Genomic DNA, 55,377 nt, shown 5'->3' on the forward strand with positions numbered 1-55,377 from the left:
TGGCCACCTACTTCCCGTACGTGCTGGTCGGCCTCGCGGCCGGCCGACTGTGCGACCTGCGGGAGCGCCGCAGCGCGCTGCGGCTGGCCGGATGGGGCGCGGCCGCGGCCGCCGCCGGGTACGGCGGCGCCTGGCTCAGCGCGCACCTGCTCGGCGGCCGCGACCGGCTCCTCGCGGTGATAGCCGCCCGCCACCCGGAGGCCACGGGCGCCGCCGACCCCGTACGCGCCGTGCTGGACGGGCAGTTCGGCGCCATACCCAGCACCTCCTGGGACTGGCTGCTCGTCGCGGACCCGTACAGCCAGACCCCGATGGAGACCCTCGGCAACGCGGGCGTGGGCTGCGCGCTCATCGGCCTGTTCGTGCTCGCCGCGCAGCACCGGGCGGGCGTACGGCTGCTGGCCCCCCTCGCCGCGCTGGGTGCGATGGCGCTGAGCGCGTACGTCGGCCACGCCCTGGTGCTGGCCGGACCTGCGCACGGCGCGGCGTCCTGGACGGCGCTCGGCGTGTTCGCCGCGGTGTCGACGGCGGCGGCGTGGGGCTGGCAGCGCGCTTGGGCCGACAGCCCGCTGCGCCGCGGCCCCCTGGAACACGTCCTGCGAGTGGCGAGCCAGGGGCGCGCGGGCTGAGCGGCCGTGGGTCGGCTGGGCTGGGCCGGCCGTCTACTCGCCGACCGCTCCGTCGATCGCCTCGCGCAGCAGGTCGGCGTGGCCGTTGTGGCGGGCGTACTCCTCGATCATGTGCGTGAGGACGTAGCGCAGCGAGATCACCTCCCCTTGGAACTCCACCGTCTCGTCGAGGGAGGCGAAGGAGTCCGTGACGGCACGGGAGCGCTCGCACGCCTCGTGCCAGAGTGTGAACGCCTCGTCCACGTCGGCGTCGTCGACATGGAACTCGCCGAAGACCCCGTCGACCGCGGGCCACAAGGCGGAGCCCGCTTCCCCGCCCAACACCGTCCGGAACCACCCGCGCTCGACCTCGGCCGCATGCCTGACGAGGCCGAGCAGCGACAGGCCGGACGTCGGGACCGCCTTCTCCTTCAGCTGCCGGCCGGTCAGCCCGTGGCACTTCATGGCCAAGGTGGCGCGCTGGTAGTCCAGGAACGAGGTCAGCGACGAGCGGTCGTCAGCCGACTTGGAGGGCGCTGTGCGCGGCGTGCGCTGATCACCATTCATGCGGCGATCATGACAAGCGAGGGCCGGACGCGGCCACCCCGGCCCGCGGGGGCGCGTGCCGGCGCGGGCACGATCGGATGCGCCGGGGCGTCGGCTCCCGGACCACCCGTACGCGTGAGGGCGCATGGATCGGGCCGGGGCAGGTAGGGCACGCTGGGCGCATGGAGTTACGCCGGGCCGCGCTGCCCCTGCCGCTGACCCTCGCCGCCCTGGTGCTGGCCACGGGCTGCGTGACCGTACGGCCGGCAGGACCGGCGCCGTCGGGGCCGCCCGCGCCTGCGGCCGGCCGGGAGGCCTCCGTGGCGCTGCCGTTGAGCCCCCTGCCGGCCGGGGGCCGGACGATTGCCGAGTCGCCGTCGGCCCCGGCCGTCTCCTCCGCCCCGTCGGCGGCCCCCGCCCCGCGCAAGCGGCGGAGTGAGGCCGACCGCACGCCGCGCGGGGCACGGAAACCGCCGCGCGCCGCCGCACCGGCGGCCCCGGCCAAGCGCCGGAAGGCCCCCGCACGCCCGGCGCCCGGCCACCCGTACGACATGGCCTCCCTGTGCGAGGCCGCCAAGGGCACGGTCTCCCCCACCATCGTCGCCCTCTGCGGCTAGCGAGGTGTGCGGCAGCGGAAAACCCTGCTGCCGCGGCCGGAGTCGTGGCCTAGCCTGCTCGAACATGGACGAATTGCGCAGTGCCCGGCAGCTCCGGCTGATCGGCGAGACGGTGGAGATCGCGCGGGACCTCGGAGTGGAGGTACGGCTCCGCGGGGGTTGGGCCATGGACTTCTTCCTCGGCGAGGTCACGCGTGACCACGGGGACATCGACTGGTTCGCTTGGGCGGAGGACGCTCCCGCCCTGGCCGACGGCCTGCTGCGGTCCGGGTACGAACTCCTGGTCGGGCCGCCTGCCGAGCAGCAGCTCGATTTCCGCAAGCAGGGCGTCGAGAGCAGCTTCGCCCTCTTGGGCAAGGACCGTTGCGGGCGCGTGGTGGTGGGGGGCGGCCCCTGGGCCGGAGAACTGTGGCCGGAGGGCATGCTCGATGCTCCTCCCGGCCGTATCGGGGCGCTGCAGTGCCCGGTCATCAGTCCCCGGGCGCAGATCACGATCAAGCACATGACACCGGTCTGGATTCCCGGACGGCCCCGCCGCAGGAAGGACGCCGAGGACATCGCCCGGCTGGAAGCGGCTCTGCGGGAGCGGGGCACCCGTACGGCGTGAGCGTCAGCCGGCGTCTTCCGGCCGGTCGGTTCGCTGCTCGACCAGCCGGGCCGCGACCCGGGCCAGGAGCGGGAGTGGCACCGGGTGGTTCAGGGGGAACTTCAGGGTGCCTCGGCCCGCGCGGTACGGCGTCAGCTCGGCCTCCAGGGCCGCGTCTGCGGCGGTGTCCGGCACCGGGTACACGCTGATGTGGTGCTTCCAGCCCGCGAAGTAGACCACCGCCCGGCCTCCGGAGGTGAGGGCCGGAATCCCGTAGGAGATCGTCTCGCCCGCGCCCGGCACGGCTGCGCGCAGGGTGCGGCGCACATCCTGCAGGACGGGGCGGACTTCCTCCGGGAGGGCTGCCAGGTAGTCGTCGACGGTCTTCGCTGCGGCCATGGCGGCAGTGTGCCCGGCTGCTTCCGGTTCCGCCCGCCGGCGCGGGCGGCGGGCCGCCGGGTGGGTGCGCGGCGCGGGCAGAGGGTGCAGGGTTAAACGGTGGAGGCCCGTGCACACCGATACGTACAGTGACCGGGCACCCGTCGCCGAGCCCGAGAGTCCGCCATGCGCACCCACTACCCACGTACGCCCCACCTCCCCTGGTCACCGGGAGCGACCGCGGACGACGTGCGGGCCACCGGGGCGGAATGGTTCGCCGGGCGGGAGGTGGTCGTCACCGAGAAGCTCGACGGGGAGAACACCACCCTGTACGCGGACGGCCTGCACGCCCGCTCCCTCGACTCCGCCCACCACCCCTCGCGCGCCTGGGTGAAGGGCCTGCAGAGCCGGATCGGCGCCGGCATCCCGGCGGGGTGGCGCATCTGCGGCGAGAACCTGTACGCCCGGCATTCGCTGGCGTACGAGGACCTCGACAGCTGGTTCTACGGGTTCTCGGTGTGGGACGACGGCGACCGCTGCCTGGGCTGGGACGAGAGCGTGCGCTTCCTGCACGGACTCGGCGTGCCCGTCCCGCGCGTGCTGTGGCGCGGCGTCTTCGACGAGCGGACGCTGCGCAGGCTTCGCCTGGACACGGCGCGGCAGGAGGGGTACGTCGTGCGCACCGCGGCCGGCTTCCCGCGGGAGGACTTCGGGCGGTGCGTCGGGAAGTGGGTGCGGCGCGGGCACGTCACCACGGACGCGCACTGGATGTACGCGCCCGTCGTGCCCAACGGGCTCGGGCCGCGGGCCGCGCTGTGGGCGGTGCGGTCCGGTGCGGAGCCCGATCCGGTTGCGCTGGCCGCCGCCGTCGGCGTCGATGCTGAGGCCGCCTGCGGTGCGGGGGCGGCCTCCGTCGTGGCCGAGGTCGCGGGGCGGCTCGACGCGGCCGGCCGGGGCGGCGACGCCCGCCTCGCCGGGGTGCTGGCGGCGCTGCTGCACAGGGTGCCGCGGGCCGCGGTCGGGGCGCGGCTCGCGGCGGGGCCGGTCGGCATGCCGCTTGCCCGGCGGGTCGCGGACCTCATCGGCCTCCACCCGCGCCTGCGGCGGCCGTTCCCGGACGAGGAGCGGCGGGCCGGGCTGGTGCGGATGGCTGCGGCCGCCGATCTCGGGGTACTGCACGCGGTCGCTGCGGCCGTGGGGGCCGGGGGTGACAGTGATGCCCTGGCCGACGCGTCGGAGTGCGTGGAGTGGTCCGCCCTGTACGCGCAGGAGGAGGGGCTGCTCGGGCCCGACCCGCTGCGCCCCCTGCGGAACAGGCTGCGGGACGCCCTCGCCGGGCTGGATCCGGACGCCGCCGACCGGTGTGGGGCGGAGGCGCTGCAGTTGTTCGCGCAGGGCCGGATATCCACCGCCGAGGAGGCCGTGGCCGCGACCTGGCGGTGGCGGGACGGCCGCTTCCCGCGGCTGGTGCAGCTGTGCGGCCCAGCGGGCAGCGGCAAGAGCACGTACGCGCGGAACCTGCCGGGGGTCGACGCCTACATCGCCCTGGACGACCTGCGGGCCGCCCGGGGGAACCGCGCCGGCCAGCGGGACAACGCCGACGTGCTGCGCGAGGGCCTGGACCGGCTCGATGCGGCGCTCGCGGCCGGAGGCACGGTGGTCTGGGACGCCACGTCCCTGACCGGGCAGCAGCGGGGCCTGACCGCGGCGGTCGCGCGGCGGCGCGACGCCCTCGTCACGCACGTCGTGCCGTTGGTGGAGGAGGCGGAGCTCGTGCGCCGCAACGGTGTGCGGGAGCATCCTGTGCCGCCGCGGGTCCTGGCCTCGCACGTGCACCGGTTCAGGCCGCCCTACCCCGGCGACGGGCAGGGGCACCGCATCCGCTACCTCGGGGCCCGCGGCGACGTCGAGGCCACCGCGGGGGGTTCGGGCCTGGGCCAGGGGTTGGGTCCGGGCCCGGGCCCGGGGCCGGAGGACGGAACGGGACAGCGTACGGGGAGGGAGCGCACCGATGCGCACCAGTGAGCAGCTCTACCACCAGGTCCGGTGGGACCCCCGGTTCGATCCCGCGCGGTTCGTGATGGGCCTGCACCAGCGCGGGGCGCCGCCCAAGCGGGTCCCGCTGCCTTCGTTCGTGCCCGGCGGTGACATCCCCTGGCACCGGGTGCTGTTCGTCGAGGCGGACGGCGAACTCGTCTGGGACCGCGCCACCGGCACGGACCGGATCGACTCCACCACCGCCGGGCGGGTCCGCGACCCGCGCCTGCTGCGCGCCCCCGCCTTCGCCGCCCGGACCCCGTACGTGTGGGCTCCTGCCCGCCACGGCGCCGCGGACGACGGGGCTTGGCGTCCCGCCGAGGAGTCAGGGGCCGGCGCTGCGCGTCGGCCGGCCGCGGTGGCCGGTTCCCCGGTCCAGGTGCGGCTGCTGACCTGGAACACCCTGTGGGACCGGTACGACGCGCCGCGCATCGACACGGCCCGGCGCAGGCCGCTGCTCTGTGCCGGGCTGGAGGCCGCCGACGCGGACGTCATCGCGCTCCAGGAAGTGGAACCGGCCCTGCTCGACATGCTGCTGGAGCAGCCGTGGGTGCGGCGCGCGTACACGGTGTCGGCCGCGCCGGACGGCCGGGACGTCGCCGACTTCGGCCTGCTGGTACTGAGCCGGCTGCCCGTGGCGGAGGCCGGGCTGCACCGCCTCGGCCCCCACAAGGCGGTCTCCGCGGTGACCGTGCGGACCGCGGCCGGGCCGCTGGTCGTGGCCGCCGTCCACCTGACGAGCGACCACACGCAGGACGGGGCCGCGCGGCGGGCCGAGGAGCTGGCCCGTGTCGCCGAAGGACTCGGCGCTGTCGATGCCCATGTGGCGCTGGTCGGGGACTTCAACGACGGGCGGGGCGGCGCGGACGGGCCCGCCGCCGTCCTCGGGATGAGGGACGCGTGGAGCGAGGTGCACGGGGCGTCGGACGACACCCCCACGTTCGACCCGAGCGCCAACCCGCTGGCGGCCGTCGGCTCCCTGAGCGGGCGCGCCGCACGGCTCGACCGCGTTCTGCTGCGCTCGGACGCGGCACGGGTACGGCGGGCTGCCTTGCGGGGCGATGCCCCGGTGGGGGGCGGGCTGTTCCTTTCCGATCACTACGGGGTCGAGGTCGACGTCGAGGTCGGGGTCAGGGTCGGGGGCCAGGGCGGGGGCGGGTTCGGGGTCGAGGTGGGGTTCGGGGGCCGGCTGGCGGGCGTTGCGGGCGAGGGCTCGGGCGAGGGCGGCGGGGGCTCGGGCGCCCTCGCGAGTGCGCCGACCTCGCGGACTGCCGTCGCCTGGCTGCCGCCTTCCGATCCCGTGGTCGATGCGCTGCGCCGCGAGCACGATCCCGCCTTCGGACGGTGGCCCGCGCACGTGAACCTGCTGTTCGGGTTCGTCCCCGAGGCCTCCTTCGAGGAGGCCGTGCCGCTGCTGGCCGAAGCCGCCGCCGCCACGGCGCCGTTCCCGGTGCGGATGGCGGGCGTGTACGACTTCGGGCACCGCGAGGACGCCGCGCTCTGGCTGGACCCGGCCGCGGCCGGCGAAGCCCCGTGGCAGGAGCTGCGGCAGGCCCTCGCCTCCCGGTTCCCCGCCTGCCGGGGGCGCGGCGGGGGCTTCACACCGCACCTGACGCTGGGACGCAGCGCCGACCCGCAGCAGGCGCTGGCGGATTTCACCGCCCGGCTGGGTGGACCCGGGGCCGGCCGCGACGCCCGGGTCGAAGAGCTGGCCGTGCTCTCGCGGCGCGGCGATGAGCCGATGCGGATACGGGCCACGGTGCAGCTGGGGACGGGCAGCGTGCGCTGGCTGCCGGAGCCCGGGGCGGCGTTGGACGGGCAGCGGGAGGAGCGGGGCGAAGACGGGGGCGAAGACGGGGCCGACGCCGCCGTTGCCGTTGCCGTTGCCGAACGCGTCGCCGGAGCCCTCCGGGGCAGCGTCGTGCACGTCGTCGGATCGCGCCGCATGGGCTGCGCCCTGCCCGGAGCCGACCTGGACCTCGTCGCGGCCCTGCCCGGCGACGCCGACATCGAAGCCGTGCGTGAGGCCGTCGCGGCGGCACTCCCCCGGGCCCGGCGGCTGCGGGTCGTGACCGGCGCGCGCGTGCCCGGGCTACGGCTGCACGTGGACGGGTTGGACGTGGACGTGGTCGTCGTCGGCACCGGCGGGATCCGTCCCGAGGAGGCCGTGGCGCGCCGGGCTGAGCTCGGCGAGGCGGCGGCGGTCGCACTGAGCGCGGTGTCGGATGCGGAGGCCGTGTGCGCCGCCACCGCGGCGGCCGGACCGGAGCGGCAGGCGGCGTTCGGCGTGCTGGCACGGCAGGTGAAGGCCTGGGCCCGGGCCCGCGGGGTGGATGCGGCGCCGTTCGGCGGGGTTCCGGGGGTGGCCTGGGCGGTGCTGGCGGCGCGTACGGTGCAGGAGGCTCCGGAGGTGGGTGGCGCCTCGCTGCTGCGGTCGTTCTTCGCGAACTGGGCCGCCTGGGACTGGCGTGAGCCGGTCGCCCTGTGCTCGGCCGGCGGCACCGGCCCGCCGCCCGTCTCCGGGCACGACGGGTCGGACCCCGTCACGGTGCTCACCCCGTCTGCGCCGGTGCGGAGTTGCACCGCGCAGGTGCGGCCGGGGATGCGCGACCTGCTGACGCAGGAGCTGTACCGGGCCTGGGAGCTGCTGGAGGCCGGCCCGGCCGGTGTGGCGGAGCTGTTCGCCGTGCCCTCGCTGCACCGCCGGCACGCGGCATGGGCCGTGGTCACCGTACGGGGTGACACGCCGCGGGAGTTCGAGGAGGCCCTGGGCCGGGCGCGGGGCCGGATGCGGGCCCTGGTGGGGGCGCTGGAGGAGCTGGGCGGCGCCGACGTGCACGCCTGGCCGCGGCCCTTCGTCTCCTCGGGTGATGTGGTGCGGTACGCCGTCGGGCTCGGGGCCGAACCGCCGGACCGGGCGCGCCTTGAGGAGGCGGCGGCCCGGTGGTGCGCGGGCCTGCCGGGCGTGCGCGTGGAGTGGGCTGAGGGAGGCGACGTCCCGACGGTGGGATAGGGGCGGGGGCCGGTCGGGGGTGGGTGGTGGCGGGGGTTTCCCTCCCGGTTCCGCCGCCCCGGTCCAGCTTGCCGCATGGAGCAGCAGTCTGCCGCGGGTGGCGGGTCAGAGTTCGACGATGATCTTGCCCGCCGTGTGGCCCTCCTGGTTGAGGGCGAAGGCCGCTGCGGCGTCGGCGAGGGGGAAGGTTTCGGCGACGGTGACCTTCAGTTGGCCGCTGTCGGCCAGCTTGGCGAGTTCGGCGAGGTCGCTGCCGATGGGGCGCACCCACATCCACTGGCCGCGGGCGCCGAGGACGTTCGGGTCGGCGATCGAGGCGTGGCGGCCGTCCGCCGCGAGGACGGCCCGGGTGACGTCGAGGACGCCCCCGACGAAGTCCGCCACGACGGACACGCCGTCCGGGGCGAGCGCCCGGACCCGGTCCACCAGGCCGTCGCCGTACTGCACCGGCTCGCAGCCCATTTCGCGCAGCCGGTCGTGGTTGCGCGGGGAGGCCGTGCCGATGACGCGGGCGCCGAGCGCCCGGGCGATCTGGACGCCGCAGCTGCCGACGCCGCCCGCCGCGCCGTGGACGAGGACCGTGTCGCCCTCGCCGGTGTCCAGGCGGGTGAGCAGCTGGTAGGCGGTGAGGCCGGCCAGCGGCAGCCCGGCCGCCTCGCGCCAGCCGAGGGAGGCCGGCTTGCGGGCGAGGGCGCGCGCGGGGACGCTGACGTACTCGGCGAAGGTTCCGCCGTGCACGTGGTCCTTGCGCGCGTACGCCATCACCTCGTCGCCGACCGCGAACTCGGGGACGTCGATGCCGAGCCGCTCGACGGTGCCCGAGACGTCCCAGCCGGGGACCACGGGGAAGAGGACGTCCATCAGCCCGTCGAGGCCCCCCGCCATGATCTTCCAGTCGACGGGGTTGACCGCGGCGCACCGGACCTTGACGAGGACCTCCCCCGGAGCCACCTTCGGCATCGGCAGGCGGGTCTCCCGGAGCACCTCCGTCCCGCCGTACTCGTCGTACGCCATCGCCCGCATGGTGTCCTCGGACATCGCACCGACCTCTCGTGTGGGTGTGGGCCGGTCCCATCCCACCACGGTCCGCGGCGGGGCGCGCGCTCACTCGAACTCGGTGCCGCCCTTGCGGGTCAGGTAGGCGGGGCTGACCGCCTTGGCGATGGCCCGGCCGCCGACGACCGGGCTGTACCGCTCCGCGGCCGGGCGTATGACGACGCCCTCACGCAGGTGAGCCTGCCGGCCGGAGACGGTTTCGCGGCCGGTCGCCAGTTCGAGGACCTTGTCCAGGTCGTACGGGCCTTCGTACAGCCGCGGTACGAGGGGCAGGGACCCGTCGGCGAGGAGTTCCGCGGCGTCCAGCCAGCGGACCTGCCCGCCGATCTCGGCCGACACGTCGAAGACGGCGTACCCGGGGCCCGAAGTGCGGGCGTCCGTGTCGTAGGCCAGGTCCTGGACGCCGGCACCGTACACCTCGGCGAAGATGCCGACGCGGGTGGCGCCCAGCCGGGCCGCGAGCTTCGCGGCGGCCTCGGGGACGTGGTGGCCGCGGACGGCGCGCCAGTAGAGGTTGCGCTCGTCCTCCTTGAGGGCCAGGCCCTTCGAGCCGAAGCCCTTGGAGGAGACCAGCACCCGGTCCTCGGCGGCCACGTAGGTGAGCAGGCAGGCGGTGCCGTGCAGCTTCTCCGTCAGGACGACCGGCTCGCCCGGTTCGAAGATGCCCGGGTAGCGCTGGATGTTCTCGATGTCGACCCACGGCAGGAGGTCGGGCGCGGCCTCCACGTCGCCGCTCATCGAGGTCGGGACCGGCGGCACCCACTTCGAGATGCCGAGCCGCTCCGTGAAGTCCGTGCCCTCCGCGGCGGCGCGGGCCAGGTCGACGCCGGCGAGCGCCCGCGGCCGGCACACCAGGCCCTGCGACAGCTCACCGCGCAGGCGGACCGCCTTCACCCGGTCGGCGCCGGAGCCGGAGAGGCGTCCGGTCAGGCCGAGTTCGTCGATCAGGTCGGCGGGCAGGACGGCCTGCTCGGGGATGTACAGGGCGAAGTCGCCGGTGGTGTAGACACCCTTGGCGACGACCGCGCGGTAGAGGCCCACTTGGGCGAGTTCCAGCGCGTCGGCGTTGGGATGCTCGTGGACGGTCAGCTGTTCGACGGTGACCTTCAGCGTGGACATGGCGGCTCCTCGGGTCGGCGGAGATCGGCTCCCACACTTTGCGAGGAGTGGTTTGCGCTGGTCCAGCTCTTTTCCGGGTGTTAATGTGCCCGGTTCTCGCGGGGGCTGTCAGACGCCGAATTCCGCTCTGGTGGCGGGGCCGTAGACGCCCGAAGGGTCGCCCTTGATGTCGCGGTCGCGCTGGAGTTGGGCGACGCCGCGCTTCGTCTGCCCGTCGTAGACGCCGCTGACCTTCACGTACGTGAACCCCTGCGCGTACAGCGCCTCCTGGAGGGCGGTCACCTCCGACCCCCGGTCGCCCATGCGGAGGGTGCCGCCGTCGCCGGTCTGCGGCCTGCCGGACGCGGCCGAAGGGGACGGCGGCGGCGAGGAGCGGTCGGCCTTCGGGCTCGCCGACGGGGCGGCCGAGGCCGTGGGGGCCACGGTGGCGGAGGGGGTCGGGTCGGGCGCGGTGCCGGGGGCGCGCAGGACCGGGACGGACACGTCGGGCCGCTCGGAGGAGAACGCCGACTCCCGCTCGGCGTCCCCGCCCGGGAGGAGGGCCAGTGCGCCGGCGCCGAGGAGGAGGGCGGCTCCGCCGGCCGCCCACAGGGGCGTGCGGCTGCGGCGGTCGTCCTGCCGTCGGCGGCGGGCCGCCGCGCGGCCGCCCGGCGCGGAGGGTGCCGGGGGTGCGGCGGGCGGCTCCGAGAAGGCGGCGGGAGCGGGCTCCGGCCAGGCGATCGGTGCGGGTGCGTAGTCGGACGGGGCGTCCGGCGACATGTAGGGGCGTACGAGGCGGCCGTCTTCGGGCCCGGGCTCGCGGGCGTCTGGGGACATCGTGCTCTCCCGGCGGGGAAGGGGGCCGGTGTGGCGGTGCGGCGCCGGCCCCCGGCCGGTCGGGGCCGTTCCGGTGGGCGGATTCCTGACCGGCGCACTCTCGCCGACCCGGCGGGCGCGGTCAAGCCCGGTGTCCGAACTGCACCATCCGTCCGTCGGGTCGGGGCGCTCTGCCGCGGTCGGCGGTGCGGGGAGGGCGGAACGCGGCGGTGTCACCCGGACGCGTGAGGGCGGGGCACCGGCCGGGCCGCCGTCGGGCATCGTGGACGGCATGCAGCTACGCCGGGCCCTGCCCCTGTCCCTCGCCGCACTGCTCGCCGGCACGGGCTGCACCGCGGCCGGCCCGGAGCCGCCGCCGCGCGGGCCGGTGCCGCCGCGGACCTCCGTGCCGTCGCCCACAGAGCGGGAGGCGGCGCGGGAGGCGCCGCGCGGGCCGTCCCCGACGGCCGGCCCGCCGCCCCCGCCGCGGACGGCCCCGGCGGGTGGGGCGGAGCAACCCCCGTCCGAGTACGCGGATCCGCCCCTGCGGGGTGAAGAGGCCGCCGTACGGCCGACCGCGCGGGCCTCGGCGCCTGCCGTGCCGCGGCGGGTGCAGCCGCCGCGGCCGAGGCCGGTGCGGCAGCCGCGGCGGCACAACGCCGTGCCGTCCCCGGAGGGGGCGGAGCCGTCCGGGCCGGAGGCGTTCCTGCCGTACGGCGACGACCCCTGTGCCGCCGCGGAGGGTGCCGTGCCGCCGTCGGTCATGGACCTGTGCGTCCGGCAGTACGGGCACTGACCGGTTCAGGCGCCCCGGCGGACGCCCGCGGCGACCGCGGCGCAGCGCCGGGCGGTGTGCCGGCGGGCGGTGCGCAGGCGGCGCAGGGTGGTGTGGCCGCGGCGGCGCCATTCGCCGCGGGGCAGGGCGGCCCGCTGGCCGCCGCTGGTGATGAGCGCGTTGACCGGGGCGTGCGGGTCGGTCGCCATGCCCTTGGCGACCAGGACGCCCACCACGAGGGGCAGCACGGCCACGGCCAGGGCCGAGCCTGCGATGGCCGCCTGCCGGATGCGGGGGCGCGGGGTGCGGAGCGGGGCGTCGGTGGTCATGGCCCCATTCGACCAGCGGCGGCGCGGCCGGGTATCGGAGCGGATACTCAGGTCGTGGGGTGCGGGGTACTCAGGTGCGGTGCGGCATATGGGGAGGCGGTCGGCGTGGTCGGGTCCGGGGTGTCGTTCGAGGCGGCCGGCGGGGACGGTCCGCCGGTCGGTGGCGGGCGGCGCGCCGGCGAGGTGCGCACCGCTCATGAGGGGCTGTTGCAGATCCGTCGGGTGGTGAACGGGCGGGAGGGGGAAGGGGTTCCCGCGCTGTGGGAGGTGCGGTCCATGCCGCGGGCGGTGGCCCTGGCGCTGGAGGCTGCGGGCATCCCGCCGTCCGCCGTGGACGGGGAGGGGCGGCGGGTGCGGACGGGGTACCGGGTCGCGGAGGGGCCCGAAGGGCGGGCGCAGGTGTCGTGGGCCGGGCCGCCGGGCAGTGGCGCGGCCGGTGAGGAGGGGGACCGGCTGGCGGAGTGCGCGGCCGTGCTGGAGCGGCTCGGGTGGGTCTGCCTTGTCTACCGGGGGCGCCGCGGCCGGCGGTTCGTGGAGGTCGAGGCGCCCCGCTGACCGGGGTAGCGGGCGGCCAGGGCGGCGACCGTCGCGGCGACGGCGGAGCGGAGGTCGGGCGGGCCGACGACCTCGGCCTCCGCGCCGAGCCGCAGCAGGTCCCCGACGGCGACCTGCTCCGCCTCCACCGGCAGCCGGACGAGGGTCCAGCCGTCCGCGTCGGCGGGATCGGCGTCGGCGAGGGCGCGGGTGCCGGCGGCCCCGAACAGCATCGGCAGCAGCCGCTGCCCGCGCGGGGAGAGCCGTACGAGCGCGGTCTGCCGGTGCAGGGCCGCGTCCAGGCGGCGCGAGGATTCCTCCCAGTAGGCGGCCAGGTCGAAGCCGGGCGGCCGCTCGGCCCGCTCGCCGGTCGCCTCAGCCCGGTGGAAGCGGGACACCCGGTAGGTGCGGACGGGCCCGTCCGGGGCGTGGGCCACGAGGTACCAGATGCCGCCCTTCAGCACGAGCCCGAGGGGGTGCAGGACGGCGGTGCGCTCCTCGCCGTTCCAGCGGCGGTAGCCGGTGCGCAGCACGTGCTGCTCCCAGACGGCGCCGGCGATCGGGGCGAGGTGCGGGACGGGGTCGGCGTCCCGGAACCAGGCGGTGGCGTCGAGGTGGAAGCGGCCCTCCAGCCGGCGGGCCCGGTCGGCGAGTCCGGCGGGGAGCGCGGCCTGCAGCTTCAGCCGGGCGGCGGCGAGGTCGGCGCCGAGGCCGAGGTCCCGGGCGGGGCCGGGGGCGCCGGCGAGGAAGAGGGAGTCGGCCTGGGAATCGGTGAGGCCGGTGAGGCGTGTGCGGTAGCCGTCCATGAGGCGGTAGCCGCCGGCGCGGCCGCGCTCGGCCCGGACGGGGATGCCGGCGGCGCCGAGGGCCTCGACGTCGCGGTGGACGGTGCGTACGGACACCTCCAGGGCGACGGCCAGTTCGGGCGCGGTCATCCGGCCGCGGTTCTGCAGCAGCAGGAGGAGGGAGAGGAGGCGGTCGGCGCGCATCGGGCCATTGTGCGGCGGGTGCGCGGAAAATCCTGACGGAGGGTGTCGGGTATGGCCGCCAGGGTGGGTGTCGCAGGCGTCGGCGGGCATCCGGCCCGCCGGGCTGCCGACCGGGAGGTATGCCATGGCCGTCGTCCGGACCACGGGCCGTTTCACGTTCGCCGACTGGAAGGAGGAGCCGGTCGGGGCGGAGGGGGTGGTGCCGCGGCTCGCGCGGAGCACCGTGGTGAACTCCTTCACCGGCGGGATCGAAGCGCCGTCGACAGTGTGCGCGTACACCATCGCGTACACGGGGGACACGACCGGCTCGTACACGGGGGTGGAGCTGCTGTCGGGTGCGGTGGACGGCCGCGAGGGGACGTTTCTGCTGCGGGAGGAGGGCACGTTCGACGCGGACGGGACACGGTGCGCGTTCGAGGTCGTGCCGGGCTCGGGGACGGGCCGGCTGGCCGGGCTGTCCGGCTCGGGCTCGTTCGAGTACCGGCACGGCGACACCTCGGTCCCGTACGCGTTCGCGTACGAGCTGGGCTGACCCGCGGCGGGAGGGCGCGGAGCCGTGCGGTCCGCGCCCTCCCCCGGCTACGGTGCGCCGAAGGTGAGGGTCAGCTGCGGGGTGCCCTCCGCGGCCGCCGCTTCGGACGACCACAGCCACAGCGCGTCCGAGCCCGAGCCGGTCAGTGCCGCGCTCCAGGAGGAGCCGAGGGCGGCGGCCACCGGCGCCGTGGACAGGCCCGTGGTGTGGACCGCCGAGCCGTCCGGGACCGGGCCGAAGGTGCCGAGGGCCGGACCGCCGAGCGCGGGATGGGTGTCGTAGGTGGTTCCTGCCTCGCTCCACGCGCCGGCGACCGGCACCACCGAGACGGTGTCGGCCGATCCGGCGCCGCTCATCGTGCTGGTCTTCACGCTCAGGGAGGCCGACTTCAGCACCGTGCCCGGCGGCGCCGCCGGCAGGTCGAAGCGCAGGTAGGACGTGTACAGCGGGTTGCCGCGGACGGCGAGCGACCCGGAGGTGCCGTAGGCCGTGCCGGGCGCGCCCGCGTTGGCGTAGGTGTCCTCGGCGGCGGAGACCCGGACGACCGAGTCGGCGGGCGCCGAGGCGAGGCGGTGGTGCTCCTGGACCTGCGCGGGCGTCAGGACGCTGCCGTAGACGGCGGTCTCGTCGAGGCGGCCGGCCCAGAAGTCGCTGGACGGCCGGTTGGGCCAGCTGGTCAGGTTGTCTCCGCCCGCGTGCCAGTAGCCGGCGAAGTTCTCGTGGGTGGTGACGTTCAGGGTGCCCCGCTGCACGCCGTCGACGTAGAGGGCCATCCCTCCGGGGCCCTGCGTGGCGACGACGTGGTGCCACGTGTCGTCGTTGTAGGAGCCGGCGGTGGCGACGGTGCGGGTGGCGCCGTTGTAGACGCCGAAGACGAGCCGCCCGTCGTTGGTCATGTACAGGTGCTTGTCGTACTGGCTGCTGCGGCGGTCCTGGTTGCTGCCGAAGCCGAAGAGCTTGCCGCCGCGGGTGGTGTTCGTACGGAACCACGTCTCGATGCTGTACGTGGCCCCGACCGTCTGCCGGCGGTCCCCGTACACCTTGGTCGCGGCGCCGTCGAAGCCGATGGCGGTGCTCGCGCCGGTGACGGCCGCCGGGGTCTGGCGCAGGGCCGGGCCGGCGAGGTGCACGCCGTTCTGGCTGCCGCCGGCGGACGAGTCGGCGGCGTACGGCAGGACCGCGTCGTCGTAGCGCCAGTACAGCTGGGCGCCGTCGGCGCGGACGCGTTCCGCGTAGGCGTCGGCCGAGTGCGGGACGGTCACGGACGCCGTCGCCGACAGGGCGCTGGTGTTGCCGGCCGCGTCGGTCGCCGTCACCCGGTAGGTGTACGTCTGGCCGGGCGTGACGGCGGTGTCGGTCCAGGACGCCTGGGGGCGCCTGAAGAACAGCGAGTCGGCGGCCACCGTGGCGACGGGGGTCGCCGAGCCGTTGCGGTACACCCGGTACGTCAGGCTGCTGTCGTCCAGGTCGAGGCTGGTGCGCCAGCGGACCTGCACCTCGCCGGGCCGGAAGCTCGCCGCACTCGCGACCGGGGTCGTGGGGGCGCCGGTGTCGCCGGTGGACGCGAAACGGGTCAGGCTCTGCTGGGCGGCCCCGTTGACGGTGGTGAACTCACCGCCGACCCACAGGTAGCGCACGCCCGCCTTGGCGCCGACCGCCATCACGCGCGGCCCGATGCCCTCGCCGATGCCGTCGTTGGTGTCGGGTGACCAGCCCAGCTTCCCGGTTCCGGTGGTGGGCTGGGCGAGGAGGTGGTGGCGCGCCCCGTCGGGGAACTCGCCGACACTGGAGCAGTCGTGGGCGTGCGAGGCGCTGTAGAGCACGCCCTGGTCCGGGAGGACGGCCTGGGTGGCGCCGAGGCAGGTGTCGCGCCAGCGCTGGCCGAAGCCGGCGAGGTCGAGGGCGATGCGGCCGTCGAAGACGCCGCCGCCGGTGCCCTCGTTGGCGGTGTAGAAGCCGCTCCCGTCGGTCGCGACGTCCTTGACGACGGAGTTGGCCGGGATGAAGTTCGGATAGGCCTTCGTGACGGCGCCGCTCGCGGCGTCCACGACGGCCAGGGCGTGCGAGGAGGCTCCGTTGACGGTGAAGAAGTCGCCGCCGAGGACGGCGTTCTGCCCGTCAGGGGTGAGTTCGACGGCCCGGCCGGGCTCGTCGGCGTCGGCCCGGAAGGGTCGCAGCGCCCCGTCGGCGGCGGCGACGGCGGCGAAGCGCTCGCGCGGCTGGCCGGCGACGGTGAGGAAGTCGCCGCCCGCGTAGACGGTGTCGCCGCTGACGGCGAGCGCGCGGACGGTCGCCGCGAAGGCGGGGCGGAAGGACTGCTTCACCGTGCAGGTGGCGACGTCGATCGCGGCGAGGCTGGAGACGGGGGTGCCGTTCACGGCGCCGAAGTAGCCGCCCGCGTACAGGGTGGCCTTGTCGGGTGAGAGGGCGAGGGCCCGCACGGTGGCGGTGCCGCTGCCGATGGTGAAGGACAGCTTGCAGGAGGTCGGTGCGCCGGTCGCGGCGTCGAGCGCGGTGAAGTTCACGGCGGGCTGCTCGGCACCGGCGCCGCCCGCGGGCGGGCGTACGGCGGAGAAGGTGCCGCCTGCGAAGACGGTTCCGCCGGCCTCCGCCAGGGCCCAGACGACGCCGTTGGGCTGCCAGGTCGGCAGGGCGTCGGCGGTGAAGGCCACGGGCGGGGTGACGGCCCCCGCCTGCGGGAGGACGCCGAGGCCGACGCAGGCGCCGGTCCCGGCCACGGACAGGGCGAGCGCGGCGGCCGCCCCTCTGGTTCTGCGACGCATGAACCCCCCAGGTGGTTGGTGCAGTGTGCGCTGGTGGCCGGCAGCGGACGTGTGGGGCGCCCCCGGCCTGTGTACGGGCACCCTAGGGGGAATCAGGCGCCCGTTCATCACACTTGGCATATCGGATGGGAAATGGGCGCGGGCCGGGCGCGGTCGGTCACGCGGCCGGCAGCGGCCGGCACAGGAGCGCCGCGGGGCCGGGGCGGGCGGCGAAGCGGGTGGTGAAGGCGATGCCGGCCGCGTACTCGGCGGGTCCGCACTGGCCCTTGTGGTGGCCGTGGGCCCAATCCCCGCCGCCGGCGCCCGCGGGCCGGGCGTCACCCCGGTCGAACCACACCGTGCGGCCCGGCGCCGCGGGGAGCGCCATGCGGGCCGGCGCGCACAGGGCGGCCGAAACGCGGCTGCCGCGCAGGCTGTAGCCGATGAGGAAGCGGTCGGCCGGGCACTGGAGCTTGGTGTACCCGGTGGCCCAGTCGCCGCCCGGCGGGACGTGCGCCTCGTCCCGGACGACGGTGTGGGCGCCGGCCGCGGCGCGCAGGTCGGAGGTGCTGCACAGGCCGCGTCCGCCGGTGTGGGCGAGGCCGGCCAGGCGGGATCCGTCGGGGCAGGCGGCCTTGCGGGCCCCACTGTCCCAGTCGCCCGCGGCCCGGGTGAGGAGGGAGGCGCTGTGGTCGCGGTGGTCGGTGGTCAGCTGGTGCCACGAGGGGGCGGGGGCGACGGGTCCGGTGCGTCCGGGGGTGGCTGCGAGGCCGGTCCAGGGCCGGGTGCGCCAGTCCCCCGCGTCGAGCACGCCCGAGCGGCGGCCGGCGGAGTCGTACCGGAGCACCGCCCAGGTGTCTCCGCCGGGTGTGCCGTGGGCGGTGGTGCTCCAGCCGACGAGCGGCCAGTACGCGAAGTCGGCGTCCGCGTCGGTGAGCAGGCCGGTGAGGTTGCGGAACCAGCTCTGCGGGCGCGGGCCGGCCTCGTCGGCGCCGATGCCGAACTCGCTGATCCAGACGGGGGCGGTGAAGTGCGCCCCGGATTCCGCGGCGACGAACAGGGCCTGGTCGTGGACGACCTGCGCGAGCTCGTCCCGGCCGAGGTCCTGGTACCGGGGGTCGCTGGTCTCGCCGAGGCCGGTCGCGCCGCTGTGCCGGGGGCCGGTGTATCCGTAGAAGTGGGCGGAGTAGACGAGCTTGCCGGAGCGGACGAGGGTGTGGGAGAGGGTGCGGGCCGGGGTGAGGGTGGGGCGGCCGTGCGGGAAACCGTCGACGGGGATGCCGGTCCAGTTGATGCCCTCGACCACGATCAGCAGGTCGGGGTTGCCCTCGGTGAGGATCCGGTCGGCGGCCTCCTGCGCGGCGGCGTGCCAGTCGTGGTTGTCGCCGAGGCCCCAGTTGGGGTCGTCGAAGGTGTCGCGGCGGACTTCGTTGTAGAGGTCGGCGCCGACGACGCGCGGGTTTCCGCGGTAGCGGCGGGCCATGGAGACCCAGTCGTCGGCCCACTGGGCGGTGGTGCGGCCGCTGTTCCAGCGCTCGTTGCCGTCGAGGCCGCAGCACCAGCGGGTGGTGACGGTGTGGTTGTTGAGGATCACGGCGAAGCCGGCGTCGGTGAGGGCGGAGACGGCGGCGTCGAACACCTGGAGCGGTGTCTTCCCGCGCAGGGCCGGGTTGGCGGCGACGGCTGCGTCCGGGACGGGGGCGGAGGTGCGGAGCATCTCGTTGGAGAACGGCAGCCGGATGCTGTTGAGGCCGAGGGCGCGGAAGTCGGCCAGGAGGGCGGGCATCGGGACGCGGTCGAGTCCGAGGGGTATCCCGTGGGAGTTCTGGCCGGCGTGGTGGGCGGCGGGGTCCGTGCGGTCCCCGGAGCCGTTCCAGGAGCCCTGGGCGCCGTCCCAGTTGCCGGAGCGGAGCCGGAAGCGGCTGCCGTCGGCGTCGACGATCCAGCGGCCGCGGGTGGACAGCGGCGGGGTCCACTCCTCGGCTGCCGCGGGCAGTGCGCCGGACGGGGCCGCCGCAGCGGGCGGCGCGGCCTGCGCCGGGAGGGCCGACGCCGGTAACGCTGCCGCCGCCAGGAGGAGGGCGAGGAGGGGGCGGACGAGGCTCTGCACGGGCGGCTCCTGCCGGTCGGGCGCCCGAGGGTGCCGGGCGGCTGCCGCGGTCAAGTTACCGGCCGGTCTGCCCGGGCGGAAGCCGCGTGCACGGTGGGCCCGGCGGCCCGGCCCGGCGAAACGGCCTCCGGCGCCGGGCTCCTGCCTCTACCGTGCCCTCAGCGGAAGCCAGAGGGACCGGAGGGGTGGGGCGGATGGACGAGGAAGAGGACCTGCGGCTGGCGAGGATGACGCCGGAGATCTCGCGGCGCACCCTCGTCATGCTGCGCGGGCTCGCGGGCCTGGAGCCGGCGGAGCGCGTGCCGGAGGACGCGATGGCGGTCGCCGACGCGATCCTGGCCGAGCACGGCACGGACGGGCTGCGCGTCCTGGTGATGACGCTGGCCGCCTGGGCCACGGCCCAGATCGAGAACGTGGCCGAACTGAGCCGGCGCAGCCACGAGGCGGTGCTCGACGCGATGGAGCTGGCCTGCCTGGAGGCCGGCGCGGAGGACTGACGAAGGGCGCTGCGTCGCGGCCCCGGATTCCGGGGGCCGTCGGCGACACTGGGGTCAGGGCCTGTCAGGCCCGAGCGGGGGGCCCTGATCGGAGGCCGTCGTGAGCACACCATCTTCTGTCCGGATCGCCGCAGTCCTCTCCGCCGAGCACCGCGGCCGGCTGATGTCCCACGCCGTGGAGGTCAACTTCCCCGAAGGCGCCCGGATCTTCGAGGAGGGATCGCCGTCCGAGGCGTTCTGGATCGTGCGCTCCGGCACGGTCACCCTCCAGACCCCGGTGCCCGGGGGGCGGCGGCCGACGCCGATCGAGAACCTCGGGCCCGGCGAGCTCGTCGGCTGGTCCTGGCTGTTCCCGCCGTACGTGTGGCAGCTGAGCGCGGAGGCGATGACCCCGGTGCGCGCGTACGAGTTCGACGCGACCGCCGTGCGGATGACGATGGACGCCGACCCGGCCTTCGGGTCCGCGGTCGGGCACTGGGTGGGGCGGGTCCTCGCCCTGCGCCTGCAGCAGACCCGCACCCGGCTGCTGGACATGTACGCGCCGCGCGCCGCGTCGGCCGTCCAGTAGCCTCCGCGGCCTCCGGGCGCCCCCGGAAGCGGCCGGGCACACCGTACGGGAAACGTTTCAGCGCGTGTGTTCGGCCGAATCCCCGGCGCGCTCCCCCACAGGTCAGTGCACCGGGGGCCGCTGCGGACTGCATACACTCGCTCACGAACGGTGACGAAAAATCACGGTGCGAACGGGCGTTCACGGCTTGTGTCGGCAAGACTCCTGTCCGCTATCCGAAGCAACCCACCCAAGGAGTTCGCAATGCGGTCCATCGCACGGAGTCTCGGCCTCGGTTCCGCCGCCATGGCGCTCACCGCGTTCACCGCGCTGGCCTGGCCCGGGGCGGCCGACGCCGCGCCGACCGGTACGGAGAGCATGTACGCGCCCTCCGCCCTCGTCCTGTCCGTGATCGCCGGGGAGGACCCCGCGTACGGGACGGTCCAGCGCGCGGTGACCCTGAGCTGCGCCCCCAAGGCGCGCGGCACCCACCCCTCCCCCGGGCGGGCCTGTGCCGACATGCGCCGGCACGCCGCGGACCTCGACAGGATCGCCGAGCCCGGCCCGGGCGTCGACTGCACCCGCGAGTGGAACCCGCTGACGGTCACCGCGGAGGGCGTGTGGCAGGGCCGCAAGTTCAGCTACGCCCACACCTACGCCAACCCGTGCGGGCTTTACCACACCAGCAGCACGCTGTTCGCGTTCTGACGGCCGCCCCTTGCCGGCGGGGGCCGGGCGGCGCCGTGCGACCGCCGTCCGGCCCGCGCCCGCCGGTCAGCCCAGTTCGAGGCTCGTGACGCCGTACAGGCCGGCCATGTCGATCCGCGGGGCGGGCCCCGTGTACATGCGGGCGGCCTCGAAGACGGGCTCCATGCCCAGCCCGGCGAGCAGGGCGGTGGCCGCGGCGTTGGCGTCGGGCACGTCCACGGCGACGACCCCGTCCGGGGTCCGTTCGGCCAGGCCGTGGAGCAGGGCGGCCGCGATGTCCGGGCCGGCCGCGTAGAGGGGGCCGATCCGGGCCGCGCCGCTGCACGGCCGGACCACGCCGAGGCCCTCGACGCGGCCGCCGCGGACCGCGGCGAGGGCGGTGCGGCCGGGCAGTCCGGTCCAGGCGGCGAGGAAGCCGTCGCGGGACTCGGGGAAGAACCGCCGGTCGTAGCCGGCGAGCTGCTCGAACGGCAGCGAGGCGGCGTCCACCAGCTCGACACCGGCGCCGGCGCCGCCTGCCGGGCCGCCCCGGTCCGGCTGCGGGCGGCCCTCGTGGCGGACGTTGTTCCAGGCCGGCAGGAAGCCGGACCTGCGGTAGTTGTCCTGTTGCTCGACGACGCCGTCGAGGCCGACGAGCCGCCCGTCGAGCCGCTTCATCCCGGCCTGCCACACCTGGAGGCCGTAGCCGCGGCCGCGGAACTCCGGGCGGACGATGTAGAAGCCGATGAACCCGAAGCCGGTGCCGTAGCGCACGGCCGAGATGCAGGCCACCGGCTCGCCGTCGAGCCGGCCCACGAGGAAGCCCGCCGGATCGGCGACCGCGAACGCGAACCGGTCGGTGTCGCCCGGGTTCCAGCCCTCGGCGTCGGCCCAGCTGCGGATGAGCTCCATGTCGGCGCCGCTCGCGCCGGTGATCTCGAATCCCGTCATGTGCCGTGTTCTAGCAGAAGGCACGGAACGCCCGCAGGCGTCCCGAAGATCCGGGGACGTCCGTCGACCCGCGGGGCTCGTCACCCCGCGCAGACGACGTCGTCCAGCCTGATCGGCCGCGAGTCCAGTCGCACGTACGCCGTGAACGTGTCCGTCCCGCCGCCGGCCCAGTACGTGGTGACGGTCGCCCAGCCGATGCCGGCGCCGGGGGCCACGGTGACCGGGCCGATGCCGATGTCCCGGGGCGCGGTGCGGGCGCACAGCAGGACGTCCAGGTCGGCGCTGTGCGCCTGTCTGTCCTTCAGGTGCTGGGAGACCCGCAGCTCCCGGTCCCGTTCGGTGGGGCCGTGCTCGCCGTAGAAGTCGATGAGGAAGGCGCCGATGGCCGTGGGACTGTGGCCCGCGGCGGCCGCCGGGCCCGGATCCGCGGGAGCGGACGCGGAGGCCGGAGCGGCCCCGGGGAGCACGAGCAGGGCGGAGAGCGCGGCGCCGAGGCCGTACGGCATGAGCTTCATGCCGGATGTGTAACCGGCGGCACCGGGCCCGGGCAGGGGCGGGAGCCGGATCTCACTCCGGTGGAGGGCGGGATTCACCGCAGAAACGACCCTGTCCGGCGAAATCCGGTCGCGGGCGGCCCCGCGCCGTCCGTAGGGTCGCCGCATGGGAAAGCCGCTCGTCGCAGTGTTCACCGGGGCCGGGGTCTCCACGGACTCCGGGATCCCCGACTACCGGGGGCCGCAGGGGCTGTGGCGCCGCGACCCCGAGGCCGAGAAGCTCGTCACGTACGAGCACTACATGGCCGATCCGGAGGTCCGCCGCCGGTCCTGGCGGATGCGCGCCGAGGTCGGGGCGCTGGAGGCCCGGCCGAACGCCGCCCACCTGGCCGTGGCCGGGCTGGAGCGCAGCGGCATCCCGGTCCGGGTGATCACGCAGAACGTGGACGGGCTGCACCAGCTGGCCGGCATGCCGCCGCGGAAGGTCCTGGAGCTGCACGGCACCGCCCGGGCCGTGGTGTGCACCGCCTGCGCCGCGCGCACGGCGATGGACGAGGCGCTGGCCCGGGTCGCCGCGGGCGAGGCGGACCCCGCCTGCACGGCGTGCGGGGGCATCCTGAAGCCGGCGACGGTGATGTTCGGCGAGCGGCTCGACCCGGAGGTGCTGGCGCAGGCCGTGGCCGTCGCGAAGAACAGCACCGTGTTCTTCGCGGTCGGCTCGACCCTTCAGGTGCAGCCGGCCGCCTCGCTGGCCGGGATGGCCGCCGAGGCGGGCGCGCGGCTGGTGATCGTGAACGCGGAGGAGACCCCGTACGACGCGCTCGCGGACGAGGTGGTCCGGGAGCCGATCGGGACGGCCCTGCCGGCGCTCCTCGGGGCGCTCGCCGGCTGACGCGCGCCCCCGCGCGGTGCCCGCGCCGCGCCTCCCCCCGCCGGGAGGTCAGGCGGCGTCGGCGGCCCTCCGCAGCTCCGCCGCGTCCAGCCGCTTCATCGTGAGCATCGCGGCGGTGGCGCGGGCGGCCCGGCCCGGGTCCGCGTCGGTGACCAGGTCGATGACCCCGGGCGGGATGACCTGCCAGGACACCCCGAACCGGTCCTTGACCCAGCCGCAGGCGGACTCCTCGCCGCCGTCGCCCACGAGCGTGTCGTAGTAGCGGTCCGCCTCCGCCTGGTCGTCGCAGTGGATCTGGAAGGAGATCGCCTCGGAGAAGCGGAACTCGGGTCCGCCGTTGAGGCCGACGAACTTCTGCCCGTTGACCTCGAACTCGACGGTGAGCACCTCGCCGGCCCGGTCGGGCACGGCGTCGGTGTAGTGGGCCGTCCTGCCGATCCCCCCGTCCTTGAAGACGGACACGTAGTACGCGGCGGCGGCCTCGGCCTCCCCGTCGAACCACAGGCACGTGGTGAAGCCCTTGCTGCTCATGACTGCCTCCAGGAGGGTGCGCGGCGGGGCGCCCGGTCGGGTGCCGCCCCGTGTCCCCTTGTAGACCGGCCCCGGGCCCCGAACTCATCGGTGGCCCGGGGCCGGGTGCGCCGGGTGCCCGGAGTGCACCCGTTCGGACTACGCCTCGCCCGCGGCGCCCTTCGCCAGCATCCGGTCGACGACGCGCTCGGCGGCGCGGCCGTCGTCCAGGTCGCAGAACTCGGCGCGGAACGCGGCGCGCGCCCCCTTGTACTCCTCGCCGAGGGCGTCGGCGTTGCGGATGGCCTCGACGAGGGCGGCCGAGTCCTCCAGGAGCGGGCCGGGGGCCTTCTCCGCCAGGTCGAAGTTGAAGCCGCGCAGCGTGGACCGGTAGTGCTCCAGGTCGTAGGTGAAGAGCAGGATCGGCCGGTCGGTCAGCGCGAAGTCGAACAGGGCGGAGGAGTAGTCCGAGACGAGCACGTCGGCGACGAGCAGCAGGTCCGTCGGGTCGGGCCAGCGGGAGACGTCGACGACGAAGCCGTCGCGGGCGCGGTCGCGGACCTGCTCGGTGACGTGGTGGTGGCCGCGGACGAGCAGGACGTGGTCGTCGCCGAGCTCGCGGCGCGCCGCGTCGAGGTCGATCTGCAGGTCGAGCTTGTAGCCGCCGGACCAGTCCTCGCGGTTCTCCCGCCAGGTCGGCATGTACAGGACGACCTTCTTGCCCTCGGGCAGGCCCAGCCGGCGCCGGACCTCGGCGATCCGCTCGGCGTCGGGGCGGACGAGCGCGTCGGTGCGGGGGGCGCCGGACTCGATGACCTCGCCCTCGTAGCCCAGGGCCCGCTTGAGGATCGGGGTGGCGTAGGAGCTCGGGGAGGCGAGCAGCGTCCACTGGGCGCTGTCGTGTTCCAGGCCCTCCAGGACGTCGGGGCTCGTGTAGTAGTCGTGGATGAAGTCGTGACCGATCTCCTTGATCGGCGTGCCGTGCCAGGTCTGGACGACGACCTGGCCCGGGCGGCGCCGGAAGCGGCGCGGCACGCTGTCGTTCACGACGTAGTAGCGGGCCCGGGCCAGGGCGTCCCAGGCCTCGACGCTGTCGTGCTGGACGGCGCGGGCGGTCGGCGGGACCTCCGTGCGGCCGTCGCGGACCAGCCAGACGTGGTCGAGCTTCTCGCCTCGCCGCAGGAGCTCCTCGTGGATGGCTCGGGGCGAGTCGCCGCCGCCGTGGCCCTGGAAGGCGTCGTAGACGACGATGTCCTTCAGCGGCAGGGCGCGGCGCGCCGGGTAGGTCTCGAAGCGCAGGACGCGCTGGGCGTACCGGGAGCGGTCGTGCGGGCTCAGCATCGGGTCGGCGACGAGCACCATGCGGTCGTGGAAGCGGGCCTCGACGCGCATCCGGCGGCCCTCGGCGGAGAGGGCGACGGGGCCGGCGTGCAGCGCGGTCGGCGCGAACTGGACCGGGGCGCCGCGGTCGACGCCGAGCAGGCCCGCGGTGGTGCCGCCCTCGGAGACGGGGCGCAGGGTGGGCCACCAGCGGCCGCTGGGCAGGGGGGTGCGGCCCGCGTACGGCTCGGGGAGGAGGGGCGCGAAGGCCGCCTCGAAGCGGTCGCCGTCCCGGGTGACGGGGTAGCTGAACTCGGTGCCTCGGGCGTCGTGGAAGACGAGCTCGTACGGCTCGTCGGCCGGGGCGGTGAAGCGGCCGGTCAGCGTGATGGTGCCGTCCTGGGCCGAGACGGAGTCGACGAGCGGCGGCGAGGGCTGCACGGAGAGGGTGAGGTGGCCGGTGTTGCCGCGCTTTGCGTAGACGGACCGGTCGGCGTCCTCGCCGGGCAGGGGCAGGACGAGGCCGGCGAAGCCGGCGCGCTCGTCGTGGGCGAGGCGGTGCTCGCGGCCGTCGGCTCCGGTGACGGAGAGGCTCCACGGCTCGGGGGCCCACTCGCCGGGGCCGGCCTCGGCGTCCGGTACGGCGGCCAGGTCGGCCAGCGGCACCCGGGCGGTGAACGGGGTGCGTCCGCCGCGGGGTGTGCCGGTCTCGACGGGGAAGGTGGCGACGGTCCCGGTGGAGACGTGCACCGCGCGCAGGGTGGCGCCGCTGATGCCCGCGGCGAGCTCGCCGGCCACCTCGAGGGCGTCGTCGCCGCTGGGGCGGACGTCGAGGGCGCGGGCGCGGACGACCTCGACCTGGATGGTCAGGGCGCCCTGGGCGTTGGGGAGGATCCGGACGTCGGGGGCCACCCAGTGGGAGGGCGGGTTCTGGCCGGTGTCGGACTCGCCGCCCTTGAGGCGGGCGCGGTGGAGGCCGCCGGGGCCGGTGACGGCGATGGAGGTCGTCCATATGCCGTCGCGCCACTTGCCGCCGGACTGGAAGACGCTCGGGTCGACGACCGCGGCGAAGCCGGCCCAGTCGGCGTGGCGCAGCGCGAGGTGAGGGGCGTTGACGGTGGCCATCGGGGAGGCGACGGTGCGGGCGCCCACGACGGTGCGGCGGCGCTTGCCGCCCTCGCGGAAGACGAGCGCCTTGCGGGAGGCGAGGCGGTTCTCGGCGCCGAGGTGGCCGGGGATCGCGTAGCCGCGCAGGAGCAGCTTGCCGTCCTTCCAGACGGCCTGCTCCAGGCGGCTGACCACGCGGCGCTCGCGCGTGCCGAGGGTGAGGAGCCTGGCGGGGACCGGCGGGCGGCCCTGCAGGAAGGGGTAGTCGGCCTGCGGGCGGGCGAGGCCCTTGACGGGCACGCTGTAGTCGTAGTCGCGCTGGTGGTGGCAGAGGGCGATGAAGTCCTCCACGCGGCCCTCTGCGGCCAGGTACGCCTTGAGGCGGTCGGCGACGGTCAGGTTCGGCCACGGCTCGGGGCCGATCTCCTTGATGAGGCCGCCGACGTGCTCGACGAACGCGGCGCGGAACTCGGGGCCGCCCTCGCCGACGTACTTGTAGATGAGCGGGAGCTCCTCGCTCAGCACGTTGTGGTCGTAGTCGCGCAGGTAGCGGGCGTACTTCGGGCCCTGCTTGGCCTTGAGGGCCTCGCGGACCAGGCGGACGGAGGTGACGCGGTCGATGACGGAGACCGGGTCGGTGGAGCGCTGGGTGATGGAGCGCTCGCCGGTCTCGCGGACGCGCCAGTGGTAGACGCAGTCGCCGAGGATGTCCACGCTGGAGGCGAAGTAGTGGGCGGGGATGCTGACCGGGGCGTCCTCGTAGAGGATGCCCTCGGGGTACTGGAAGCCGTGCTCGTCCCAGAAGCTGCGCCGGTAGACCTTGTTCCAGGCGGTGCGGTCGGTGACGAGCGCGGGGAACTTGGAGATGTGGGTCTTCAGCTGCGTCTTGGCGAAGGCCGCCCGGTGGCCCCAGGACTGCTGCATGCCGACGGAGCGGAAGCGCTTGACGTTGCCGCCGGCGAAGTCGGAGCCGGTCTCGTCGAGGGCGGCGATGAGCCGCTCGTAGGCGTAGTCCGGCATGGTGTCGTCGCTGTCGACGAAGGCCAGGTACTGGGTGCCCTCGGTGAGGTGCCGGGCGCCGACGTTGCGGGCGGCGCCGAGGCCGGCGTTCTCCTGCATGACCACCCGGAACCGCTTGTCCCGCGCGGCGAAGGCCTTGGCGATGGCGGCGCTGTTGTCCGTGGAACCGTCGTCGACCAGGATGCACTCGAAGTCGGCGAACGTCTGGGCGGCGATGGACTCCAGGCACTCGTCGAGGTAGAGCTCGACGTTGTAGACGGGGACGACGATGCTCAGGCGCGGGGGCATGGGGTGCGGGTTCTCCAGCGTGGGGAAAGCTCTTGGGATGATCAGTAGGTGAGAGCATCCTACTCGGTTACAGGATGATAAAGTCCCCCCATCCTGGACATATCCCACGGTCCGCCGGGACGGACGGCAAAGAATTCCGCCGTCCGCCACCTCGGCGTCGGTGTCGGGCCGAACCCCGGCTCAGATTTCGAGCTCGTTCTCGATCCTCTTCAGCTGGTGCCGGGCCATGGCCAGGTTGGCGCGTCCGCGGTCCAGCGCGAGGTACAGGAAGAAGCCCGAGGCGCCCCGCCCCTTCAACAGCCGGATCAGGTGGTACTGGCCGCCCAGGGTGATCAGGATGTCCTCGATCTCGTCCTTGAGGCCGAGCATCTCCATGGTGCGGACCTTCGCGCGGACCACGTCGGTGTTGCCGGCCGCGGCGACGCCCAGGTCGAGCTCCTTGCCGCCGCCGACGGTGCCGAGCGCCATGCCGCTGCCGTAGTCGACGAGGGCGGCGCCGATCGCGCCGTCGATCACGGTGGTCGCTTCCTTGAGCGCGGTTTCGACGTTCACGGTGTGTTCCTCTTTCTTCGGGTGGTGGGGTGCTGCATGCGGGTCAGCCGGCCGGACCCGGCCGCGCCGGCGGGAGCGCGGGCGGCAGCGGGGGCCGGGGCGGGGCGGTTGCCGCGACCCGGCGGGCCAGGGTGTGGTCGAGCAGCTCCGCTATGCGGAGGCTGGAGCGGCGGGCCTCGAGGTGCAGCCGGCCCACGTTGACGCGGGGCTCCGCGATCAGGGTGAGGACGGCGGCGTCACCGGCCGCGTAGGTGGCCACGTAGCCGTGCTCGCCGCGGACGAGCAGTTCGCGGAATCCGCCCTGCCCGGTGCTGTCGCTGAGCCGCTGGGCCACCCCGAGGGCGGCCGCGGTCAGGGCCGCGACGGCCTCGACCTCGGTGGCGGCGCTGTCCTGGGCGAGGACCAGCCCGTCGGAGCTGCCGGCCAGGGCGCCGCTGAGCTGCGGGACCCGGGCTCGGAGCCGGCGGAGCTCGGCGAGTATCTCGGCTTCGGCCTCGGCGGGCACCATCGCCGTGCTCATGTCGGCTTGTCTCCTTTCGGGCTGCCTCCGCTCGGAGCGGTCGGCGCGCTCCGAGCGCAGAGCCGGTCGCAGCGGGAGCCTCACAGGCTTGCCTCCAGTGCGTCGCGTAACCGGCGGAGCAGCGCCACGTCCGGGGATTGGGTGTCGGTCATCCAGTCGGGCAGGGTGGTCGCGGCGCGCACGGCCCGGACCGGTGCGAGCGGAGTCTCCACCAGTCCGGCCGCGGCCAGCCGCCGCACGTCGAGGAGGGTGTGGAAGGCCGGCCGGCCCAGCACCCAGGCGAGGTCCGCCGGGGTCCGCAGGCCGTCCGCGTGCGCGAGCAGGGCGCGCTGGCGGGCCGTGACGGTCTGGCCGGGGGCGGCGGCGCGGGGCACCACGGGGGAGGTGTCGAGCTGCGGGTAGGGCCACACCGCGTCGAGCAGCTCCCGCCGGCGCCGGGTCTCGCGCTCGACGGCCGCGGCGGGGACGGAGCGGACGGAGCCGATCCAGTGGGTGGCGCCGCGGCGGAACCGGGAGGGTCCGCTGCCCGGCGAGAGGGCGAAGAAGGCGGCGTCGAAGATGGCGGCGAGGTGGCATATCTCCAGTTCTCCGCCGGCGAGGCCGCCGCTGTCGACGAGGAAGCGGGCGACCTGGCGGCGGGCGCCGGCCCGGTCGACGGCCTCGCGCCAGCGTTCGGGGGCGAGGCCACCGCCGGTGGTGAGGAGGACGTCGAGGCCGGGGGTGGCCGGGCTCTCCGCGTGGACGATGCGGCCGTCCTCCAGGAAGAGGGTGCCGCGGTCGCGGAGCAGGGCGCCGGTGGCGCGCTCGGCGGCGAGCCGGGTGAGCAGGGGGGACACGGCGGCGGTGGCGAGGGCGGTCATCTGAGCACCAGCCCCTCCGCGAGGGCCCTCAGTCTGAGCCGGGCAAGGGCGAGGTTGCCCTCGGTGCGGTCCAGCCACAGGTGGAGGAAGACGCTGCTGTCGAAGCTGGTCTCGACGAAGCGGAGCACGTGGTAGCCGCTGCGGGTGGTCACGATCACGTCCTCCACGGGCTGGGCCCGGTCGGCCCCCGCGCCCGGCGCCGCCTCGGGGCCGGCCTGCGCGAACGACTCGTACTCGGCCGCCGCCCGGGCCAGCTCCGCCGTCTCGGCCGCCGTGGTCTCGTGGTCCCCGACCGGCGAGTCCCCGGCGGTCCCCAGGGCCAGCCCGCTGCTCCAGTCCACCAGCGCGGCGCCGCGTGCACCGGGCAGCGCCATGGCTTCGAGCAGGCATTCGTCGATCCCGGGCAACGCGGGCTCCCCTCCCGGCCAGATGTGCGAAGCGCACGGTCCTTCGGCGCGACAGGAGGGAACCTACTCAAGTTCCGCAGCGTGCAACGGCCTTCCGGCATTTTCCGCGGGAACATGCGCGGAACCGCGCGACACCTTGGCCGGAACCCGACAACTTTTGACCGTGATTGCTGATCACGGCGCGGCGGGTGTCCGACGGCCGCCCCTTGCGGACCCGCCGGCGGAAGGGCCGCCCCGGCCCTGTCCACCGGCCCGGCTTCCGTGCCACCCTGCCCCTCATGGAGCCGATCATCATCGACGAGATACGGGAGGACCTCTCCCGCCGCATCGCCGCGACGGCGGACCGGCTCGCCGAGCGGACGCTGGCCGACGACCCCGCGTACGCCGCGCTGCTCGGGCGCGGCGAGCTGCGCGACCGGATCCACCACAACCTCGCGCAGTCCGTCGACGGGCTGGTGCGCAGCTCGCGCGGGCTGCCGGTCGAGCTCGCCGACGCCCGGGCGACGGGAACGCTGCGCGCCGAGCAGGGCCTGCCGCTCGCCTCCCTGCTGCGCACGTACCGGCGCGGCGGCCGGCTGCTGTGGCACACCCTGACCGAGGCCGTCACGGCACACGACCCGGCCGCGCTGCCGCGGCTGCTGCCGCTCGCGTCCGTGCTGTGGGACGTCCTGGACCAGATGACGGACGCCGTGGCGGAGGCGTACCGGCGTACGGAGGCGGCGCGCTGCGACCGCGACCGGGAGCGCCGTGCGGCCCTGCTGGACACGCTGCTGGACGGCGGGGGCGCCGCCGACGGCCCGGCCGTCTCCGAGGCGGCGGCACAGCTGGGGCTCCCCGAGCGGGGCCGGTTCGCGGTGGTTGTCCTCGCCCCCGGCGCCACCGGCGGCGTACCGGCCGAGCCGCCGGCCGCGGGCGGGCCGCGCATGCTGTGGCGGATCCGCTCCGACGGCGAGACCGGCCTGGCGGACCTCGGCCGGCACCCGCTGGAGGCGGTCCGGGAGCTGCTGGCCCCGCTGGGCGTGCGGGCGGGCATCAGCCCGGTGGTGGAGGCGCCCGGCGACCTGACGCGGGCGCGCTGGCTGGCCGCGCTCGCACTGCGCACCGTCCCCGCCCGGGCGGGCGCCGGCGCGGCGCTGCTCGACGAGCGGCTCCCGATGGCCCTGGTGGCGGCGCAGGCCGAACTCGCGGACCGGCTGCGGCAGGTGGTCCTCGGCCCGGTGCTGGCGCTGCCCGCGGAGGACTGCCGGGTGCTGCTGGGCACGCTGGGCACCTGGCTGACCTGCCAGGGCTCGACGACGCAGGCCGCGCAGCGCCTGTACTGCCACCGCAACACCGTCTCCAACCGGCTGCGCCGCCTGGAACAGCTGACGGGCCGCTCCCTGTCCGACCCGGCGCACGTGGTCGAACTCTCCCTGGCCCACACGGCGCACCTCCAACACCCCACCGCCACCCCACCCCGAAACCCCCGCCCGCGCAGGGCGCCGTAGTGGCAGGCCGAGGGCCGTGGCCCAGGGTGGGCCGCTGGACGAACGGGGGGCGCTTGTCACGCAATACGGCCGGAACGGAGGCCGAAATGAAAATGAAGGGGATCACGTTCTGCGCCTGGCGCGGAGAGCACTACGTGACCCTGGCCGAGCTGCTGGTACGCCTGGGCAGCTTCGGCCTGGACCTGACGTGGCGGGTCGCCTGCGACGAGGTCGGCCATCCCCGCTGCGCCGAGATCGAGCGGCGGTCCGCCGACGCAGGCATGGACACGTTGACCCTGTTGTCGCTGACGACACCGTTTCTCCAGCTGATCGACGCCGAGGCGCGGGGGTTCGCCGGCGATCGGCTGGTGCTCGTCCTGCAGGAGGTGGACAGCTCGCTGTGGGACGTCAGGGCGGCCGATGAACGCCTCCTCGACGAACTGCGGCACCACTTCCCGGACGCCGCGGACCTCTGAGAAGGCCTTCTCGCTCAGTGCCGCGGTGCGGCGTCGGCCAGTTCCGCGGCCTGGTGGGCCAGCCAGAGGTCGTGGCGGGCGTTCGGGGAGCGGAGGAGGGAGCGCTGGAGGACGGCCTCCAGGCGGGCGAGGCGTTTGCGGGTGCCGGGGACGGAGATGCCGAGCGCGGCGGCGGTCGGGGCGAGGCGGGCGTCGTGGCGCAGCCAGGCCCGGACCGTCCCGTACGCGCCGGGCGGGGCGTCGGGGCCGGTCAGCGGGGCGAGGTGGGCGCGGGCCCAGGCGGCCACGTCGGGGTGGCGCAGCACGGCGTCGAGGCCCGCGACGATGTCCGCGGGCGGCGCCCCGGAGCCGGCGGGCGCGGCGAGCGGGCCGTCGGGGGTGAGCCGCAGCGCGAGCGAGAGGGCGGCCTGGTCGGCGAGCCGGGAGAGGTCGGCGCCGGTCAGCGACTCGATCAGGCGCAGCCGCGTCGCCAGGGTGTTGCGGTGGACCTTCAGCAGCCGGGTGGCGTGGGGTCCGAAGTCCAGCCAGGCCCGGGCCGTTGCCCGCAGCTCCTGAGCGCCGGGGTCCTGGGGGCGGCGCGGCCGGTACGTGTGCAGCGGCGCGAGCACGGCCGCCGCCCAGCCGGCCCCCGCCGCGTGGGCGGCCAGTTCGGGTTCCGGGCCGGGGCCGAAGCGGGCGTGCCGCCCGGGGCGGGAGCGGGCGACGGCCAGGGCGTGGAACGCCTGCGTGTACGCGGCGGGGGCCTCGCGCAGCGGCAGCTCCCCGCTCGCCCCGACGGCGCACCCGGGGACGGCGGCGGCAACGGCCGCGCCGAGGCCGGCGTACCCGTCCGGGCCGGCCGGGCCGGCTGCGGGCACCAGCACGATCAGGTGGCCCTCGTAGACCGGGCAGCGCACCACCCAGGCGCTGCCGCCTGTCAGCTCCCCGCACAGCCGGGCGACGGCGGCCCGCTCGCCGGGCCGGCAGGCGACGACGTACATCCGCATCGGCTCGGGGAGCGAGGGCGAGAGCGCCTCGGCGATCTGGTGGGCCGTGGACAGCCGGCCGTTCATCAGCAGGTGGAGGACCGCCTCGCGGGCCCGGGACTCGGCGAGTTCGGCCCGCTGCTCGCGCCGCTCCGCCTCTTCGGCGCGCAGGACGAGGGCCAGCGGGACGGCGGCGTCCGCCAGCAGCGCCGGTACGGCCGGGTCGTGCGGCGGGCGGAGTACGGCGGCGAGCACGCGGCCCTCTCCCAGCGCGAACAGCAGCGCGGTGGATGCCCCGTCGTCGAGGACGGCCGACCGCAGGCCGCGGTGGGTGAGTTCGGCCGCTCCCCGCAGGGCGAGTTCGGGGGTGCGGGGGTCCGCCGCACCGCGCGGATCGGGCACCGGGCCGGTGCCGACCACCCCGGCCCAGCCGCCCAGCCGGGAGCCGAGCCACCGCAGGACGGCGGCCGAGCCGCCGGAGTGCGCGAGGCGGTGCACCTTCAGCACGTCGTCGGAGCGGCTCTGCGCGGGTGCCGGGGCGCCGGACGGTCGCGCCGGCGGGGTCGGTGCGGGCGGGTTCGGGATGGCAGGCTCCGTTCGGTGCGGGTGGCGCCGCCGCATTCAACCACCGCTCCCCCACTGTGCGCTGTGACACCCCTCTCGCCGGCTCGCTGTGCGGTGCTGAACCTGCACCGCGGCCGCCGCGCGCCTAGGCTGGGCGCGGGCGTCGGTCCCGGGTACCACGGGGGGTTCCCGGGGCCTTCCCGCTCACATGCGCGCGGCGGCGCGGCGGATGGCCTCCCGGATGCGCGGATAGGTGCCGCAGCGGCAGATGTTGGCGATCGCGTCGATGTCCTCGTCCGTGGGCTCGGCGGTGCGCCGCAGCAGCGCCACGGCCGCCATGATCTGGCCGGGCTGGCAGAACCCGCACTGGGACACGTCCTGTTCGAGCCAGGCCTCCTGCACGGGGTGCAGCCGGTCGCCGTCGGCGAGCCCCTCGATGGTGGTGACCGACCGGCCCGCGCACTCGGAGACGGGCACGACGCACGGCCTGACGTCCCGGCCGTCGAGGTGGCTCGTACAGGCCTTGCAGACGTCGACGCCGCAGCCGTACTTGGGGCCCGTGACGCCGAGCATGTCGCGCAGCACCCACAGCAGGGGCAGGTCGTCGGGCGCGTCGACGGTGACGCTCTCGCCGTTGAGGGTGAAGGTGTGCAAGGGCACGGCAGCGCTCCTGGTTCGACCGGCTAGCGGGGGTACGGGGTGAAGTCGACGTCGAAGTCGAGGGGGAAGCTGCGCGGCTTGCGGCCCGTCGCCCTCGCCCAGGCGTTGGCGATGGCGCCGACCGCGGCGGGCACGCCGAGTTCGCCGGCGCCGCCGGGCCGATCGCCGGCGGCGGGCAGCACGAAGACGCGGACGTCGCGCGGGGTGTCCCGCTGCTGCGCCCAGTGGAACTGGCTGTAACTGCCCTCCAGCGGGAGCCCCTTGTCGATGTGCAGGCCCGCCCGCAGGGTGGTGGAGATCGCGTCGGTGAGGCCGCCGACCATCTGGGCCTCCAGACCGCGCGGGTTGACGGGCAGGCCCACGTCGACGGCGATGACGGCCCGGGTGACGCGGACGTGCTCGGGGTCGCGGGTGTCGATCTCGACGAGGCAGGCGGTGCGCGAGCGGTACTCCTCGTGGAAGGCGATGCCCTGCGCACAGCCGGCGGGCAGCGGCCGCCCCCACTGCCCCTCGGCGGCGGCCTTGTCGAGGACGGCGCGCTGGGCGTCGTTCTTGAGGAAGGCGCGCCGGAACCGGTAGGGGTCCTTCCCGGTGCGGGCGGCGAGTTCGTCGACGACGATCTCCTCGGCGCCGCGCGTGTTGGCCGAGTACACCGACCGCCAGGAGCCGGTGGGGATGCCGGTGGGCACCTCGTTCAGGCCGTGGGTCGTGAGGCCGAAGTGGTACGGGGAGGCGACCGTGGTGTGGAAGAGGGTCTGGGCGAGGGTGGCGTTGCCGATGCCGGCGGGCAGGTGCGCCGCGGTCGCGGTGATGATCTCGCCGAGCCCGTGGCGGAAGTCGGTCTCGGCGGCGGCCACCCGGTGCTCGAAGCTCAGGACCTCGCCGAGGGCGTACGCGGCGCGGATCCGGTGGTGGGTGGCGGGCCGCATGCGGCCGTGCCGCGTGTCGTCGACGCGGGTCCACATCAGGCGGACGGGGCGCCCGCAGGCCCGGGAGACGCGGGCGGCCTCCAGGGCTGCGTCGAAGAACAGGCGCCGGCCGAAGGAGCCGCCGGCCTGCACCACGTGCACGGTGACCTTGTCCACGGGCAGTCCGAGCTCGGCGGCGATGGTCTGGCGGGCCACGATCGGGGACTTCAGGCCGGACCAGATCTCGGCGCGCTCGGGGCGGACGTCGGCGACGGCGCAGTTGGTCTCCATGGGCGCGTGGCTGACGAAGGCGAAGTCGAAGGCGGCGTCGACGTACGGGGTGAGCAGCGGGGGCACGAGCAGCGGCGGAACCGCGGCGCGCAGCCGGGCCCGGATGTCGGCGTCGGAGAGCCGGTCGGCGGGCCCGGGCCCCCAGGCGATGTCCAGGGCGGCCTTGGCGTCGAGGGCCTGGCCGAAGGTCTCGGCGACGACGGCGACGCCGGTGGGGAGGGTGACCACGTCCAGGACGCCCGGCATGGCGCGGACGGCCCCCAGGTTCGCGACGGACCGCACCGTGCCGCCGAGGGTGGGCGGGCGGCGCACCACGCACGGCTTGGCGCCGGGCACGTCGAGGTCGAGGGTGTAGCGCTGGGCGCCGGTGACCATGGCGCGGGCGTCGATCCGGCCGGTCGGCCTGCCGATGAGGGCGTGGTCCTGCCGCTCCTTCGGCGCGGCGGCCGGTACGGGCAGTGCGGAATCGGCGGCGGCCGCTGAGAGGCTGCCGTAGCCGGCGGTGCGGCCGTCGGGGGCGCGGACGGCGCCTTCCGCGGTGGTGAGGGAGGCGGCGGGGATGCCCCAGCGGCGGGCGGCGGCCGCCACGAGGCGGGCCCGGGCGGTGGCGGCGGTCCGGCGGACGGGCCCGTAGAGGGAGCGGATGGAGTTGGAGCTGCCGGTGAGCTGGTTGAAGAGCAGTTCGGGACGCGCGTCGTCGAGTTCGACACGGACGGTGGCGAGCGGGGTGTCGAGTTCCTCCGCGACGAGCATGGCCACGGCGGTGGTCAGGCCCTGGCCGACCTCTTCGCGCGGCAGCCGGAAGCGGACGGTGCCGTCCGGGTCGACGGTCAGCGCGAGCAGGGCCGCGGTCGGCGCACCGGCCAGGATGAACAGGTCGCCGAGGTCGACGAGGTCGGCCGGGGCGGGCAGGGACGGGACGGCGGCGTGCGCGGCCTGCGGGGCGAGGGCCTCCGCGGCGGCGTGCGTGACGAGGGCGAGCGTCGGCGCGGCGACGAGGCGGGTCAGGAAGGAGCGGCGGCTGCGCCCGGCTGCCGGGTGGACCTCGGTCATGTCGCTGTGCCCCCGCCCCCCGGGGCCCGGTGTGGGGCCCGCTCTGCCGCTGCCGGCCCTTACCGACGGGTAGCGTAGCGGGGGCCGAGGGCGCGCGGAAGCGGAACGCGGGCATGGGCCCGGCCCGCCGGCCGTAGGCGCCCGGTCGGGGGTCCTTCGTTCGGGGGTCCCCCGCGGCGGCGCACTCCGGCGCCCTGTGCGAAGCGAACGCCCCGGCGGGGTGAGCCCCGTCGGCCGCACCTTCGAGCGAGAGCCCCCGTGGCGCCTTTTTCCCGCCAAGGGCGGACGATGGAAGCAGGAGACCCGTCCCTGCCGAGCGCATGGAGGAGGTGTGCAGCGGTGACGAAGTTCATGGACGTCCACCACGGCATGAAGGGCATCACGGCGGAGCAGCTGTCCGCCGCCCACAGGGCCGACCTGGCGATCGAGGCGGAGGAGAAGGTGCACTTCGAGCGGGCCTGGGCAGACCCCGAGTCCGGGACCGTGTACTGCCTGTCGGAGGCGCCGTCCGCGGAGGCGGTCCAGCGGATACACGAGCGCACGGGCCACCCGGCCAACGAGATCCACCCGGTGCCGATCACGGTGTGACGGGCGGTGCCCGGCGGCCGGGTCCGCCGGGGGGTGACCGGAATCGTTCGCACACCCCGGCCGGTCGCCGGGAAGCCCCAGGCATATGCCAGGAGCAAGCCCGGGACGGATGTTGCCAATCGCCTTACAGCCCCTTCACGCCTGTGCCAGAGTCGTAGAGGCCCTTCTGTTTCAGACCTGGCCGCGCCGCGCCTGTATCGGAGTGCACATGCCGTCCCATCTGTACGCGGACCGTCCCGCGCAGCCGCCCGAGCCGGCATCGGTGGACGCCCTGATCTCGCAGGCGAGGCGGCTGCGCGGCGGCCTCGACGCGGTGCGCCGCGACACCGCCGCCGGGGACGGCGCCGAGGGCCGCTGGCAGCGGGCGCTCTGCGACCTCGCCGTGCACCAGCTCGACGACCTGTACGACCAGCTGGGCCAGCTCAAGAAGGGCCTGCCCCCGTCCGCGGCCTCCGACGGCCGGGCGCAGGAGCACCCGGACCCGTACGGCAACGCCGGCACCGAAGGCGCCGGCGATCGGCACATCCGCATCGGCAGCGCCGAGTGGAACCTCCTCACCGACGAGGTCAGCTGGTCGGAGGAGCTCTTCAGGATCTTCGGACGCTCTCCCGCGGCCGGCCCCCTCCCCCTCGACGAGCTCGGCTCCACCCTGTTCTCCGAGGACCAGCCCCTGCTCACCGCGATGCTCACCGCCTGCCTCGTCGACGGCAAGCCGCTCGACGGGGAGTTCCGCATCGTCCGGCCCGACGGCCGGGTCCGCACCCTGCACATGCGGGGGGAGCCCGTCCTCGACGCCGACGGCTGCACCGCGACCATGTGGGCCGTCTTCCGGGACGTCGGCGAGCTGCGCCGGAGCCGGCGCGCGGTGCACGATTCCCGCGAGTCCCTCCGGCACAGCCGGGAGATCGCCCGGACCGAGCACCGGCTCGCGGTGGAGCTCCAGGAAGCAGTCCTGCCTCCCTGGCGCACCTCCCTGCGGCTTCCGCCCGACAGCGCCGGCTCCCTCGACGTGGCCTCGCACTACCTCCCCTCCACGGCGGGCACACCGATCGGCGGCGACTGGTACGACGCCCTGCAACTCCCCGACGGCCGCACCCTGTTGACTGTCGGCGACCTCACGGGGCACGGCGTCACCGCCACCTCGGGCATGGCGATGATGCTCGGCGCCCTCCGCGGCATGGCCATGGCCGGCATCGAGCCCGGCCCTCTGATGGGCTGGCTCAACCGGCTGCTCGAAGCCTCCGTGCAGCCCGCGCTCGGCTCGGCCGTCTGCTGCCGGTACGACCCCGCGAGCCGCGTCCTGTCCTGGGCGCAGGCCGGCCACCCGGCCCCGCTGCTGTTCCGCGCCGGCACCGGCCGCGCCCTGACCCCGCCCGAGGGCGTCCTGCTGGGCGCCACGTCCGGGGCCGCGTACGGGCAGGCCGAGGAGCGGCTCCAGGCCGGCGACGTGCTCGTCCTGCACACGGACGGGCTGCTGCCGTACGACGTCGGGCTCGACCGGACGGAGGGCACCGAGCGGCTCCTGGCCCTTGCCCCCCGGTTCTCCGCGGCCGGGTCGGCGCAGGACTGCCTGCGCACGGTCGTCGAGGAGTTCGGCGGGGACGGGTGCGCAGGCGACGCCTGCGTCCTGGTCGCCCGGATCGGCACCTGAGGGCAAGCCGGAGCCGAGCCCTCCCCCATACCGGGCCGGTCGGAGGCCGCGCCCCTGGCGCGGCCTTTCCGTAGTGGCGCCGCCAGGAGGCCCGGCGTGCGCACCGGCACCCTAGACCGTCTGCTGCACGGGGCTGTTGGGCAGCGCCAGCTTGATCTCGTCCCGCAGGTCCTCGATGCGCGAGTACCCCGCGTACTGGCCGGTGAGCCGGTACATCTCCCGGAGACGGTCCCACGTCCGGTGCGAGGAGGTCTCGTTCATGGAGACGAGCGCGAGGCGCGCGTACCGGTCCGCCTGTTCGGGGTCGTCCGCGATGAAGCAGGCCGAGGCCATGGAGATGTAGTCGAAGATCTGCGAGCGCTCGTGGCCGCCTGCCCGCAGCCGCAGCGCCTCGCGGGCGTGCCGCTGGGCGATCGGCGCGGCGGACGGCTCGTGGTCGGCCAGCGTCCGGTAGGCCAGGGCCTGCATGCCGTGCAGGTCCGCCTCGTCGAAGTGCTGCATCCAGGAGGGCGGCGGCACGTCGGCCTGGTCGGAGACGAACAGGTCCTCGGCCTCCCCGAGGGTCCGCCGCATCGCCTGCCCCTTGCCCATCGAGGCCTGCGCCCACGCCTCGATGGTGTGCAGCATCGCCCGGGTGCGCGGCAGGGTCTCCTCGCCGGATCCGGACTGGGCCAGCTTCATCAGGTCCAGTGCCTCGCCGGGCCGGCCCAGGTGCACCATCTGGCGGGCCGCCCGCGACAGCGCTTCCCCGGCCCGGGGCCGGTCGCCCCCCTCGCGGGCGGCGTGCGCCGCGATCACGAAGTACTTCTGGGCGGTGGGTTCGAGGCCCACGTCGTGTGACATCCAGCCGGCCAGCACCGCCAGGTTGGCCGCCACCCCCCACAGGCGCCGCTGGAGGTGGTCGGGGTGGCGGTACGCCAGCATGCCGCCGACCTCGTTCAACTGGCCGACGACGGCCTTGCGCTGCAGGCCCCCGCCTCTGGAGGCGTCCCAGGCGCGGAAGACCTCCACTGAGCGCTCCAGGGCCTCGATCTCGTCCGCGCCGATGGGCGCGGCCTCGTACCGGTCGAAGCCTGCCGGGTCGGCCTGGAAGGGTTCGCCGAAGCGCTGGGCCTGGCCGCCCGCACCCGGGTCGGTGTGCAGCCAGTCGTACATGGCGTTGGTGAGGACGGAGCCGGCGGTGAGCGCCACTCCCGCACCCATCAGACCGCGACGGTTGAGCATGAGGTCCATTCCCGTGAATTCGGTGAGGACCGCGGCTGTGCGTTCGGGCGCCCAGGGCATGCCTTCGGGGTTCTCCTTCACCCCGCCCGGCTGCCGCCCGGAGGTGCGCCGCTGCCGTACGAACCCGAGGTCCTCGATGGTCACGACACGACCGAGCCGCTCGGTGAACAGGGCTGCCAGGACGGTGGGCACCGGTTCGCGGGGAGTCTCCCCCATGTCGATCCACCGCCGTACCCGCGAGGTGTCGGTGGCCAGCTGGTGGTGGCCCATCGCGGCCGCCTGCCGGTTGACCATCCTCGCCAGCTCACCCTTCGACCAGCCGGCCAGGCCGAACAGGTCGCTCAGTCGGGTGTTTGGTCCTTTGCTCACGTCAAGCCCCCAGGTTCTCGGCTGGTTTGACAGTAGCCCGCCGACAGTTGCCCAGCGACTATTCGCCAGGCTTCGCCAGGGCAAGCCAGATGGTCCGCCACCCGCGCCAGGGTGTCAGGTAGGAATGCGCCTCCCCGACCCGGTCTCCGGGCGGAACTCCCCAGGGCGAAACCCGGGGCCGGCGGGGCGGCGTACAGATCTCGTCGGCGCACGAAGGGAACCGCAACGCCATGTATGCAGCAACGTCCTCCGTGTCCGCCCCGGTCCGACCCCACCGCACGCTCCAGGCGGGCGGGGGCTCCTACCTCGACGCCGCCCGGCCCCCGGTGCCGCTGCCCGGCGCCGTCCGGGCCCGGCGGATGCCGGGGGCCGTCGCGCAGCCGCTCAGCGGAAGGATCGACCTGTCGGGGCCGCAGGGGGCGCAGTTGCGCACCGCGCTGGCCTCGGTGCAGCGGATCTGCCCGGAGTTCGCTCCGGTTCAGGTGCTGCGGCGCAGCGGCAGGTCGGTGCTGCTGGTGGGGACGACCGGCCGGATGACCGCCGTGGCGAAGGTTTTACTGGACCACTCGCCGGAGTGGCGCGAGCGGTACCGGCACGAAACAGCGGTGTACAGGACGTTCGTCCGACACCGCCCGCCGGTCCGGGTGCCGCGGCTGATCGCCGCGGACCCCGAGAACGGGACGCTGGTGGTGGAGCGGATGGCGGGCCGGGTCGCGGCACTCCAGCGGCATCCGGTGGAGGCCCCTCCGCGGGCCGACCTCCGGGCGGCGCTGGGAGCAGTCTGCCGGGTCAACCAGTGGCGGCCGCCGGCGGATCTCTTCGGGGACCCGCTGAACTACGGGCAGCGGATCGCGCGCTACCACGAGTTGGGGCTGCTGACGGACCGGGACCTGGGGGACCTGCAGAAGCTTCTGTGCGGGCTGAAGCTGGCCGGCGTGCAGCGGCAGTTCAACCACGGTGACGCCCTGCTGTCCAACCTGCTGCTCTCACCGGCGGGGCCGGTGCTGCTGGACTGGGAGCATGCGGGCTGGTACCTGCCGGGCTACGACCTGGCCACGCTGTGGACGGTGCTGGGCGACGCCCCGGCTGCGCGCAGCCAGATCAGCCGGCTCGCCCAGGCGGCCGGACCGGCCGCCCGGGACGCCTTCCTGGTCAACCTGATGCTGGTGCTGACCCGGGAGATCCGGATGTGCGAGACGGCGGTGCAGCGGTCGATGGCCGCCTCCGCCCCGAACCAGCCCCTGCCGGCGGGCGCCCTGTCCTCGGGCGAGGAGCAGCGGCTGCTGCTGCGCCGCCTGCACGACGACTGCGGCATGGCCCGCAGGGCGGTCCGGGCGGCCGTCGGGACCCGCTGAGACGCGGCGGACGGCACCGTCACGAAAATCCCGTGGCGCACACGACCGGTGTGCGCTCCACGGGATTTCGTGCGTCCGTGCCCGGCGCCGGGGCGGATGACTTGACATCCCGGGGCACCGGGCACAGCTTTCTGACATGGCATCAGATGCCTGCCGCCTCTCCCCGCTGGAGCCTGCCATGACCGCGAGCGCCGCCCCCGATCCGCGCCCCGCCCCTCCGTCGCGCCGCACGGTCCTCGCCGGGGCCGGGGCGGGCGCTCTCGCCGCCGGGCTTCCGGCCGCCGCGGCGCGGGCCGGCGAGGCCCCCGTGTTCGGCGAGTACGACGTCGTCGTGGTCGGGTCGGGGGCCGCCGGGATGACGGCCGCGCTGACCGCGGCCAAGCGCGGGCTCGGCGTGCTGCTGGTCGAGAAGGCGCCGACCTTCGGCGGGTCGACGGCGCGCTCCGGGGCGGGGATCTGGCTGCCGAACAACTCGGTGATCCTGCGCGCCGGCGTTCCCGACACCCCGCAGAAGGCGGCCGCGTACCTGGCGGCGGTCGTGGGCCCGTCGGTGCCGGCGGACCGGCAGGCGGCCTTCCTGGCGAACGGGCCGCGGATGCTGGACTTCGTGATGGCGAACAGCCCGCTCCGCTTCCGCTACATGGACGGGTACAGCGACTACTACCCCGACCTGCCGGGTGGCTTGGCGAACGGTCGCTCCATCGAGCCCGACCAGCTCGACGGCCGCGTCCTCGGCGCCGAACTGGCCCGGCTGAACACGCCGTACATGCCCGTCCCGGCAGGGATGGTCGTCTTCGGTCAGGACTACCGGTGGCTGACCCTGGCCGCCGTCCACGCGCGGGGGGCGGCGGTCGCCGCCGAGTGCCTGGCACGCGGTACGCGGGCCGCACTGCGCGGGGAGAGGCCGCTGACGATGGGTCAGGCACTCGCGGCCGGGCTGCGGGCGGGGCTGGCGCAGGCGGGCGTACCGGTGTGGCTGGAGTGCCCTCTGGTGGACCTGTTGACGGAGGGCGGTGCGGTCACCGGGGTCGTCGTGGAGAAGGGCGGCGTCCGCGGCACGGTGCGGGCCCGACGGGGCGTCGTCCTCGGATCGGGCGGGTTCGAGCACCATGCGGCGATGCGCGCGCAGTACCAGCAGCAGCCGATCGGCACGCAGTGGTCGGTGGGCGCCCGGGAGAACACCGGGGACGGGATCCGCGCCGGGCAGCGGGCCGGGGCGGCGCTGGACCTGATGGACGACGCCTGGTGGGGGCCGACGGTCCCGCTGCCCGGGGAGCCGTACTTCTGCCTGGCGGAGCGCACCCTGCCGGGCGGGCTGCTCGTGAACGCGGCGGGTGCGCGGTTCGTCAACGAGGCGGCGCCCTACAGCGACGTGGTGCACGTGATGTACGAGAAGGACCGGGGTGCGCCTGGCTCGCACATACCGGCGTGGCTGGTGGTGGACCAGCACTACCGCAACAAGTACCTGTTCAAGGACGTGCTGCCCGCGCTGCCCCTCCCGGACTCCTGGTACGCGTCGGGCGCGGTGCACACGGCGTGGACGTGGGACGGGCTCGCGGAGCGGATCGGCGTACCTGCGGCGGCGCTGCGGGCGACGCTGAGCCGGTTCAACGCCCAGGCGTGGAGCGGGACCGACGCGGACTTCGGCCGCGGCCGGACGGCGTACGACCACTACTACACGGACCCCGGGGTCTACCCGAACTCCTGCCTGGCCCCGATCCTGCTGCCGCCCTTCCACGCGTTCCGAATCGTGCCCGGGGACCTGGGGACGAAGGGCGGCATCGTGACGGACGCGCGGGCGCGGGCGCTGCGGCCGGACGGCTCGGTGATCCGGGGGCTGTGGGCCGCGGGCAATGCGAGCGCGGCGGTGATGGGCCGCAGCTACGCGGGGGCCGGGTCGACGATCGGTCCCGCGATGGCGTTCGGCTACGCCGCGGCGAACGACATCGCGGACGGGTGACCCGGCCGGGCGGTCAGCCCTGCTGGAAGAGCTCGGCGGGCAGCGGCTTGAGCAGGGCGTACAGGTCGTCGCTGATGGGCCGGTCCCAGCTGGCGATCGTCACGAGGACGTTGTCGCTGCGGTCGAACTGCACGCAGCTGATCCGGGACTCGGAGAGCTTGACCTTGCGGACGATGAGGAGGTTGTCGCCCTGCATGACGGGGCAGTCCTCGATGCCGGTGACCTCGACCTCCTCGTCGTTCTCCAGGGCGTCGAGGAGCTGCGCCACCTCGAAGGGGATCTGGCCCTCGGCGAGGTCGCGGGCCGGCGAGCCCTCCGGGAGGTTCCCGATGATCATTGCGGGGCCGCGTCCGCCGAACAGGTCGTAGCGGAGAAAGACGCCCTGGCAGCTGCCGTCGGGCGCGGGGAGCAGCCCGGCCCCGAGATTGCCCGGCCAGTCCCCCGGATCCATGGCCAGGACGTCGAAGTCCGGGCCGGCGGGAGTGGCGGCGCGGTTGCGGCGGAGGAAGGACATGCGGCCATGGTACGTGGCCGGGGGTGCTTTCCGGATCCCGGGGCGCGGCGCCCGTCCGCCGCCGCGGGCGCCCCGGGCGGGCCGGTGCCGCTCGTCCGGTGCGGGGACCGGCGGGGGACCGGCGAAGGGCTGCCGGGGCGTTCGCCGTTGCGGCACCGGGCCGGGTCGGGGGTCGCGCGGCGTGTCGCAGGAGGCACGCTGTGTCGTCCGCGGCCGGGTGCCCCGTACCTGCCCGGCCGGCGCTCAGGAGCCGGGGAGCCCGGAGCCGACCAGCCACATGGCGAAGAACTGGGCGCCGCCCCCGTAGGCGTGGCCGAGCGCCCGGCGGGCTCCCGGGACCTGGTGCGCGCCCGCCTGGCCGCGGACCTGGAGGGCCGCCTCCGCGAAGCGGATCATGCCCGAGGCGCCGATCGGGTTGGAGGAGAGGACCCCGCCTGAGGGGTTCACGGGCAGGTCTCCGTCGAGCTCGGTCGCGCCGGCCTCGGTGAGCTTCCAGCCCTCGCCCTCGGCGGCGAAGCCGAGGTTCTCCAGCCACATCGGCTCGTACCAGGAGAACGGCACGTACAGCTCGGCGGCGTCGATCTCGCGGCGCGGGTCGGTGATGCCTGCCTGCCGGTAGACGTCGGCCGCGCAGTCCTTCCCGGCCTGCGGGGAGACGAAGTCCTTGCCGGCGAAGAGCGTCGGCTCGCTGCGCATGGCCCCGCCGTGCACCCAGGCGGGCGGGCGGGGGGCGCGGGTGGCGCCGGCCCGGTCGGTGAGCACCATCGCGCAGGCCCCGTCGGAGGAGGGGCAGGTCTCGGAGTAGCGGACGGGGTCCCACAGCATCGGCGAGGCCTGGACCTGCTCCAGGGTGATGCCGTGCTCGTGGAGGTGCGCGTACGGGTTCTTCAGGGCGTTGCGGCGGTCCTTGTACGCGACGAGCGAGCCGACGGCGGCGGGGGCGCCGGTGCGCCGCATGTACGCGCGCACGTGCGGGGCGAAGAACCCGCCGGCTCCGGCGAGCAGCGGCTGCTGGAAGGGGACGGGCAGCGACAGCCCCCACATGGCGTTGGACTCGGACTGCTTCTCGAAGGCGAGGGCGAGCACGGTGCGGTGCACGCGGGCGGCGACGAGGTCGGCGGCGACGAGCGCGGTCGATCCGCCGACCGACCCGGCGGTGTGGACGCGCAGCATCGGCTTGCCGACGGCGCCCAGGGCATCGGCGAGGTACAGCTCGGGCATCATGACGCCCTCGAAGAAGTCGGGGGCCTTGCCGATGACGACGGCGTCGACGTCCTGCCAGGCCAGCTCGGCGTCGGCGAGGGCGCGGGAGGCGGCCTCGCGGACGAGGCCGGCGAGGGAGACGTCCTGGCGGGCGGCCGCGTGCTTGGTCTGGCCGATGCCGATGACGGCCACGGGCTCCTTGCTCATGCTCGGTCCCCTTCCAGGACGGCGACCAGGTTCTGCTGGAGGCAGGGTCCGGAGGTGGCGTGGGCGACGGCCCGGTCGGAGTCGCCGCGGTGGATGCGGGCGGCGGCCTCGCCGATGCGGATCAGGCCGGCGGCCATGACGGGGTTCGCGGCGAGCGCCCCGCCGGAGGGGTTCACGGCGGTGGACCGGCCGAGGCGCAGCGCCTTGCGCAGGACGACCTCCTGGGAGGTGAACGGGGCGTGCAGCTCGGCGGTGTCGACGGGCGCGGTGAAGAGGCCGGCGCGCTGGGCGGCGAGGCGGGTGGAGGGGGAGTCGGTGAGGTCGCGCACGCCCAGGCTGTGGGCCTCGATGCGGTGGTCGATGCCGGTGATCCAGGCGGGCCGCCCGCACAGGCGGCGGGCGGTGTCGCCGGCGGCGAGGACCACGGCGGCGGCGCCGTCGCCGACGGGCGGGCAGTCGCCGGTGCGCAGCGGCCGTACCTGGTGGCCGCCGTGCGGGACGGTGCCGGAGAGCTGGGCGTGCGGGTTGGCCTCGGCGGCGGCGCGGCTGCGGGCGGCGATCGCGGCGAGCGCCTCCTCGTCGGTGTCGCCGGCGTCGACGAGGGCCTGGGCCTGGAGGGCGGCGAGGGCGATGGAGTCGGGCCACAGGGGGGCGAGGTAGTAGGGGTCGAGCTGCCGGGTCAGGACGTCGCGCAGGGAGCCGGGCGAGGACTTGCCGTAGGCGTAGACGAGCGCGGTGTCGGCCTGACCGGTGCGCAGCTTGACCCAGGCCTCGTACAGGGCCCAGGCGCCGTCCGTTTCGACGTGGGATTCGGAGATGGGGGGCCAGGCGCCGACGCCGTCGAGGGTCATGGTGAAGGAGAAGGGGCGGCCGGCGAGGTAGTCGCTCGATCCGGAGCAGGTGAAGCCGATGTCGCGGGCGCGCAGGCCGGTCCTCTCGCGGACCTCGTCGAGGACGGGCAGGAGCATGTCGAGCTCGCTGAGGTCGTCGGTGCGGCGCCGGTGGTCGCTCTGGGCGAACGCCACGACGGCGATGTCGCGCTCGTGGCGGGCCATCAGATGAGCTCCTTGTAGCTGTCGTAGGCGGCGTCGGGCTCGCCGGTGGGGCGGTAGTGGTCGGGGTGGCGGCCGTCGGCGGTCCACACGGGTTCGACGCGCAGGCCCATGCGGACCTGGTCGTAGGGGATGCCTCCGATCCGGCCGTGGAGGGGGAGGTCGGCGCCGTCGAGGGCGATGTGGGCGTACACGTAGGGCACCTCGATGTCGAGGTTGCGGGCCTTGATGTTGACGATGCAGAAGGTGGTGACGGTGCCGGCCGGGCCGACCTCGACCCGGTCGGTGGTGGCGACGCCGCAGGTGGGGCAGGCGCCGCGCGGGGGGACGTACACCTTCCGGCAGGAGGGGCAGCGCTCGCCGACGGTGCGCCGCTCGCGGAGGGCGGCGAGGTGGGCGCTCTGGGCGCGGCCGGGGGTGTGGGTGTAGTCGAGGCGTGCCTCGGTGACGATGCGGGTGACCGGGTCGGGGAAGCGGCCCTCGTGCGGGGTCGCGGCGGGCGGGTGACCGGGCGGGGGTGCGTCGTCCGGTTCGAAGCAGGCGATGTCGGTGATGGCGCCGGTGCGTTCGGCGGCCCAGCGGATGCGGACGCGCATGCCGGTGCGGACCGCGTCGGGGCCGGCGGCGTCGAGGGCGTGCAGGAGGGCGGTGTCGGCGCCGTCGAGGCGGACGAGGACCCAGGCGAAGGGTGTGGCGAGGGGCTGGCTGGGGCGCGGGTGGTCGTTCCAGGCCCAGGTGGTGACGGTGCCGGCGGGGGCGACCTCGACGAGTTCGCGGAGCTCCTCGGCGGTGGCGGGGTCGTACTCGGCGGGTGGGACGAGGACGGTGCCGCCGGAGGTTCTGGCGCCGAGGACGACGCGTTCGCGGAGCCCGGTCAGGAAGGCGCTCTGGACGGGGCCGAGGGAGCGGGTGAAGGGGAACTCGACGACGAGGGGCGCGCGGAGCACCTCGGGAGGGGGCGCTGCTGTCATGGGTCTCTCCGGATTCTCCGGGGGGTAGGGGCCCGGCGGGAGGAAGGAGGGGCGAAGCGGGGCTACGCGCGGCGGTAGACCGGGGGGCGCTTCTCGGCGAAGGCGCGGGCGCCCTCCTTGGCGTCGGCGGTGTCGAAGACCGGCTGTCCGCGGTCGAGTTCGGCGGCGAGGCCCTCGGCTTCGGTGAGGCCGGCGGTCTCGTACACGGAGGCCTTGACGGCCTCGACGGCGAGGGGGCCGCAGGCGTTGATCAGCTCGGCGGTCTCCAGGGCGGCCTCCAGGGCCGTCCCGTCCGGTACGACGCGGCCGACGAGGCCGATCCGTGCGGCCTCCTCGGCGGAGTAGGGGCGGCCGGTCAGCAGCATCTCCAGCGCGTGGGTGCGCGGGATCTGGCGGGGCAGGCGGACGGTCGAGCCGCCGATCGGGAACAGGCCGCGCCGGACCTCGAACAGCCCGAAGACGGCCCCTTCGGCGGCCACGCGGATGTCGGTGCCCTGGAGGATCTCGGTGCCGCCGGCGACGCAGTACCCCTCGACGGCGGCGATCACCGGCTTGCGGGGCCGGTGGTGGCGGAGCATCGCCTTCCAGTGCAGGTCGGGGTCGGCCTTGAGGCGGTCGCGGTAGGCGTCGCCGCCCATGCCGCGCCCGGCGAGCGCCTTGAGGTCCATGCCGGCGCAGAAGTCGCCGCCCGCGCCGGTCAGGACGACGGAGCGGACGGCGTCGTCGGCGTCCGCCTGGAGCCAGCCGTCGTAGAGGCCGACCAGCAGGGGCAGCGAGAGGGCGTTCTTCGCCTCGGGCCTGTTCATGGTGAGCACCAGCGTGGCTCCGTGGCGCTGCACGGTCAGGTGTTCCGTCCCACCCATTGCCGTCCTCCCGTCTCCGGTGACCTGGAACAGGTTGCAGGAGTGCCCGGGGCAGTTCAATAGTTTTCTGACACTCAGTCAGTTTTGTTGGGTGGCACCCTTCCCAGTTGGGGTGCGCGGCGCTGTAATGGCCGCCCGACGGCCCCGCGTGCCGCTCGCCGTGCGGGCCCGACCCCGGGGTGAGGGAGGAACGGTGGAGTACAACCTTGCCGACCTGTTCGAGTCGGTCGTCGACGCGGTCCCGGAACGCGAGGCCCTGGTGTACGTCGACCACCCGGGGACCGGTGCCGAACGACGCCTCACCTACGCGCAGTTGGATGCGGCGGCGAACCGCGTTGCCCACCACCTGCTCGACGGCGGCCTGCGGCCCGGGGAGCACGTGGGCCTGCACCTGTACAACGGGGTCGAGTACCTCCAGACCGTGCTGGCCTGCCTCAAGGCGCGCCTGGTGCCGGTGAACGTCAACTACCGGTACGTCGAGGAGGAGCTGGTCCACCTCTACGGCGACGCCGACCTCGCCGCGCTCGTCTTCGACGGCGAGTTCACCGGGCGGGTCGCGGCGGCGCTGCCGCACACGCCCCGGCTGCGGCACCTGCTGCGCGTCGGCGCCGCCCCCGAGGGGGCGCCCGAGCCGGCGCTCGCGCCGGTGGCGTTCGGGGACGCCGAGGCGGCGGGCTCGCCGGCGCGCGGGTTCGCGCCCCGCTCCCCCGACGACCTGTTCATCATCTACACGGGCGGCACGACGGGGCTGCCCAAGGGTGTGATGTGGCGGGCGGAGGACCTGTTCTTCGCGGGCCTCTTCGGCGGCGAGCCGTCGGGTGAGCCGGTGAAGCGGCCCGAGGAGCTGGCGGAGCGGGCGGCGGCGCGCGGCGCCGGGCTGACCTTCTTCCCGGCGCCGCCGCTGATGCACGGCACGTCCACGCTGACGTCGTTCATCGCGTTCAACTACGGGCAGCGGGTGGTCCTGCACCGCAAGTACGTGCCCGAGGAGGTGCTGCGGACGATCGAGAGGGAGCGGGTGTCGAGCGTGTCGCTGGTCGGCGACGCGATGCTGCGGCCGCTCGTGGACGCACTGGAGGGGCCTCTGCGGGGGACGGACCTGTCCGGCCTGTTCAGCGTCTCGTCGTCCGGGGCGGTCATGTCGGACTCGGTGGCCGCGGCCTTCCGGCGGCTCGCCCCGCACGTGATGCTGCTGAACAACTTCGGCTCGTCCGAGTCCGGCTCCAACGGGCGCGCGGCCGACGACGCCGGGCCCGGGCGCGGCTTCCGGCTGGTGGTCAACGAGCGCACGCGGGTGGTGGACCCGGTGACCCGCGAGCCGGTGCCGGCCGGGGTGCCGGGGCGGCTCGCGCAGCGCGGGCACGTGCCGCTCGGCTACTACAACGATCCGGCGAAGACCGCGGAGACGTTCTTCCTGAAGGACGGCGAGCGGTGGGTGCTGCTCGGCGACATGGCGACGGTGGACGCTGACGGCGTCGTCACGGTGCTCGGGCGGGGCTCGCAGTGCATCAACACGGGCGGCGAGAAGGTGTACCCGGAGGAGGTCGAGCAGGCCCTGAAGGCGCACCCGGGGGTGTACGACGCCCTGGTCGCCGGGGTGCCCGACCCCCGGTGGGGCAGCCGGGTCGCGGCGGTGGTGCAGCTGCGCGAGGGCGCCCCGGAGCCGACGTTGGAGGAGATCCAGGCGCACTGCCGGACCAGGCTGGCGGGGTACAAGATCCCGCGGCGGCTGGTCATCGCCGCGCAGGTGCAGCGGTCGCCGAGCGGCAAGGCGGACTACCGGTGGGCGAAGGCAGTGGCGGCCGGGGCGGAGGGCGAGGGCGAGGCGGACACGTCGGGCGGGGCGTGACGCCGGGCGGGGGCGTTGCCGGTGGCCGTGCGGGCGCGCAGGGAGCCGCGTCCCCTCCGGGCGATGAGCCCGGTCGTCCGCCGGGCGCAGGACTCCCGAGCGCAGGGACTCCGGAGGGCCGCCACGGTGTGATCACTCGTTCGAGTCATTGCCTTCGGTCGTCGGGGTCGGGCAATCTACCGAATGATCGGTCGGTTCCACGGCTCACGACGGGGTGAGGGCAGATGACGATGCACGAGGACTTGCGGGACGCGGGCGAGCGGCTCGGAGCGGCGGAGTTGGCCGCGCTCCAGACGGACCGGCTGCGGGCCACCCTGAGCCGGGCGTACGAGCGGGTGCCGTTCTACCGGCAGGCCTTCGACAAGGCGGGCGTGCACCCGGGCGACTGCCGGTCCCTGGCGGACCTGGCGCGCTTCCCCTTCACGACGAAGGCGGACCTGCGCGACCAGTACCCGTTCGGGATGTTCGCAGTGCCGCGCACCGAGGTGCGCCGAATCCACGCCTCCAGCGGCACGACGGGCCGGCCGACGGTGGTCGGGTACACGGAGCGGGACCTGTCCGCCTGGGCGGATGTCGTGGCCCGTTCGATACGCGCGGCCGGCGGCCGCCCCGGCCAGATCGTGCACGTGGCGTACGGGTACGGCCTGTTCACCGGCGGGCTCGGTGCGCACTACGGCGCGGAGCGGCTGGGCTGCACCGTGGTGCCCGCGTCCGGCGGGATGACGGACCGCCAGGTCAGACTGATCCAGGACTTCCGGCCGGAGGTCATCATGGTGACCCCCTCCTACATGCTGACGCTGATGGACGAGATGGAGCGGCAGGGCATCGACCCGCGGTCCACCTCGCTGCGGACGGGCATCTTCGGGGCGGAGCCGTGGACGGAGGCGATGCGGCGGGAGATCGAGGGCCGGCTCGGCATCGACGCAGTCGACATCTACGGCCTGTCCGAGGTCATCGGCCCGGGCGTGGCCCAGGAGTTCGCCGACACGAAGGACGGCCTGCATGTGTGGGAGGACCACTTCTATCCAGAGGTGGTGGACCCGCTGACGGGTGAGCCGCTGCCGGAGGGGGAGCCCGGGGAGCTGGTGTTCACGTCGCTGACGAAGGAGGCCATGCCGGTCATCCGCTACCGCACGCGCGACCTGACCCGGCTGCTGCCGGGCACGGCCCGTCCGGCGTTCCGGCGCATGGAGCGGGTGACCGGCCGCAGCGACGACATGATCATCCTGCGCGGGGTGAACCTGTACCCGACACAGATCGAGGAGGTCCTGCTGCGGATACCGGGCCTTGCCCCGCACTTCCAGCTGCGGCTGGCGCGGGAAGGCCGGCTGGACGTCCTGACGGTGCGGGTGGAGGCGCGCCGGGAGGCCGATGCCCGGCTGCGGGAGGAGTCGGCGGCCGCCGTCGTCCGGGCGGTCAAGGAGGGCATCGGGGTGACGGTGGCGGTGGAGGTCGTCGACCCGGAGACGCTGGAGCGGTCCGTGGGGAAGATCAGACGGGTGGTGGACCTGCGCGGCGACCGGTGACGGCCTGGTCGGGGGCGGGCGGGAGCACCCGTTCGGTCCTACTTCGGCCGGGCGTCCGGGAGCCCCCGGGCCCGTCCGGGTAGTCCATGAGGCGTGACCCACACGCTCCGACGGCTCCACGACCGGCTCATGGCCTCCCACGTCGGGCTGGCCTGGAGCCGGGGCCGGGAGATGGAGCTGATGCACCGGGCCATGGGCTTCGCCGCCCTGGGCTTCCTGACCCTGGTGCCGCTGCTCGTCGTGGTGGCGGCGGCCGCGCCGGGCTCCGGCTCCGGCTTCGGGCGCTGGCTCGGGCAGGCCCTCGGGGTGAGCGTGTCCTCGCGGGCCCGCGTGGAGATGCTGTTCGGTGCGGCCGATCTGGCGCTGGAGCGGACGACCGCGTTCGGCCTCGCGGCCCTCGCGGTGTTCGGGCTCACGTTCGGCTGGGCCGTCCAGAGGGGCTACGAGAAGGTGTGGGACCTGCCGACGGCCCGCTGGCACACCATGTGGCGGCACGTCGTGTGGCTGGCCCTGCTGGTCGGATACCTCGCCCTGCTCGTCGGGATGCCCACCGCGCAGGACGGCGCCACCGCCGCCCTCGCCACCGCGGGCGACCTCGCCGGAACCTGCCTGTTCTTCTGGGGGTCCCAGCGGCTCCTGCTCGGAGGGCGGGTCCGCTGGCGGGCCCTGCTGCCCGGAGCGGTGGCGACCAGCCTCGGGCTGCTCGGGCTGCGGATCTTCTCCCAGCTGGTGTTCTCCCCGCTGATCGCCTCCAACGCCGTCACGTACGGGCCGTTCGGCACGCTGCTGGTCGTCCAGTCATGGCTCGTCGGCGTCGGGTTCGTCGTCTTCGGCGGCGGCCTCGTGGGCCGGCTGGCGCACGAACACATGACCCGCCGCCGCCTCGGCCACACGGACCGGCCGATCGACTGACCGCGCACGCGCGGGCCGGTCGGGGACGGCGCGGGCACGGCCGGCGGCCCGGCGCGCGGCCGGGCACCCGCGGAGGGGGCTCGGGGAGGTCAGTGGTTGCCGGAGGTGGCGTACCGGTCGCGGAGTTCGCGTTTGAGGATCTTGCCGCTGGCGTTGCGGGGCAGGGCTTCCGCGAACAGGACCCGTTTCGGCGCCTTGAAGTGGGCCAGCCGTTCGCGCGCCCACGCGATCAGCTCCGCCTCCGTCACGTCCCCGCGGGGCACCACCACGGCGGTGACCGCCTCGATCCAGCGCGGGTCCGGCAGCCCCACGACCGCGGCCTCCGCCACCGCGGGGTGGGTGTAGAGGACGTCCTCGACCTGCCGGGAGGCGACGAGCACGCCTCCGGAGTTGATGACGTCCTTGACCCGGTCGACGACGGTGAAGTACCCCTCCGCGTCGCGCACGGCCAGGTCGCCGGAGCGGAACCAGCCGTCCCGGAACGCCTGCCGGGTGGCCTCGGGGGCGTTCCAGTACCCCCGGCACAGCTGCGGGGAGCGGTAGACGACCTCGCCGGCCGTGCCGTCGGGGACGTCCGCGCCGTGCTCGTCGACGACCTTGGCCCGGACGTGCCTGACCGGCCTGCCGCAGGACGCCATGCGTCCGTCGTGCTCGTCCGGTGCGAGCACCGTCGCCAGCGGTCCGATCTCGCTCTGCCCGAAGCAGTTGTAGAAGCCGAGGCGGGGCAGGCGGGCCCGAAGCCGCTCCAGGACGGGCACCGGCATGATCGAGGCGCCGTAGTAGGCCTTGCGCAGGGCGCTCAGGTCGCGCCGCTCGAACTCCGGGTGGTTCGCGAAGCCGATCCACACCGTCGGCGGCGCGAAGAAGCTGTCCGCGCGCCCGGCCTCGACCAGCGCGAAGACCTCCTCGGGCACGGGGGCGTCCAGGATCGTGTTGCGGGCGCCGACCGCCAGGGAGGGCAGCAGGAAGACGTGCATCTGCGCCGAGTGGTACAGCGGCAGCGCGTGCACCGGCAGGTCCGCCGGGTCGAGGTGCAGCGCCTCGATCGCGCTCTCGTACGCGTGGGCGAGCGCCCGGTGCGTCATCACCGCACCCTTGGGCAGGGCGGTGGTGCCGGAGGTGTACAGCAGCTGCACCACGGCGTCCGGGTCGCCTGCCGCCTCGAAGGGCTGCGGGCGGGACAGCGCGTCCAGGAAGGAGCCGGAGGCGTCCCGCAGCGGCCGCACGGCGCGTCCGCCCGGGATCCGGTCGGCCCGGTCGGGGTCGGCGAGGACGAGCGAGGCGGTGCAGTCGTCGAGGATGTGCGCCAGGTCCGCGCCGGTGAGGTTCTGGTTGACCGGGACGTGCACGAGGCCCGCCCGGGCGCAGGAGAGGAAGGCGATCAGGTAGGCGTCGCAGTTGTGGGCGAAGGCCGCCACCCGGTCGCCCGGCGCGAGCCCGTACCGGCCGCGCAGGACGGCGGCGCCGGTGGTGGCGGCCGCGTCGAGTTCCGCGTACGTCCAGGTGCGGCCGCGGTACCGGACCGCCTCGCGGCCGGGGAAGCGGCGGGCGACGGCGCGCACCAGCCCGTCGACGGTCTGGTCGCGTACCGGCAGCGCGCCGTGCGCGTCCGCGCCGTGGTCCTCCCGTGCAGCGGTCATGCGACCGATCGTGACACATCGTCAGGGTCGGCGCACGGGTGCGGTGCGCGGTCAGGGGCTGACGGCGAGGAAGAGGTAGGCGGCCAGGAGGACCAGGTGGACGCCGCCCTGCAGGAGCGTCGCCCGGCCCGGCACGATGGTGAGGGCGCCGACGACGACCGTCAGGGCGAGCAGCACCATGTGGACCGCGCCGAGGCCGAGGAGCAGCGGCCCCGACAGCCACAGCGAGGCCAGCGCGATCGCCGGGATGGTCAGGCCGATGCTGGCGAGGGCGGAGCCGTACGCGAGGTTGAGGCTGGTCTGGACGCGGTCGCGGCGGGCGGCCCGCACGGCGGCGAGCGTCTCGGGGAGCAGGACGAGCAGCGCGATGACGACGCCGACGACGGCCTGCGGCATCCCGGCCTTGGCGACGCCGGCCTCGATGGCGGGCGAGACGGCCTTGGCGTCGCCGACGACCGCCACCAGCGCGACGACCAGCAGTCCGAGGCTGGCCAGGGCGGCGGGTGTGGTGGGCGGTGCGGCATGGCTCTCGTCGCCTCTGCTGCCGTCGGACCCGGGGGTGACGGGGAGGAAGTAGTCGCGGTGGCGGACGGTCTGGACGGCGATGAACAGCCCGTACAGGGCGAGGGAGGCGACGGCGGCGAAGGTGAGCTGCGCGGCCGAGAACTCCGGGCCGGGCTTGCTGGTGGTGAAGGTGGGCAGGACGAGGCTGAGGGTGGCCAGAGTCGCGACCGTGGCGAGGGCGGCGCCCGTTCCCTCGGCGTTGAAGACGGCGACGCGGTTGCGGAGCGCGCCGACGAGCAGGGACAGCCCGGCGATGCCGTTGCAGGTGATCATGACGGCGGCGAAGACGGTGTCCCGGGCGAGGGAGGCGGACTTCTCCCCTCCGTCGGCCATCAGGGTGACGACGAGGGCGACTTCGATGACGGTGACGGCGACGGCGAGGACGAGCGACCCGAAGGGTTCGCCCACCCGGTGGGCGACGACCTCCGCGTGGTGCACGGCCGCGAGCACCGCCCCCGCCAGGCACAGCGCGACGAGGACCACCACGGCCCCGGGCAGCTCCCGCCCCCAGCTGAACGCCAGGGCGATGATCGCGGCGACGGGCACCAGGACGGTCCAGTCGAGGAAGGGGTACTTGCGGGCTGCCGAACTCATAGCCCAAAACTGCCATGCCCGGACCTTCCGCAACGAAAGGCACGAACGTATCGAAGGAACGGAAACACCTTGCGACGGTGTTCGGCAGGGTGGTCACACCGGGCGGTCGTGACCCTGCCAGTACGGGGCGCGCAGGTGGCGTTTGTACAGTTTGCCGTTGGGGTCGCGGGGCATTTCCGTCGTGAAGTCGACCGTCCTGGGGCGTTTGAAGGCCGCCAGCCGGCCGGCGCAGTGGGCGAGGATGTCGGCGGCGAGCGCCTCCCCCGGCTCGTGTCCGTCGGCGGGCTCGACGACCGCCTTGACCTCTTCGCCCCAGTCGGCGTGCGGGATGCCGAAGGCGGCGGCGTCGGCCACGGCCGGGTGGGACAGCAGGACGGACTCGATCTCGGCGGGGTAGATGTTGACCCCGCCCGAGATGATCATGTCGATCTTGCGGTCGCGGAGGAACAGGAAGCCGTCCTCGTCGAGCACACCGAGGTCCCCGACCGTGAAGAAGTCGCCGATGCGGTTCCCG

At 75.1% G+C, this 55,377-nt stretch carries 50 protein-coding genes (2 of these 50 cut by a window edge); 21 read left to right on the plus strand and 29 right to left on the minus strand.

Annotated elements, in window-relative coordinates; all coding sequences use genetic code 11:
* A protein-coding gene (locus tag IE170_RS16170) for a DUF418 domain-containing protein (RefSeq protein WP_189810077.1) crosses the window boundary here: on the plus strand, positions 1 to 629 show its 3' portion. It extends 595 nt beyond the left edge of the window; only the last 629 of its 1,224 coding nucleotides appear in the window; its start codon lies off the left edge, out of view; it ends in the stop codon at positions 627 to 629.
* A 33-nt stretch (positions 630 to 662) separates the two neighbouring features.
* Here IE170_RS16170 and IE170_RS16175 read toward each other — a convergent pair whose 3' ends face one another.
* On the minus strand, positions 663 to 1,175 hold the full coding sequence (locus IE170_RS16175; RefSeq protein WP_189810078.1) for a DinB family protein: 513 nt from the start codon (positions 1,173 to 1,175) through the stop codon (positions 663 to 665).
* A gap of 161 nt (positions 1,176 to 1,336) precedes the next feature.
* On the opposite strand from IE170_RS16175, the gene IE170_RS16180 reads away from it, so the two are divergent.
* A complete protein-coding gene (locus IE170_RS16180) occupies positions 1,337 to 1,771 on the plus strand; it encodes a hypothetical protein (protein WP_189810079.1) in 435 nt (144 codons plus the stop codon).
* A 64-nt stretch (positions 1,772 to 1,835) separates the two neighbouring features.
* Positions 1,836 to 2,378 (plus strand): nucleotidyltransferase domain-containing protein, encoded by a 543-nt coding sequence (locus tag IE170_RS16185; RefSeq protein ID WP_189810080.1) that lies wholly within the window; start codon positions 1,836 to 1,838, stop codon positions 2,376 to 2,378.
* A gap of 3 nt (positions 2,379 to 2,381) precedes the next feature.
* Here IE170_RS16185 and IE170_RS16190 read toward each other — a convergent pair whose 3' ends face one another.
* A complete protein-coding gene (locus IE170_RS16190) occupies positions 2,382 to 2,756 on the minus strand; it encodes an iron chaperone (protein ID WP_189810081.1) in 375 nt (124 codons plus the stop codon).
* 165 nt (positions 2,757 to 2,921) lie between these two features.
* On the opposite strand from IE170_RS16190, the gene IE170_RS16195 reads away from it, so the two are divergent.
* Entirely contained in the window at positions 2,922 to 4,760 is a 1,839-nt protein-coding gene (locus tag IE170_RS16195; protein WP_189810082.1) for an RNA ligase family protein, read from the plus strand.
* Entirely contained in the window at positions 4,747 to 7,785 is a 3,039-nt protein-coding gene (locus IE170_RS16200; protein ID WP_189810083.1) for a poly(A) polymerase, read from the plus strand. Before IE170_RS16195 ends, IE170_RS16200 begins: the two co-directional genes overlap by 14 nt.
* Positions 7,786 to 7,890: 105 nt before the next feature.
* Here the strand turns inward: IE170_RS16200 and IE170_RS16205 are convergent, their stop codons facing one another.
* The 3 genes from IE170_RS16205 to IE170_RS16215 all read right to left on the minus strand — a co-directional run bounded on the left by IE170_RS16205 (position 7,891) and on the right by IE170_RS16215 (position 10,776).
* On the minus strand, positions 7,891 to 8,823 hold the full coding sequence (locus IE170_RS16205; protein ID WP_373298999.1) for an NADP-dependent oxidoreductase: 933 nt from the start codon (positions 8,821 to 8,823) through the stop codon (positions 7,891 to 7,893).
* Between the two features lie 66 nt (positions 8,824 to 8,889).
* The gene (locus IE170_RS16210) at positions 8,890 to 9,960 is read right to left on the minus strand and encodes an RNA ligase (ATP) (RefSeq protein ID WP_189810084.1); all 1,071 of its coding nucleotides are present in this window, start codon (positions 9,958 to 9,960) and stop codon (positions 8,890 to 8,892) included.
* A gap of 108 nt (positions 9,961 to 10,068) precedes the next feature.
* Entirely contained in the window at positions 10,069 to 10,776 is a 708-nt protein-coding gene (locus IE170_RS16215; protein ID WP_189810085.1) for a peptidoglycan-binding domain-containing protein, read from the minus strand.
* A 271-nt stretch (positions 10,777 to 11,047) separates the two neighbouring features.
* Between IE170_RS16215 and IE170_RS16220 the strand changes: the two genes are divergently transcribed.
* Positions 11,048 to 11,551 carry a hypothetical protein gene (locus IE170_RS16220; protein WP_189810086.1) on the plus strand — a complete coding sequence of 168 codons (504 nt, stop codon included), beginning with the start codon at positions 11,048 to 11,050 and terminating at the stop codon, positions 11,549 to 11,551.
* A gap of 5 nt (positions 11,552 to 11,556) precedes the next feature.
* Here IE170_RS16220 and IE170_RS16225 read toward each other — a convergent pair whose 3' ends face one another.
* On the minus strand, positions 11,557 to 11,859 hold the full coding sequence (locus tag IE170_RS16225) for a hypothetical protein (protein ID WP_189810087.1): 303 nt from the start codon (positions 11,857 to 11,859) through the stop codon (positions 11,557 to 11,559).
* 276 nt (positions 11,860 to 12,135) lie between these two features.
* Between IE170_RS16225 and IE170_RS33400 the strand changes: the two genes are divergently transcribed.
* On the plus strand, positions 12,136 to 12,414 hold the full coding sequence (locus IE170_RS33400) for a hypothetical protein (RefSeq protein ID WP_308428406.1): 279 nt from the start codon (positions 12,136 to 12,138) through the stop codon (positions 12,412 to 12,414).
* Here IE170_RS33400 and IE170_RS16235 read toward each other — a convergent pair.
* Positions 12,363 to 13,382: a helix-turn-helix transcriptional regulator gene (locus IE170_RS16235; RefSeq protein ID WP_189810089.1), complete on the minus strand. Its 1,020-nt coding sequence runs from the start codon at positions 13,380 to 13,382 to the stop codon at positions 12,363 to 12,365. The genes IE170_RS33400 and IE170_RS16235 overlap by 52 nt on opposite strands.
* Positions 13,383 to 13,506: 124 nt before the next feature.
* On the opposite strand from IE170_RS16235, the gene IE170_RS16240 reads away from it, so the two are divergent.
* The gene (locus IE170_RS16240) at positions 13,507 to 13,914 is read left to right on the plus strand and encodes a DUF3224 domain-containing protein (RefSeq protein ID WP_189810090.1); all 408 of its coding nucleotides are present in this window, start codon (positions 13,507 to 13,509) and stop codon (positions 13,912 to 13,914) included.
* A gap of 47 nt (positions 13,915 to 13,961) precedes the next feature.
* On the opposite strand, the gene IE170_RS16245 is transcribed toward IE170_RS16240, so the two are convergent.
* A complete protein-coding gene (locus IE170_RS16245) occupies positions 13,962 to 16,697 on the minus strand; it encodes a LamG-like jellyroll fold domain-containing protein (RefSeq protein ID WP_189810091.1) in 2,736 nt (911 codons plus the stop codon).
* Positions 16,698 to 16,854: 157 nt separating this feature from the next.
* Entirely contained in the window at positions 16,855 to 18,786 is a 1,932-nt protein-coding gene (locus IE170_RS16250) for a glycoside hydrolase family 5 protein (RefSeq protein WP_189810092.1), read from the minus strand.
* A 194-nt stretch (positions 18,787 to 18,980) separates the two neighbouring features.
* On the opposite strand from IE170_RS16250, the gene IE170_RS16255 reads away from it, so the two are divergent.
* The 3 genes from IE170_RS16255 (at position 18,981) to IE170_RS16265 (ending at position 20,538) form a co-directional block, all read left to right on the plus strand.
* Positions 18,981 to 19,283: a hypothetical protein gene (locus IE170_RS16255; protein WP_189810093.1), complete on the plus strand. Its 303-nt coding sequence runs from the start codon at positions 18,981 to 18,983 to the stop codon at positions 19,281 to 19,283.
* A 100-nt stretch (positions 19,284 to 19,383) separates the two neighbouring features.
* Positions 19,384 to 19,851 (plus strand): Crp/Fnr family transcriptional regulator, encoded by a 468-nt coding sequence (locus IE170_RS16260; RefSeq protein WP_189810094.1) that lies wholly within the window; start codon positions 19,384 to 19,386, stop codon positions 19,849 to 19,851.
* Between the two features lie 243 nt (positions 19,852 to 20,094).
* Complete coding sequence (locus IE170_RS16265; RefSeq protein WP_189810095.1) at positions 20,095 to 20,538, plus strand: SSI family serine proteinase inhibitor; 444 nt, start codon at positions 20,095 to 20,097, stop codon at positions 20,536 to 20,538.
* 66 nt (positions 20,539 to 20,604) lie between these two features.
* Here the strand turns inward: IE170_RS16265 and IE170_RS16270 are convergent, their stop codons facing one another.
* Both IE170_RS16270 and IE170_RS16275 read right to left on the minus strand, forming a co-directional pair.
* Complete coding sequence (locus IE170_RS16270; protein WP_189810096.1) at positions 20,605 to 21,468, minus strand: GNAT family N-acetyltransferase; 864 nt, start codon at positions 21,466 to 21,468, stop codon at positions 20,605 to 20,607.
* Positions 21,469 to 21,548: 80 nt separating this feature from the next.
* Positions 21,549 to 21,983, minus strand: a complete 435-nt coding sequence (locus tag IE170_RS16275; RefSeq protein WP_223856111.1) for a hypothetical protein — start codon at positions 21,981 to 21,983, stop codon at positions 21,549 to 21,551.
* A gap of 145 nt (positions 21,984 to 22,128) precedes the next feature.
* Here IE170_RS16275 and IE170_RS16280 point away from each other — a divergent pair, with 145 nt between their 5' ends.
* On the plus strand, positions 22,129 to 22,854 hold the full coding sequence (locus IE170_RS16280) for an SIR2 family NAD-dependent protein deacylase (protein ID WP_189810097.1): 726 nt from the start codon (positions 22,129 to 22,131) through the stop codon (positions 22,852 to 22,854).
* 48 nt (positions 22,855 to 22,902) lie between these two features.
* On the opposite strand, the gene IE170_RS16285 is transcribed toward IE170_RS16280, so the two are convergent.
* The 6 genes from IE170_RS16285 to IE170_RS16310 form a co-directional block, all read right to left on the minus strand.
* The gene (locus IE170_RS16285; protein WP_189810098.1) at positions 22,903 to 23,385 is read right to left on the minus strand and encodes a VOC family protein; all 483 of its coding nucleotides are present in this window, start codon (positions 23,383 to 23,385) and stop codon (positions 22,903 to 22,905) included.
* A gap of 138 nt (positions 23,386 to 23,523) precedes the next feature.
* Positions 23,524 to 27,099, minus strand: coding sequence for a bifunctional glycosyltransferase/CDP-glycerol:glycerophosphate glycerophosphotransferase (locus IE170_RS16290; RefSeq protein WP_189810099.1), 3,576 nt, complete (start codon positions 27,097 to 27,099; stop codon positions 23,524 to 23,526).
* 180 nt (positions 27,100 to 27,279) lie between these two features.
* On the minus strand, positions 27,280 to 27,651 hold the full coding sequence (locus IE170_RS16295) for a hypothetical protein (RefSeq protein WP_189810100.1): 372 nt from the start codon (positions 27,649 to 27,651) through the stop codon (positions 27,280 to 27,282).
* Positions 27,652 to 27,694: 43 nt separating this feature from the next.
* Complete coding sequence (locus IE170_RS16300) at positions 27,695 to 28,159, minus strand: roadblock/LC7 domain-containing protein (RefSeq protein WP_114058764.1); 465 nt, start codon at positions 28,157 to 28,159, stop codon at positions 27,695 to 27,697.
* Positions 28,160 to 28,251: 92 nt separating this feature from the next.
* Positions 28,252 to 29,031 (minus strand): transcriptional regulator, encoded by a 780-nt coding sequence (locus IE170_RS16305; RefSeq protein ID WP_189810101.1) that lies wholly within the window; start codon positions 29,029 to 29,031, stop codon positions 28,252 to 28,254.
* Positions 29,028 to 29,438, minus strand: coding sequence for a hypothetical protein (locus IE170_RS16310; RefSeq protein WP_189810102.1), 411 nt, complete (start codon positions 29,436 to 29,438; stop codon positions 29,028 to 29,030). The genes IE170_RS16305 and IE170_RS16310 overlap by 4 nt, the downstream gene beginning before the upstream one ends.
* 278 nt (positions 29,439 to 29,716) lie before the next feature.
* Between IE170_RS16310 and IE170_RS33185 the strand changes: the two genes are divergently transcribed.
* Together IE170_RS33185 and IE170_RS16320 are read left to right on the plus strand one after the other, a co-directional pair.
* Positions 29,717 to 30,925, plus strand: a complete 1,209-nt coding sequence (locus tag IE170_RS33185) for a PucR family transcriptional regulator (RefSeq protein WP_189810103.1) — start codon at positions 29,717 to 29,719, stop codon at positions 30,923 to 30,925.
* Between the two features lie 86 nt (positions 30,926 to 31,011).
* Positions 31,012 to 31,380: a hypothetical protein gene (locus tag IE170_RS16320; protein WP_223856129.1), complete on the plus strand. Its 369-nt coding sequence runs from the start codon at positions 31,012 to 31,014 to the stop codon at positions 31,378 to 31,380.
* Between the two features lie 14 nt (positions 31,381 to 31,394).
* Here the strand turns inward: IE170_RS16320 and IE170_RS16325 are convergent, their stop codons facing one another.
* The 3 genes from IE170_RS16325 to IE170_RS16335 form a co-directional block, all read right to left on the minus strand.
* Complete coding sequence (locus tag IE170_RS16325; RefSeq protein ID WP_308428407.1) at positions 31,395 to 32,852, minus strand: helix-turn-helix domain-containing protein; 1,458 nt, start codon at positions 32,850 to 32,852, stop codon at positions 31,395 to 31,397.
* A 261-nt stretch (positions 32,853 to 33,113) separates the two neighbouring features.
* Entirely contained in the window at positions 33,114 to 33,569 is a 456-nt protein-coding gene (locus IE170_RS16330) for a (2Fe-2S)-binding protein (protein ID WP_189810104.1), read from the minus strand.
* Between the two features lie 23 nt (positions 33,570 to 33,592).
* Complete coding sequence (locus tag IE170_RS16335) at positions 33,593 to 35,821, minus strand: xanthine dehydrogenase family protein molybdopterin-binding subunit (RefSeq protein ID WP_189810105.1); 2,229 nt, start codon at positions 35,819 to 35,821, stop codon at positions 33,593 to 33,595.
* Between the two features lie 339 nt (positions 35,822 to 36,160).
* Here IE170_RS16335 and IE170_RS16340 point away from each other — a divergent pair, with 339 nt between their 5' ends.
* Positions 36,161 to 36,409, plus strand: a complete 249-nt coding sequence (locus IE170_RS16340; RefSeq protein WP_114056356.1) for an SCO4226 family nickel-binding protein — start codon at positions 36,161 to 36,163, stop codon at positions 36,407 to 36,409.
* Positions 36,410 to 36,617: 208 nt separating this feature from the next.
* Entirely contained in the window at positions 36,618 to 38,060 is a 1,443-nt protein-coding gene (locus IE170_RS16345) for a PP2C family protein-serine/threonine phosphatase (RefSeq protein ID WP_189810106.1), read from the plus strand.
* A 111-nt stretch (positions 38,061 to 38,171) separates the two neighbouring features.
* Here the strand turns inward: IE170_RS16345 and IE170_RS16350 are convergent, their stop codons facing one another.
* Positions 38,172 to 39,653: a DNA-binding protein NsdB gene (locus tag IE170_RS16350; protein ID WP_189810107.1), complete on the minus strand. Its 1,482-nt coding sequence runs from the start codon at positions 39,651 to 39,653 to the stop codon at positions 38,172 to 38,174.
* A gap of 230 nt (positions 39,654 to 39,883) precedes the next feature.
* Here IE170_RS16350 and IE170_RS16355 point away from each other — a divergent pair, with 230 nt between their 5' ends.
* The gene (locus tag IE170_RS16355) at positions 39,884 to 41,008 is read left to right on the plus strand and encodes an aminoglycoside phosphotransferase family protein (protein WP_189810108.1); all 1,125 of its coding nucleotides are present in this window, start codon (positions 39,884 to 39,886) and stop codon (positions 41,006 to 41,008) included.
* Between the two features lie 178 nt (positions 41,009 to 41,186).
* On the plus strand, positions 41,187 to 42,968 hold the full coding sequence (kstD, locus tag IE170_RS16360) for a 3-oxosteroid 1-dehydrogenase (RefSeq protein ID WP_189810157.1): 1,782 nt from the start codon (positions 41,187 to 41,189) through the stop codon (positions 42,966 to 42,968).
* A gap of 13 nt (positions 42,969 to 42,981) precedes the next feature.
* Here the strand turns inward: kstD and IE170_RS16365 are convergent, their stop codons facing one another.
* From IE170_RS16365 to IE170_RS16385, 5 genes are all read right to left on the minus strand, one after another.
* The gene (locus IE170_RS16365; protein WP_189810109.1) at positions 42,982 to 43,482 is read right to left on the minus strand and encodes a hypothetical protein; all 501 of its coding nucleotides are present in this window, start codon (positions 43,480 to 43,482) and stop codon (positions 42,982 to 42,984) included.
* Positions 43,483 to 43,725: 243 nt separating this feature from the next.
* Complete coding sequence (locus IE170_RS16370; protein ID WP_189810110.1) at positions 43,726 to 44,892, minus strand: thiolase family protein; 1,167 nt, start codon at positions 44,890 to 44,892, stop codon at positions 43,726 to 43,728.
* Positions 44,889 to 45,947 carry a thiolase family protein gene (locus tag IE170_RS16375; protein ID WP_189810111.1) on the minus strand — a complete coding sequence of 353 codons (1,059 nt, stop codon included), beginning with the start codon at positions 45,945 to 45,947 and terminating at the stop codon, positions 44,889 to 44,891. The genes IE170_RS16370 and IE170_RS16375 overlap by 4 nt, the downstream gene beginning before the upstream one ends.
* Positions 45,947 to 46,915 carry a Zn-ribbon domain-containing OB-fold protein gene (locus tag IE170_RS16380; RefSeq protein WP_189810112.1) on the minus strand — a complete coding sequence of 323 codons (969 nt, stop codon included), beginning with the start codon at positions 46,913 to 46,915 and terminating at the stop codon, positions 45,947 to 45,949. Before IE170_RS16380 ends, IE170_RS16375 begins: the two co-directional genes overlap by 1 nt.
* Positions 46,916 to 46,977: 62 nt before the next feature.
* Positions 46,978 to 47,778 (minus strand): crotonase/enoyl-CoA hydratase family protein, encoded by an 801-nt coding sequence (locus tag IE170_RS16385; RefSeq protein ID WP_189810113.1) that lies wholly within the window; start codon positions 47,776 to 47,778, stop codon positions 46,978 to 46,980.
* Between the two features lie 193 nt (positions 47,779 to 47,971).
* On the opposite strand from IE170_RS16385, the gene IE170_RS16390 reads away from it, so the two are divergent.
* From IE170_RS16390 to IE170_RS16400, 3 genes are all read left to right on the plus strand, one after another.
* Positions 47,972 to 49,627 carry an acyl-CoA synthetase gene (locus IE170_RS16390; RefSeq protein ID WP_189810114.1) on the plus strand — a complete coding sequence of 552 codons (1,656 nt, stop codon included), beginning with the start codon at positions 47,972 to 47,974 and terminating at the stop codon, positions 49,625 to 49,627.
* A gap of 224 nt (positions 49,628 to 49,851) precedes the next feature.
* Positions 49,852 to 51,153: a phenylacetate--CoA ligase PaaK gene (gene paaK / locus IE170_RS16395; protein ID WP_189810115.1), complete on the plus strand. Its 1,302-nt coding sequence runs from the start codon at positions 49,852 to 49,854 to the stop codon at positions 51,151 to 51,153.
* A 129-nt stretch (positions 51,154 to 51,282) separates the two neighbouring features.
* Entirely contained in the window at positions 51,283 to 52,065 is a 783-nt protein-coding gene (locus tag IE170_RS16400; protein ID WP_189810158.1) for a YhjD/YihY/BrkB family envelope integrity protein, read from the plus strand.
* 89 nt (positions 52,066 to 52,154) lie between these two features.
* Here the strand turns inward: IE170_RS16400 and IE170_RS16405 are convergent, their stop codons facing one another.
* The 3 genes from IE170_RS16405 to IE170_RS16415 form a co-directional block, all read right to left on the minus strand.
* Positions 52,155 to 53,705: a fatty acyl-CoA synthetase gene (locus IE170_RS16405; RefSeq protein ID WP_189810116.1), complete on the minus strand. Its 1,551-nt coding sequence runs from the start codon at positions 53,703 to 53,705 to the stop codon at positions 52,155 to 52,157.
* Between the two features lie 51 nt (positions 53,706 to 53,756).
* On the minus strand, positions 53,757 to 54,863 hold the full coding sequence (locus IE170_RS16410) for a calcium:cation antiporter (protein ID WP_189810117.1): 1,107 nt from the start codon (positions 54,861 to 54,863) through the stop codon (positions 53,757 to 53,759).
* A gap of 93 nt (positions 54,864 to 54,956) precedes the next feature.
* Positions 54,957 to 55,377 carry the 3' end of an acyl-CoA synthetase gene (locus tag IE170_RS16415; protein ID WP_189810118.1) on the minus strand. The gene runs 1,214 nt beyond the window's last position, so the window shows 421 of its 1,635 coding nt (coding positions 1,215-1,635); its start codon lies beyond the right edge, outside the window; it ends in the stop codon at positions 54,957 to 54,959.

Origin of the sequence: Streptomyces toxytricini, from assembly GCF_014649915.1 — a bacterium.
Lineage (GTDB): Bacteria > Actinomycetota > Actinomycetes > Streptomycetales > Streptomycetaceae > Streptomyces > Streptomyces toxytricini.

Bases quoted from the DNA above. Each gene is read 5' to 3' on its own strand.
- IE170_RS16175 (WP_189810078.1), bottom strand. From the start codon at position 1,175: ATGAATGGTGATCAGCGCACGCCGCGCACAGCGCCCTCCAAGTCGGCT.
- IE170_RS16180 (WP_189810079.1), top strand. From the start codon at position 1,337: ATGGAGTTACGCCGGGCCGCGCTGCCCCTGCCGCTGACCCTCGCCGCC.
- IE170_RS16185 (WP_189810080.1), top strand. From the start codon at position 1,836: ATGGACGAATTGCGCAGTGCCCGGCAGCTCCGGCTGATCGGCGAGACG.
- IE170_RS16190 (WP_189810081.1), bottom strand. From the start codon at position 2,756: ATGGCCGCAGCGAAGACCGTCGACGACTACCTGGCAGCCCTCCCGGAG.
- IE170_RS16195 (WP_189810082.1), top strand. From the start codon at position 2,922: ATGCGCACCCACTACCCACGTACGCCCCACCTCCCCTGGTCACCGGGA.
- IE170_RS16200 (WP_189810083.1), top strand. From the start codon at position 4,747: ATGCGCACCAGTGAGCAGCTCTACCACCAGGTCCGGTGGGACCCCCGG.
- IE170_RS16205 (WP_373298999.1), bottom strand. From the start codon at position 8,823: ATGTCCGAGGACACCATGCGGGCGATGGCGTACGACGAGTACGGCGGG.
- IE170_RS16210 (WP_189810084.1), bottom strand. From the start codon at position 9,960: ATGTCCACGCTGAAGGTCACCGTCGAACAGCTGACCGTCCACGAGCAT.
- IE170_RS16215 (WP_189810085.1), bottom strand. From the start codon at position 10,776: ATGTCCCCAGACGCCCGCGAGCCCGGGCCCGAAGACGGCCGCCTCGTA.
- IE170_RS16220 (WP_189810086.1), top strand. From the start codon at position 11,048: ATGCAGCTACGCCGGGCCCTGCCCCTGTCCCTCGCCGCACTGCTCGCC.
- IE170_RS16225 (WP_189810087.1), bottom strand. From the start codon at position 11,859: ATGACCACCGACGCCCCGCTCCGCACCCCGCGCCCCCGCATCCGGCAG.
- IE170_RS33400 (WP_308428406.1), top strand. From the start codon at position 12,136: ATGCCGCGGGCGGTGGCCCTGGCGCTGGAGGCTGCGGGCATCCCGCCG.
- IE170_RS16235 (WP_189810089.1), bottom strand. From the start codon at position 13,382: ATGCGCGCCGACCGCCTCCTCTCCCTCCTCCTGCTGCTGCAGAACCGC.
- IE170_RS16240 (WP_189810090.1), top strand. From the start codon at position 13,507: ATGGCCGTCGTCCGGACCACGGGCCGTTTCACGTTCGCCGACTGGAAG.
- IE170_RS16245 (WP_189810091.1), bottom strand. From the start codon at position 16,697: ATGCGTCGCAGAACCAGAGGGGCGGCCGCCGCGCTCGCCCTGTCCGTG.
- IE170_RS16255 (WP_189810093.1), top strand. From the start codon at position 18,981: ATGGACGAGGAAGAGGACCTGCGGCTGGCGAGGATGACGCCGGAGATC.
- IE170_RS16265 (WP_189810095.1), top strand. From the start codon at position 20,095: ATGCGGTCCATCGCACGGAGTCTCGGCCTCGGTTCCGCCGCCATGGCG.
- IE170_RS16270 (WP_189810096.1), bottom strand. From the start codon at position 21,468: ATGACGGGATTCGAGATCACCGGCGCGAGCGGCGCCGACATGGAGCTC.
- IE170_RS16275 (WP_223856111.1), bottom strand. From the start codon at position 21,983: ATGAAGCTCATGCCGTACGGCCTCGGCGCCGCGCTCTCCGCCCTGCTC.
- IE170_RS16280 (WP_189810097.1), top strand. From the start codon at position 22,129: ATGGGAAAGCCGCTCGTCGCAGTGTTCACCGGGGCCGGGGTCTCCACG.
- IE170_RS16285 (WP_189810098.1), bottom strand. From the start codon at position 23,385: ATGAGCAGCAAGGGCTTCACCACGTGCCTGTGGTTCGACGGGGAGGCC.
- IE170_RS16290 (WP_189810099.1), bottom strand. From the start codon at position 27,099: ATGCCCCCGCGCCTGAGCATCGTCGTCCCCGTCTACAACGTCGAGCTC.
- IE170_RS16300 (WP_114058764.1), bottom strand. From the start codon at position 28,159: ATGGTGCCCGCCGAGGCCGAAGCCGAGATACTCGCCGAGCTCCGCCGG.
- IE170_RS16305 (WP_189810101.1), bottom strand. From the start codon at position 29,031: ATGACCGCCCTCGCCACCGCCGCCGTGTCCCCCCTGCTCACCCGGCTC.
- IE170_RS33185 (WP_189810103.1), top strand. From the start codon at position 29,717: ATGGAGCCGATCATCATCGACGAGATACGGGAGGACCTCTCCCGCCGC.
- IE170_RS16320 (WP_223856129.1), top strand. From the start codon at position 31,012: ATGAAAATGAAGGGGATCACGTTCTGCGCCTGGCGCGGAGAGCACTAC.
- IE170_RS16335 (WP_189810105.1), bottom strand. From the start codon at position 35,821: ATGACCGAGGTCCACCCGGCAGCCGGGCGCAGCCGCCGCTCCTTCCTG.
- IE170_RS16345 (WP_189810106.1), top strand. From the start codon at position 36,618: ATGCCGTCCCATCTGTACGCGGACCGTCCCGCGCAGCCGCCCGAGCCG.
- IE170_RS16355 (WP_189810108.1), top strand. From the start codon at position 39,884: ATGTATGCAGCAACGTCCTCCGTGTCCGCCCCGGTCCGACCCCACCGC.
- kstD (WP_189810157.1), top strand. From the start codon at position 41,187: ATGACCGCGAGCGCCGCCCCCGATCCGCGCCCCGCCCCTCCGTCGCGC.
- IE170_RS16365 (WP_189810109.1), bottom strand. From the start codon at position 43,482: ATGTCCTTCCTCCGCCGCAACCGCGCCGCCACTCCCGCCGGCCCGGAC.
- IE170_RS16370 (WP_189810110.1), bottom strand. From the start codon at position 44,892: ATGAGCAAGGAGCCCGTGGCCGTCATCGGCATCGGCCAGACCAAGCAC.
- IE170_RS16375 (WP_189810111.1), bottom strand. From the start codon at position 45,947: ATGGCCCGCCACGAGCGCGACATCGCCGTCGTGGCGTTCGCCCAGAGC.
- IE170_RS16380 (WP_189810112.1), bottom strand. From the start codon at position 46,915: ATGACAGCAGCGCCCCCTCCCGAGGTGCTCCGCGCGCCCCTCGTCGTC.
- IE170_RS16385 (WP_189810113.1), bottom strand. From the start codon at position 47,778: ATGGGTGGGACGGAACACCTGACCGTGCAGCGCCACGGAGCCACGCTG.
- paaK (WP_189810115.1), top strand. From the start codon at position 49,852: ATGACGATGCACGAGGACTTGCGGGACGCGGGCGAGCGGCTCGGAGCG.
- IE170_RS16400 (WP_189810158.1), top strand. From the start codon at position 51,283: ATGGCCTCCCACGTCGGGCTGGCCTGGAGCCGGGGCCGGGAGATGGAG.
- IE170_RS16405 (WP_189810116.1), bottom strand. From the start codon at position 53,705: ATGACCGCTGCACGGGAGGACCACGGCGCGGACGCGCACGGCGCGCTG.
- IE170_RS16410 (WP_189810117.1), bottom strand. From the start codon at position 54,863: ATGAGTTCGGCAGCCCGCAAGTACCCCTTCCTCGACTGGACCGTCCTG.